This window comes from Streptomyces sp. NPDC004284, from assembly GCF_042874035.1.
In the GTDB taxonomy this organism is placed as follows: domain Bacteria; phylum Actinomycetota; class Actinomycetes; order Streptomycetales; family Streptomycetaceae; genus Streptomyces.
On record NZ_JBIAMJ010000019.1, the window covers coordinates 108,532 to 164,479 of the forward strand.

Here is a 55,948-nt window from a genome sequence, read left to right on the forward strand (position 1 = left end):
CGCGGGGGAGAGCGAGGGGAAGAGGGAGCAGCCGCCGCGGTCGTACGGGCAGGTGTACTCGCCGGTGACGGCGGTGGCCTCGGCGACGGCGGCCGTGACCCGCGGGCCCTGGAGGACCCGCGGGCCCTGCGGGTGGTGGGCCCGTTCCCCGTCCGGCCCCGTCCCCAGGCAGAGGAAGAGCGCGGCGAGGAGCGTCGCCACGGCACTCGCCAGTGCCATGGGACGCGCGTGTCGGGACAGGCGTACGAGCCGTGGGGCCCCCATGGGCGCAGATCGTAGTGGGAGAGAGGCCTCCGTGGGCCGAACGGGGTACCACTCGGTAGCGGCAAGCGGGTGGACACGCACCCGGATCGGGACGTTCCCCCGTTACCTGAGTCACACCCGAGCAGGCAGTATGGGTGTGCAACGTGCGCGAAACCATGTGGTGGGATGCTCAGGTGCCCCCCGATGTACCGGAGGCGGTGGGAGCAGGCGGCCTGACCAGCGAGGATGGGTGTGGAAATGGACAAGCAGCAGGAATTCGTGCTCCGTACGCTCGAGGAGCGCGACATCCGCTTCGTACGTCTGTGGTTCACCGACGTGCTCGGCTTCCTGAAGTCGGTGGCCGTGGCCCCCGCCGAACTGGAGCAGGCCTTCGACGAGGGCATCGGCTTCGACGGCTCCGCGATCGAGGGCTTCGCCCGCGTCTACGAATCCGACATGATCGCCAAGCCGGACCCGGGCACCTTCCAGATCCTGCCGTGGCGTGCCGAGGCCCCGGGCACGGCCCGCATGTTCTGCGACATCCTCATGCCGGACGGCTCGCCGTCCTTCGCCGACCCGCGCTACGTCCTCAAGCGGGCCCTCGCCAAGACCTCCGACCTCGGTTTCACCTTCTACACCCACCCCGAGATCGAGTTCTTCCTCCTGAAGGACAAGCCGCTCGACGGCACCCGGCCCACCCCGGCCGACAACTCGGGCTACTTCGACCACACCCCGCAGAACGTCGGCATGGACTTCCGCCGCCAGGCCATCACCATGCTCGAATCGATGGGCATCTCGGTGGAGTTCTCCCACCACGAGGGCGCCCCGGGCCAGCAGGAGATCGACCTCCGCTACGCCGACGCCCTCTCCACCGCCGACAACATCATGACCTTCCGCCTGGTCATGAAGCAGGTGGCGCTCGAGCAGGGCGTGCAGGCCACGTTCATGCCGAAGCCGTTCTCCGACTACCCCGGCTCGGGCATGCACACCCACCTCTCCCTCTTCGAGGGCGACCGCAACGCCTTCTACGAGTCCGGCGCCGAGTACCAGCTCTCGAAGGTGGGCCGCTCCTTCATCGCGGGCCTCCTCAAGCACGCGGGCGAGATCTCCGCCGTCACCAACCAGTGGGTCAACTCGTACAAGCGCATCTGGGGCGGCTCCTCCCGCACCGCCGGCTCCGGCGGCGAGGCCCCCTCGTACATCTGCTGGGGCCACAACAACCGCTCCGCCCTCATCCGCGTCCCCATGTACAAGCCGGGCAAGACGGGCTCCTCCCGCGTCGAGGTCCGCTCCATCGACTCGGGTGCCAACCCCTACCTGACCTACGCCGTCCTCCTCGCCGCCGGCCTCAAGGGCATCGAGGAGGGCTACGAACTCCCGGCCGGCGCCGACGACGACGTCTGGGCCCTCTCCGACGCGGAGCGCCGCGCGATGGGCATCGAGCCGCTCCCGCAGAACCTCGGAGAGGCGATCGCCCTGATGGAGAAGAGCGAACTGGTCGCGGAGACCCTGGGCGAGCACGTGTTCGACTTCTTCCTCCGCAACAAGAAGCAGGAGTGGGAGGAGTACCGCTCCGAGGTCACCGCCTTCGAGCTGCGGAAGAACCTGCCGGTGCTGTAGGGGAGGCGGAGGGCCCGTGCCCGCGTGATGCCGCGGGCGGCCGTCCCGGCGCCGGGCTAAATCCGTTGCCCGGGGCGCGACGGGCGGTCCAGACTGCCGCGGTGAAGATCGAATCAGTCACCACCGCGCGGCTCGTGCTGCATCCTTTGAGCGTGGAAGAGGCCGAGCGCATCGTCGCCCGGCAGTCCGGCCCCGGGGACCTCTGGGGAGAGGACTACCCCAGCGACGGAGACGTCCGGGCGAACACCGGGTTCCTGCGGGGCGTCGCCGAGCGCGGCGACCCGGGGGTGTTCCGGACGTACGAGATACGGCTCGACGGCGTCACCGTCGGCGGCATCGGCTTCCACGGGACGCCGGACGAGATCGGCGTCGCGACCATCGGATACGGCCTCGTCCCCGGCGTACGGGGCAAGGGGTACGCCTCCGAGGCCCTGCGGGCGCTCATCGAACTCGCCCGGACGGCCGGCGTCGCCGGGGTGAAGGGCGACGCCGACCTGGACAACCGGGCCTCGCACCGGGTGATGGAGGCCGCCGGGATGCGGTGCGTCGCGGAGGACGACAAGCTCCGACACTTCTACCTGGGGTTCTAGCCTGCGCGTTTCCGGCGGCCGCCCGCGCTAGCGTCTGGTCCCATGCCGGAAGCCGACCCCCGTGTCTGGTACGCCGCCTACGGCTCCAACACGCACGCCGAGCGCCTGCGGTACTACCTCGACGGCGGCCGTCCGCCCGGCGGCGCGCGGGAGTTCCCCGGCTGCCGGGACCGGCGCCCGCCCGCGCGGTCCGTGCCGGTCGTCCTGCCCGGGCGGGTGTACTTCGCGACCGCGTCGCCCGTGTGGGGCGGCGGCCGCGCCTTCTACGACCCGGCGGCGGACGGCGACGCGTGGGGCGTCGCCCATCTGCTGACGGTCGGACAGCTCTCGGACATCGCGGCCCAGGAGATGTACCGCGAGCCCGGCACCGACCTCGACCTGGCCGAGATCCTCACCACCGGGCGCCACGCCCTGGGGAAGGGGCGGTACGAGACCCTCGTGTGCCCCGGGTTCCTCGACGGCGTCCCGGTGGTGACGTTCACCGCGCCCTGGCCGATGCCGGGTGACGGAGACGGAGACGGCGGGCTGCGGGCGCCCTCCGCCGCGTACCTCCGGCATCTGGCGGCCGGGCTCGGCCGGGCCGGGGCCTGGCCGCACGCCGAGGTCGCCGCCTATCTCGCCGCCTGCCCCGGCGCCGCCGGGCACTGGACGGCCGAGGCGGTGGCGGGGCTCAGCACTCCGCCGCCTCCTGCGGGGCCTCCCCGGCCCGCGCCCCGTGTGGGCGGTGCCCCGCCCCCGCGCGGGCACACGGAACGGCGCGCTTAGCGGCGCCTCCGCGTTCCGGGCCCGAGCCCGCGGCACGAGCGCGCCGTACCTGCGGGTGCGGGTCAGGGCTCGGGAGCCTCCGGCGCCCCGCGACGGTCAGCGGCCCGCAGGCGTCCAGTGCAGCCGGCCGTCCAGGCCGATGACGGCGACCCCGTCCGTGCCGGAGTCCGGGGCGCCGGAGAAGAGGAACTTCTCGAGGCTCCAGACGGGGCGGGTGCCGGCGCGGCCGTGGGGGGCGGTGGCGAGGAAGCCGGTGCGGGAGCGGACGGCGAGGAGGGCGTCGCCGCCGCTGACGGGGCCGAAGCCGGCCACGCCGGTGCCGGGGAGTTCGGTGACGGGGGAGACGGGGTCCGTGCCGGAGAAGTCGGCGCTGCGGAGGTCGCCGGAGGCGGGCTTGCGGAACCAGAGGCGTACGCCGTCGCCGTCGGGGGCGGGGCTCGCGCTGAGGGCGAGGGTCGTGGGCGGGAGGCCGGTCCGCACCGGGCCGGCGAGCAGCTTGCCGGGGGCCTGTTCGGCCCAGGCGAGGACGGTGGCGGGGGTGCTGGCGAAGACGTGTCCGCGGCCGGTGGCATCGGTGGCGGCCACCGGGTCGCCGTACACCTCCGCGCCGCCGAGGGACCGCCACGGACCCCAGCCTCCGCCGGCCTGCTGCTCGCGGGCGGTCAGCCGGTGGCGGCTGTCGCGCAGGACCAGGACGGCCCGGCCGTCGGGGGCGACGGTCACGGCGGGCGCGCTGATGTCCGAGGTGCCGGAGGCGTCGCTCCGCTCGGGGGTGCCGAGCGAGCGCCAGGGGCCGAAGGCGCCGCCGGGGGCGGACTGGACGGTGGTGACCACCTCGCGCCGGTAGTCGGCCGCGACCGTGCCGAGGGTCGTGCGGGTGCCGTAGACGGCCATGCGGCCGTCGGGGAGGGTCACGGAGGTGATGCCGCTGTCGAGGCCGCCGCCGGGCAGCAGCTCCGGGCCCTTCCAGGTCACGGAGTCGGCGGGCTTGCGCCAGGTCGCGAGGCGTCCGTCGAGGACGGAGAAGGCGTGCAGCCCGCCCTCGGGGTCGCGCTGGACCCAGGAGGTGGAGGTGCCCCGGGCGTACCGGACGGTCTGCGTCCAGCCCCGCCCGGTGGGCCGCACGGACACCTTGAGGTCGCCGCAGCCGGCGTCGGCCTCGCAGTCGTGGACGCCGTCCAGCCAGGAGTACGTCTTGAGGGACTCCAGCTTCGCCGCGGCCGCCTCCGGGTCGAGGGTGTGCGGCAGGAAGGAGGTCGGGTAGCCCAGGTAGTTCTGCACGCTCACGTGCGGGTGCCCGGGAAGCTCCGCGTACCGGGCGAGCGCCGCCTGCGCGAACCGCGCCCCGTACAGGTGGTCCTGGTGGTCCCGGAACGCCCCGCCCTTCGGGTACGTGCCGGGGCTCGGGTCCTGCATCCGGACGAAGGTCGGCCGGAACCGCTCCAGGACCCCGGTCAGCGTGGCGACGACCTGTTCCTTCGTGTAGGCGAAGTCGGCGGGGACCGGGGTGCCGGCGGAGCGCTGGGACTCCAGCGTGGTGACCCGGCCGTCCCAGAGGCCGTGGAGACTGTGCGGCCGGTCGCCGTTGATGGAACCGGCCTCGCGTATCTGCAGCCACATCAGCCTGATCTGCGGCCGGGCCCGCAGGGTGTCCAGCTCGGCCCACCCGCCGCCGGCCGTCGGTATCGCCTCCCGGTCCCAGGCGCTGGTCCTGCTGCCGGTCGCCATCTCGGCGTACGCGGCGCGTATGCCGTTCTGCCGGGCCTCGGCGTAGCCGGCCTTGTCGGGGGCGACCAGGTGGCGGTCGCGGGGGCGCGAGTTGATCCCGTCGGACTCGCCGGCGGTGAGGTAGACGCCGGTGAGGGGGCTGCCGGAGCGCAGGGACTGGGAGACGTCCGGGTTCATGAAGAACAGGTCGTCGTCCGGGTGGGCCACGATCTGCACCACGGAGACCGGGGAGCCACCGCCCTTCACGGGCTTCCCGTGCTCCTCGACCGGCAGGGCCTTCACCGGCGGGTGCGACTCCGGGGGCTTCGCCGGGGACCCCGCCGCCGCGTGCGCCGACGGTGCGTTCGACGCCCCCGACATCGTGAGGAACCCGATGGAGGCGCCGCCCACCAGGGCAGCCGTCACCATGGTCGCGGCGGTCCTGCGGCGGGACGGGAAGGCGGGGCGGCGCATGGGGCGGAGCATCTTCGGTGGCGTGCTTTCGGCAAGAGGGCGGACGTGCGGGGCGGTCCCGCGGAAGACAAGACGGACTTTCGGATGATGCGGTTCATCGGACCGCGAGGGCGAGCGATGTGCGGGACGTCACGTGAGGTCCGCCGCACTCCGCGGGCCCGGCGCCCGTCCTCCGGCTGGGAGACGGGCCCTGGGCGCCCGGGACCCCCGCTGCGGATAGGCTCGATGTCCCGGGTTCGTCCCGGGCTTGGACCTGCTCGGAGGGAGCGGCGGAATGACGGTGCCGGGACGCAGGAGCAGTACTTTCTCACGTCTGCTGCGGCACGGGTTCACCGACCCCTCGGGGGCCGAACGGCTCCTCGACGTGCCCGAGCTGTCCGCGCTGCGCGGCGACCCCGTCCTCCTCGACGCCCTCGGCGCCACCGCCGACCCCGACCTCGCCCTGCGGGGACTGGTCCGGCTGGTGGAGGCGCAGCCCGAGACCGAGCGGCAGACCCTCACCACCACGCTGCTGTCCGCGAAGCCGTTCCGGGACCGGCTCCTCGGGGTGCTCGGCTCCTCCGAGGCGCTCGGGGACCACCTGGCCCGGCACCCGCGCGACTGGGAGTCCCTCGTCACGTACGAGGCGGCCGACCTGCACCCGGGGGTCGCCGAGTTCGAGCAGGGACTCGCCGAGGCCACCGACGCGGTGTCGCTGCGGGTCGCCTACCGCCGCTGCCTGCTGGCCATAGCGGCCCGTGACGTGTGCGGCACCACCGACGTCGCCCAGGCCGCCGCCGAGCTCGCCGACCTGGCGACGGCGACGCTGCGCGCGGCGCTCGCCATCGCCCGTACGGCCGCACCCGCCGACGCCGCCATGTGCCGGCTCGCGGTGATCGCGATGGGCAAGTGCGGAGGCCACGAGCTGAACTACGTCTCCGACGTCGACGTGATCTTCGTGGGGGAGCCGGCGCAGGAGGTCGGCGACCAGGAAGGGGGCGAAGCCAAGGCGATCCAGGCCGCGACCCGGCTCGCCTCGCACCTGATGCGGATCTGCTCGGAGACCACCGTCGAGGGCACCATCTGGCCGGTCGACGCCAATCTGCGCCCCGAGGGCCGCAACGGACCCCTCGTCCGCACCCTCTCCTCCCACCTCGCCTACTACCAGCGGTGGGCGAAGACCTGGGAGTTCCAGGCCCTCCTGAAGGCCCGCGCGGTCGCCGGCGACCTGGAGCTCGGCGCCCAGTACATCGACGCCGTCTCCCCGCTCGTCTGGCAGGCCGCCGAGCGGGAGAACTTCGTCCCCGACGTGCAGAAGATGCGCCGCCGCGTCGTGGACAACATCCCCGCCGCCCAGGTCGAGCGCGAGCTCAAGCTCGGCCCCGGCGGCCTCAGGGACGTCGAGTTCGCCGTCCAGCTCCTCCAGCTGGTCCACGGCCGCAGCGACGCCACCCTGCACAGCGGCACCACCCTCGACGCGCTCGCCGCCCTCGCCGCCGGCGGCTACGTCGGCCGCGCCGACGCCTCCCAGCTCGACGAGGCCTACCGCTTCCTGCGGGCCATGGAGCACCGCATCCAGCTCTACCGGCTGCGCCGCACCCACCTCGTCCCCGAGGACGAGGCCGACCTGCGCCGCCTCGGCCGCTCCCTCGGCCTGCGCACCGACCCGGTCGCCGACCTCAACAAGGAGTGGAAGCGGCACGCGGCCGTCGTCCGGCGGCTGCACGAGAAGCTCTTCTACCGGCCGCTGCTCGACGCCGTCGCCCAGCTCGCCCCCGGCGAGATCCGGCTCAGCCCGAAGGCCGCCGGGCAGCGCCTCGAAGCCCTCGGCTACGCGGACCCCGCCGCCGCCCTGCGCCACCTGGAGGCCCTGGCCTCCGGGGTGACCCGCAAGGCCGCGATCCAGCGGACCCTGCTCCCCGTCCTCCTCGGCTGGTTCGCCGACTCGGCCGACCCGGACGCCGGACTCCTCGGCTTCCGCAAGGTCTCCGACGCCCTCGGCAAGACCCCCTGGTACCTGCGGCTGCTCCGCGACGAGGGCGCCGCCGCCGAGAACCTCGCCCGGGTCCTCTCCGCCGGCCGCCTCGCCCCCGACCTGCTGCTGCGCGCCCCCGAGGCCGTCGCCCTCCTCGGCGACCCCGAGGGCCTGAAGCCGCGCGACCAGGACCATCTGGAGCAGGAGGTCCTGGCCGCGGTGGGCCGCGCGGACGACGCCGAGCAGGCCGTCGCGGCGGCCCGCGGGGTGCGCCGCAGGGAGCTGTTCCGTACCGCCGCCGCCGATCTCATCGGCTCGTACGGCACCGAGGACAACCCCCGCGAGCAGGACCCGGGCGCGCTCGTCGACCGGGTCGGGGAGGCCGTCACCGGCCTCAACGCGGCGACGATCGCCGGCGCCCTGCGGGCCGCCGTGCGCGCCGAGTGGGGCGAGGAGCTGCCGACCCGGTTCGCGGTCATCGGCATGGGCCGCTTCGGCGGCCACGAGCTGGGGTACGGCTCCGACGCCGACGTCCTGTTCGTGCACGAGCCGCGCGAGGGCGTCGACGAGCAGGAGGCGGCCAAGGCCGCGAACCGGGTGGTGGCCGAGATGCGGCGGCTCCTCCAGCTCCCCACCGCCGACCCGCCGCTGCTGATCGACGCGGACCTGCGCCCGGAGGGCAAGAGCGGCCCCCTGGTGCGCACCCTGAAGTCGTACGAGGCCTACTACCGCCGCTGGTCGCTCGTCTGGGAGAGCCAGGCGCTGCTGCGCGCCGAACCCATGGCGGGCGACCGGGAGTTGGGCGACCGGTTCATCGAGCTCGTCGACCCGTTGCGCTATCCGGTCGAGGGCCTCGGCGAGGACGCGGTCCGCGAGATCCGCCGCCTCAAGGCCCGGATGGAGTCCGAGCGGCTGCCGCGCGGCGCCGACCCGACCCTGCACGCCAAGCTCGGGCGCGGCGGCCTCAGCGACGTCGAGTGGACGGTCCAGCTGCTCCAGATGCGGCACGGCTGGGTCGAGCCGGGCCTGCGGACGACCCGTACCCGCGAGGCCCTGGCCGCCGCCCACGCGGCGGGTCTGATCCCGACGGAGGAGGCCCAGACCCTCGACGAGGCCTGGGTCCTCGCCACCCGTGTGCGCAACGCGGTGATGCTGGTCCGCGGCCGCTCCGGCGACACCTTCCCCTCGGCCCCGCGCGAACTCGCGGCGGTGGCACGGTACCTGGGGTACGAGCCGGGACACGTCGGCGAGATGGTCGACGACTACCGCCGCATCACCCGTCGGGCCCGCGCGGTGGTCGAGGAGCTGTTCTACGGGGCCTAGAGCCCCTGGTGCACCCGGAGCAACAGGCCCTGGAGCAGGGCCCGTTCCTCCGGGTCCAGCGGTGCGAGCAGTTCGTCCTGGACGGCCCGGGCCTCGGCGTCGAGCTCCGCGAGGAGGTCCCGTCCGGCGGGGGCGAGGGAGACGGAGACGCGCCTGCGGTCCTCGGGGTCGCGGGCCCGCTCGACGTATCCGCCGCCGGCCAGCTGCTCGACGACCTTGGCCATGTCGCTCGGGTCGACGCCGAGCCGGACGACGAGGTCGCGCTGGGCGTGCGGCCCGAAGTCGGAGAGGGCGGCGAGGACCGCCATGTCCCAGAGGCGCAGGCCGTGTCCGGCCAGCCGGTCCGCCAGTCTGCCCCGGGCCGTCTTGCCGATCCTGGAGAGCAGATAGGTGCTGAGGCCGAGCAGGGCGGGCGGGGTGGATCGCGCGGAGGACATGACAGGAGTCTAAGGTCCACTCCTATAGTGGGTGCGGACCTACTATTTTTCGAGGAGCCCGCCGTGGACGTCCCGTACCCCCGCCTGCTCGTCACCCGCTTCGCCGACTGCTTCCGCTTCTACGGCGCGGTCCTGCCGCCGCTGACCGGCGCGGTCCTCGACAAGGGCGGGCCGGACGGTCCGTACGCCGGCTGGGAGTCGGGCGGGCGGGCCGTCCTGGTGCTCTTCGACCGCGCCGCGATGGCCTCCGTCCTCGGCACCGGGGACCTGCCGGCCCGGCCCGCGCCCGCGCAGGACGGCGCGATGCTCGTCCTGCGGGTCGCCGACGTGGACGGGGCCCTCGCCCGCTGCCTGGAGTCCGGCGGGGCCCCCGTGCTCGGCGCGACCGACCGCCCGGAGTGGGGGCCCGGCCTGCGGACCGCCCATCTCCGCGACCCCGAGGGGTACTTGATCGAGCTCCAGTCCTACGGCTGATCCGCGTCGAGCAGCTCCCGGACGTGGGCCAGATGGCCGGCCAGGGCCAGTTCGAAGGCCTGGTCGGCACGGCCCTCCGGGGCCGCGCCGAGGGCGCGGGCCAGTCGCGGGGTGGCCGTCTCGTCGGCCAGCTCCCACATCGCCTCGGGGGCGGCCATGTCGAGGGCCGAGCCGAGGACGATGTTCTCCAGGGCGATGATCACCGGCATGACGTCCGGCAGGGCGAAACCCGCGTCGAGCAGGCGGCCGACGGCGTGCTCGTACTGGCCGAGGACCTTCGGCGCGCGCACCGGTGAGGTGGTGAGCAGCGGGATCGCGCGCGGGTGGGCGGCGAAGGCCGCCCGGTAGGAGCGGGCCCAGGCGGCCATGGCCTCGTCCCAGGGCTCCAGGGCGAGGGTCGCGCCGTCGATCGCGGCGGCCACCCGCTCGCGCAGCAGCTCGACGATGCCGTCCCTGCCGTCCACGTGGTGGTAGACGGAGGCCGTCTGCACCCCGAGCCGTCTCGCGATCTGCGGGACGCTGAACTCGCCCAGTTCGTCGACGATCTCCAGCGCCGTGGTGGTGATCCGCTCCCGGTCGAGGAGGGGTCTGCGCGGCCGGCCCATGAGTCGTCACTCCCTGTTCAGGTCTTCCCGAATCGATGAACGCGAGGCTACATTGCGCAAACCGAAAGCCTTTAGGTTTCCTGTCGCGGAAGGGCTTCCCCCGCCATGCCCTCACCCACGACCGACGGACCCCCGGGGCTGAGAACCGGCACCCTCACCACCGCCGACATCTCCTTCTTCGTCGTCTCCGCCGCCGTCGTGGTCCTCGCCTTCGCGCTCGCCGGGGCCGACCCGTACCAGCAGCTCCTGCTCTGGGTGAACACGCCCGGGACGATCGGCCTGGTCACCGCGCACGTCGACCTCTTCACCGGCGCCTCGACCACCGTCAACACGGTGCCGGTCTCCCTCGCCCCCGCCGTCTTCGTCCTCGGGCTCCTCCTCGCACTCCGGCTCCGCCGCACCCGCCCCGAGACCTACGCCCGCTTCGCCGCCGAACCGTCCGAACCTGGAGACCCCTCGTGTCCGCACCCGACCTCGTCCTCGTCAACGCCCGCGTCCGCGACCCCGAGCTCACCGGTCACACCGCCGTCGCCGTCCATGGCGGACTGATCACCGCCCTCGGCACCGACGAGTGGTCCAAGCGGCTCGGCGAGGAGCGGGCCGCCCGCGCCTGGCGCTGCCGTGACCTGCGGGACGCCGGGGCGCACCTCGCGCTCGGCTCCGACTGGCCCATCGCCCACTACGACGCCCGGCAGGTCCTCGCCACCGCCCGGGCCCCGCACGGCGCGGCCTCGGCCCACCGCGGGCTGACCGGCCCGATGGCCCTGGAGGGGATGACCACGCACGCGGCGCTCGCCGCGGGGGAGGAGGCGGTCGCGGGCCGGATCGCCCCGGGCTTCCGGGCCGACCTCGCCGCCTTCGCCGTGGACCCGGTCCAGGCCCCGGCGGGCGAGACGGCCGAGGCCCCGGTCCGGCTGACGGTCGCGGGCGGCAGGATCACGTACAGGAGCTGACCGGCGGCAGGGTCACGTACGAGGGCCGACCGGCGGCAGGGTCACGTACGAGGGCTGACCGGCGGCAGGGTCACGCACGAGGGCCGACCGGCGGCAGGGTCACGCACGAGGGCCGACCGGCGGCAGGGTCACCGGCCGGAGCTGACCTGCTCCTCGGACTCGGCCGTCTCGCCGTCCTTCTCGCGGTCCGTCCCCTTCGCCGGGGGCGGACCGCCCCGCTGCGGGGTCGACGCCGCCGGCTCCACCAGGCGCGGCAGCCGGTGCGGGCGGGAGCCGTACCAGAAGTAGGAGACGGCGAAGCCGAAGGCCAGGCAGAGCATGCCGCCGACCGCGTCCATCCAGAAGTGGTTGGCGGTGGAGACGATGACGACGAGGGTCGCCGCCGGGTAGAGCAGGCCGAGGATCTTCGCCCAGGGCGCCCGGGCGAGCAGGAAGATGGTCACTCCGCACCACAGCGACCAGCCGATGTGCATCGACGGCATCGCCGCGTACTGGTTCGACACGTGCTTGAGGTTGCCCGAGGCCATCGAGCCCCAGGTGTGGTGGACCAGCACGGTGTCGACGAAGTTCTGGCTGTCCATGAGCCGGGGCGGCGCGAGCGGGTACAGGTAGTAGCCGACCAGGGCCACGGCGGTGGTGGCGAACAGGACCGTACGGAACGCCGCGTAACGGCCCGGGTGCCATCGGTACAGCCACACCAGCACACCGATGGTCACGACGAAGTGCAGCGTGGCGTAGTAGTAGTTCATCGAGACGATCAGCCAGGTCACCGAGTTCACGGCGTGGTTGACGGCGTGCTCGAAGGCGAGGCCGAGGGACTGCTCGGTCTTCCAGATCCAGTCGGCGTTCTTGAGCGCCTCGGCCTTCTGCTCCGGCACCGCGTTGCGCGTGAGCGAGTACACCCAGTAGCTCACCGCGATGAGCACGATCTCGAACCAGATCGTGGGACGCCGGGGCGTGTGCGCGCGCAGCCGTGCGAACCTGCCCTCGCCCGCCACGATGGGTGACGACGGGGTCGTCCGGCTGTCCAAGCTCTTCACGGTCGTTTCACCCATAGCGAGAGAGTCTGCCAGATCCGTCCCCCTGACCGATCATCCCTCCGTCGGGTTCGGGGTGCACCCCCTCCACCTCAGGAAGGAGGACGCACGGGCGCCGGAGCCGAGGCGGTCGAACCGCGAACGACCAGCTCAGGCATGAAGACGAACTCGGAGTGCGGGGCCGGGGTGCCCCCGACCTCCTCCAGGAGCGCGCGGACCGCGGCCTGTCCCATCGCCTGCACCGGCTGCCGGATCGTGGTCAGCGGCGGATCGGTGAACGCTATGAGCGGAGAGTCGTCGAAACCGACGACCGAGACGTCCCGGGGGACGTCCAGACCCTGCTGCCGGGCCGCCCGGATCGCGCCGAGCGCCATCATGTCGCTCGCGCAGACGACGGCCGTGCAGCCGCGGGAGATCAGCGCTCCCGCCGCGGCCTGACCGCCCTCCAGGGTGTAGAGCGAGTGCTGGATCAGCGCCTCGGACTCCTCGGGGCCGAGGCCGAGCCGCTCCTGCATGCCCTGCTGGAAGCCCTCTATCTTGCGCAGCACCGGCACGAACCGCTTCGGGCCGACGGCGAGACCGATCCGGGTGTGCCCGAGCGCGGCCAGGTGCGTCACGGCCAGCTTCATCGCCGCCCGGTCGTCGGGCGAGACGAAGGGCGCCTGGACCTTGGGGGAGAAGCCGTTGAGGAGGACGTACGGGACGCCCTTGCCGCGCAGCTGGTCGTAGCGCGTCATGTCGGCGGTGGTGTCGGCGTGCAGTCCGGAGACGAAGATGATGCCGGAGACGCCGCGCTCCACCAGCATGTCGGTGAGCTCGTCCTCGGTGGACCCGCCGGGGGTCTGGGTGGCGAGGACCGGCGTGTACCCCTGCCGGGTCAGGGCCTGCCCGATGACCTGGGCGAGGGCGGGGAAGATCGGGTTGTCCAGCTCGGGGGTGATGAGGCCGACGAGCCCCGCGCTGCGCTGGCGCAGTCGTACGGGCCGCTCGTAGCCGAGCACGTCGAGCGCGGCAAGGACGGATTCGCGGGTGGCGGTGGCCACGCCCGGCTTGCCGTTGAGCACGCGGCTGACTGTGGCCTCACTGACCCCCGCCTGGGCTGCGATGTCTGAGAGCCGCGCGGTCATGAAGGTGGACTGTACCGGTCACGGGACGTATTGCCCACCGCCGCCCCACACACGGTGACGGCAAGGCGCTTGCGCAAGACCTTGCAGTCCTTGCGGGCGTCTTGCGGGGGCATTCGGGCGGGAAAGGGGTCTGATCGCCCCTGTCAAGCGATCCTTCGGCAACCTTAGGGACACGTGAATGTAACGATCGCCGTTCCTTGCAGAAAGTTCTCGCAAGACCTTTCGGCGCGTTTTCATCCCTGTTACGTTCCTGGCAACCCGGAGCGCCGCGAGGGAGCGGTCGCATGAGGAAGGTTCCAGCCCCTCGTCTCCCCGGGATCATTGAAGGAGTTCACATGCGGCGTGGCATAGCGGCCACCACGCTGGTCGCGGCCCTGGGCGTGACCCTGGCGGCGTGCGGCGGAAGCGACAGCGGTTCCAACGGGGGCTCGAAGAGCTCGGGCGAGCTCTCCGGCACCGTGACCTGGTGGGACACCTCCACGGTCGGCTCCGAGGACAAGGTCTTCAAGAAGGTCGCCGAGGAGTTCACCAAGCAGCACCCCAAGGTCACCGTCAAGTACGTGAACGTGCCGTTCGGCGAGGCGCAGAACAAGTTCAAGAACGCCGCGCAGTCCGGCTCCGGCGCCCCCGACGTCATCCGCTCCGAGGTCGCCTGGACCCCCGACTTCGCCAGCCTCGGCTACCTCGCCCCGCTGGACGGCACCCCCGCGCTCAAGGACTCCGACGACTTCCTGAAGCAGGCCACCGCCTCCACGAAGTTCAACGGCAAGACCTACGCGGTCCCGCAGGTCATCGACTCCATGGGCATCTTCTACAACAAGAAGATCTTCAAGGAGGCCGGCGTCCAGGTCCCCAAGACCATCGACGAGCTCAAGTCCGTCTCCGCCAAGATCAAGCAGAAGACCGGCAAGACCGGCCTGTACCTGCGCGGCGACGACCCGTACTGGTTCCTCTCCTTCCTGTACGGCGAGGGCGGCGACATGGTCGACGCCGACAACAAGACCGTCACGATCGACGACGCCAAGGGCGTCAAGGCGCTCGCCACCGTGAAGGACCTGGTGGACTCGAAGGCGGCGATCACCGACGCCACCAACGGCTGGGACAACATGCAGGCGGCCTTCAAGGACGGCAAGGTCGCCATGATGATCAACGGCCCGTGGGCCGTCACCGACACCTACGCCGGCAAGGAGTTCGCCGACAAGGCGAACCTGGGCATCGCCCCGGTCCCGGCCGGCTCGGGCGGCCAGGGCGCCCCGCAGGGCGGCCACAACCTCGCGGTCTACGCCGGCTCCAAGAACCTGGACGCCTCGTACGCCTTCACCGAGTACATGACCTCGGTCGAGACCCAGACGCGGATCTCCAAGGAGCTCAGCCTGCTCCCGACCCGCGAGTCCGTCTACATCAAGCCGGACATCGCGACCAACGAGATGATCTCGTTCTTCAAGCCGGTCGTCGACAAGGCCGTCGAGCGCCCCTGGATCCCGGAGGGCGGCAGCCTCTTCGAGCCCATCAAGGTCGAGTACACCAAGGTCCTCACCGGCCAGACCACCCCGGAGGCCGGCGCCAAGGCGATCGGTGACTCGTACCGCAAGCTCCTGAAGGACTGGAAGTAAGAAAGAAGGCAGGCCGGCTCATGGCTGTGGACAGTCCCAGCCAGTCGGTGGCGAAGGCCGCGGGCGACAGCGTCGCCCGCGGCCGGAGCCGCGGAACTGGTACGCCGCGCCGCGCGGCGAAGCGCTCCCTCTCCACCCACTGGTACGCCTGGGCGATGGTCGCCCCCGTGGTGATCGTGATCGGCGTGATCATCGGTTATCCGCTGGTCCGCGGCATCTACCTCTCGTTCACCGACGCGAACGAGCGGAACGTCGCACGGTCGATCGGCGTCAACGAGATCCCGGCCACCTACGAGTTCATCGGCCTGGACAACTACAAGGACGCCCTCACCGGGAGCCAGTTCCTCGGCACCCTCGGCTGGACGGTCGTCTGGACCGTGTCCTGCGTGGCGCTGACCTTCGCCCTCGGCCTCGGCCTCGCCAACATCCTGAACCGCAAGATCGCCGGCCGCTCCGTCTACCGGATGCTGCTGATCCTGCCCTGGGCCGTCCCCGGCTTCGTCTCCGTCTTCGCCTGGCGCTTCCTCTACGACGAGCGCCGCGGCATCCTCAACCAGATCCTCGCGGGCGGCGGCATCGACGCCGTCCCGTGGCTCAACGACCCCACCTGGGCCAAGCTCTCGGTCATCGCGACCAACGTCTGGCTCGGCGTGCCGTTCATGATGATCGCCCTCCTCGGCGGACTCCAGTCCATCCCCGGCGAGCTGTACGAGGCCGCCGAGATGGACGGCGCGAACGCCTGGCAGCGCTTCCGGCACATCACCATGCCCGGACTCCGGTCCGTCAGCACCACCGTGATCCTGCTGAGCACCATCTGGACCTTCAACATGTTCCCGGTGATCTTCCTGCTCACCCGGGGCGGGCCCGGCGAGGCCACCCAGATCCTCGTCACCCAGGCCTACAAGTTCTCCTTCGAGGTCAGCCCGCGCGACTTCGCCCAGTCGTCCACGTGGGGCGTGCTGATCCTGGTCCTCCTGATGGTCTTCGCCGCGTTCTACCGGCGCGTCCTCCGCAAGCAGGGAGAAGTCTGGTGACCACCACGACCCCCACCCCCCAGAGCATGAACACGCAGACCGTGAACGCGCGGACCGCGAGCGCCCGGCCGACGAACAAGCCGATCCGGGGCCGCCGTTCGCCGCTCGCCTCGGTCGGCCTGCACGCCACGCTGATCGCCGCCTCCGTGATCGCCGTCTTCCCGGTCCTCTGGGTGCTGCTGACCTCGCTGAAGCCGGCGAAGTACGCGACCACCACGGACTTCTTCAAAGAGACGACGTTCGAGAACTACACGAACCTGCTGAACGACACCCCGTTCCTCACCTGGTTCGGCAACTCGCTGCTCGTCGCCGGCCTCACCACCGTCGTCGGCGTCTTCATCTCCGCCACCACCGGCTACGCCGTCAGCCGCTTCCGGTTCCCCGGCAAGCGCGGCCTGATGTGGACGCTGCTCATCACCCAGATGTTCCCGGTCGCCGTCCTGATCGTGCCGATCTACAACATCATGGCGTCGATGGGCCTGCTCAACCAGCCGGCCGGCCTGGTCATCACGTACCTGACCATCGCCGTCCCGTTCTGCGCCTGGATGATGAAGGGCTTCTTCGACACCATCCCGCGCGAGATCGACGAGTCCGGCCACGTCGACGGCCTCACCCCCTTCGGCACCTTCTGGCGGCTCATCCTGCCGCTCGCCAAGCCGGGCATCGCCGTCACCGCCTTCTACTCCTTCATCACCGCCTGGGGCGAGGTCGCCTACGCCTCCGCCTTCATGGTCGGCGACGAGAACCTCACGCTCGCCGGCGGACTCCAGAAGTTCGTCAACCAGTACGGCGCCCAGTGGGGCCCGATGGCCGCGGCCTCCGTGCTCATCGCCATCCCCGCCGCCCTGGTGTTCCTCTTCGCCCAGCGGCACCTGGTCACCGGCATGTCCGCCGGTGCCGTCAAGGGCTGACGGCCCTGAGCACCGCACCCGTACGACACTCCTCCTTACCACCCAGGGAAGACATGACCCAGCATCTCGCCACCCCGGCCGACGCCCCCACCACCGGCACGCACACGGGCTGGTGGAGAGACGCCGTGATCTACCAGGTCTACCCGCGCAGCTTCGCCGACGGAAACGGCGACGGCATGGGTGACCTGGAGGGCGTCCGCAGCCGGCTGCCGTACCTCAAGGGGCTCGGAGTCGACGCCGTCTGGCTCTCCCCGTTCTACGCCTCGCCGCAGGCCGACGCCGGCTACGACGTCGCCGACTACCGGGCCATCGACCCCATGTTCGGCTCGCTCCTCGACGCCGACGCCCTGATCCGCGAGGCCCACGACCTGGGCCTGCGCATCATCGTCGACCTGGTCCCCAACCACTCCTCCGACCAGCACGAGTGGTTCCAGCGCGCCCTGCGCGAGGGCCCCGGCTCGGTGCTCCGCGAGCGCTACCACTTCCGCCCCGGAAAGGGCGAGAACGGCGAACTCCCGCCCAACGACTGGGAGTCCATCTTCGGCGGCCCCGCCTGGACCCGCACGGAGAACCCGGACGGCACCCCCGGCGACTGGTACCTCCACCTCTTCGCCCCGGAGCAGCCCGACTTCAACTGGGAGCACCCCGCCGTCCGCGACGAGTTCCGCTCCATCCTGCGCTTCTGGCTCGACATGGGCGTCGACGGCTTCCGCGTCGACGTCGCCCACGGCCTCGTCAAGGCCGCCGGCCTCCCGGACATCGGCTCCCACGACCAGCTGAAGCTGCTCGGCAACGACGTCATGCCCTTCTTCGACCAGGACGGCGTCCACGAGATCTACCGCTCCTGGCGGCAGATCCTCGCCGAGTACGACGGCGAGCGCATCCTCGTCGCCGAGGCCTGGACCCCGACCGTCGACCGCACCGCGAACTACGTGCGCCCCGACGAGATGCACCAGGCCTTCAACTTCCAGTACCTGGGCACCCACTGGGACGCCGCCGAGCTGCGGGCCGTCATCGACGCCTCCCTCGACGCCATGCGCCCGGTCGGCGCCCCCACCACCTGGGTCCTCTCCAACCACGACGTCACCCGGCACGCCACCCGCTTCGCCAACCCGGCGGGCCTCGGCACCCAGCTCCGCGAGGCCGGCGACCGCGAGCTCGGCCTGCGCCGCGCCCGCGCCGCGACCCTCCTCATGCTGGCCCTGCCCGGCTCCGCGTACGTCTACCAGGGCGAGGAGCTCGGCCTGCCCGACGTCACCGACCTGCCCGACGAGGTCCGCCAGGACCCGTCCTTCTGGCGGGCCAGCGGCCAGGACGGCTTCCGCGACGGCTGCCGCGTGCCGATCCCGTGGACCGTCGAGGGCTCCTCGTACGGCTTCGGCGACGGCGGCTCCTGGCTGCCGCAGCCCGCGACCTGGAGCGCCCTGAGCGTCGAGGCGCAGACCGGCGACCCCGGCTCCACCCTGGAGCTCTACCGCAGCGCCCTCGCCGTCCGGCGCGAGCGCCCCGAACTCGGTGCGGGCGATTCCGTCGAGTGGCTGGAGGCACCCGAGGGTGTGCTCTCCTTCCGCCGCGGCGGATTCGTCTGCACCGCCAACACCACCGGCCGGGCCATCACCGTCCCGCTGCCCGGCCGGTATCTGCTCGCCAACGAGGAGGTGGGCAGCTCCGCCGCGGAGGGGACGGTGGAGCTGCCCGCCGACACCACCGTCTGGTGGGCGGTGTGACGATCCCCCTGCCGCGGGGCACCGGGAACGGCGCCCCGCGGCTCGCGGACATCGCGGCCCAGTCCGGGGTCAGCGAGGCCACCGTCAGCCGCGTCCTCAACGGCAAGGCGGGGGTGGCCGGCGCGACCCGGCACAAGGTGCTCGCGGCCCTCGACGTCCTCGGCTACGAGCGTCCCGTACGGCTCAAACGCCGCAGCGCGGGCCTCGTCGGCCTCGTCGTGCCCGAGCTGACCAACCCGATCTTCCCCGCCTTCGCGCAGGTCGTCGAACAGGTCCTCGCCGGGCACGGCTACACCCCGGTGCTCTGCACCCAGATGCCCGGCGGCGCCACCGAGGACGAGCTCGTCGACCAGCTCGTGGAGCGCGGGGTGGCCGGCATCGTCTTCCTCTCCGGACTGCACGCCGACGCCACCGCCGACCCCGCCCGCTACGCCCGGCTGTCGGACCGGGGCGTCCCGTACGTCCTCATCAACGGCTACAACGAGCACATCGACGCCAACTTCGTCTCCCCGGACGACCGGGCCGCGGCCCGCATGGCCGTCCGGCACCTGGTCGAGCTGGGCCACGAGCGGATCGGCCTCGCCATCGGCCCCACCCGCTACGTGCCCTCGCGCCGCAAGGCCGAGGGCTTCACCGCCGAGCTGTACGAGCTCCTCGGCGTCGAGCGCGCCGAGGCCGAACGGTTCATCAGGCCCACGCTCTTCGGCGTCGAGGGCGGGCACGCGGCCGCCGACATCCTGCTCCGCGAGGGCTGCACGGGCATCGTCTGCGGCTCCGACCTGATGGCGCTCGGCGTCATCCGCGCGGTCCGGGCCCGCGGCCTCGACGTGCCCGGCGACGTCTCCGTCGTCGGCTTCGACGACTCCCCGCTCATCGCCTTCACGAGTCCCCCGCTCTCCACCGTGCGCCAGCCCGTGCAGGCCATGGCGACGGCCGCCGTCGGCGCGCTCCTGGAGGAGATCGAGGGAAACCCGGTGCAGCGCACGGAGTTCGTCTTCCAGCCGGAACTGGTGGTGCGCGGCTCCACGGCGCAGCCGCCGACCCGGCTTCCGCAAGTCCTTTCGTAACAACTTGCGTCGGGGTGTCCGGAGGGTTGACCGGGCGCCGGGGCACTCGTACGGTCACGGCTGAAAACAGTTGCTGAACCTTTCGGCAACTTCTTGCGACAGTGAAGTCAGCAGGAGGAAGCATGGCCAGAAAGACCGTGGCCGCTGCACTCGCCCTCGTGGCGGGAGCCGCTGTGGCCGTCACGGGCAACGCCCCGGCGCAGGCCGCCCCGCCCGGCGAGAAGGACGTCACCGCGGTGATGTTCGAATGGAACTTCGCCTCCGTCGCCCGGGAGTGCACCCAGCGCCTCGGCCCCGCCGGATACGGATACGTCCAGGTCTCCCCGCCCCAGGAACACCTCCAGGGCAGCCAGTGGTGGACCTCGTACCAGCCGGTCAGCTACAAGATCGCCGGACGTCTCGGCGACCGCGCCGCCTTCAAGAACATGATCGACACCTGCCACGCGGCGGGGGTCAAGGTCGTCGCCGACTCCGTCATCAACCACATGGCGAACGGATCGGGCACGGGAACGGGCGGGACCCCGTTCTCCAAGTACGACTACCCCGGCCTCTACTCGGGCGCCGACATGGACGACTGCCGGGCCGCGATCTCCAACTACCAGGACCGGGCCAACGTCCAGAACTGCGAACTGGTCCAGCTCCCCGACCTCGACACGGGCGAGGACTACGTCCGCGGGAAGATAGCCGGCTACCTCGACGACCTGCTCTCGCTGGGCGTCGACGGCTTCCGCATCGACGCCGCCAAGCACATGCCGGCCGCCGACCTCGCCAACATCAAGTCCCGGCTGACGAATCCTTCCGTCTACTGGAAGCAGGAGGCCATCTACGGCGCCGGCGAGGCCGTCCAGCCGAGCGAGTACCTCGGCAACGGCGACGTCCAGGAGTTCCGCTACGCCCGCGACCTCAAGCGCGTCCTGCAGAACGAGAAGCTCGCCTACCTCAAGAACTTCGGCGAGGCCTGGGGCTACATGCCCTCCGCCCAGTCCGGCGTCTTCGTCGACAACCACGACACCGAGCGCGGCGGCGACACCCTCACCTACAAGGACGGCGCGAACTACACCCTCGCCTCCGTCTTCATGCTCGCCTGGCCCTACGGCTCCCCGGACGTCCACTCCGGCTACGAGTGGACCGACAAGGACGCGGGCCCGCCCAACAACGGCCAGGTGAACGCCTGTTACAGCGACGGCTGGAAGTGTCAGCACGCCTGGCGCGAGATCTCCTCCATGGTGGCCTTCCGCAACACCTCCCGCGGGCAGGCCGTCACGAACTGGTGGGACAACGGCGGCAACGCGATCGCGTTCGGCCGCGGCTCCAAGGCGTACGTGGCGATCAACCACGAGTCCTCCGCCCTGACCCGCACCTTCCAGACCTCCCTGCCGGCCGGCACCTACTGCGACGTGCAGTCGAACACCCCGGTCACCGTCGGCACGAACGGCCAGTTCACGGCCACCCTCGCCGCCGGCACCGCTCTCGCCCTGCACACCGGGGCCATGAGCTGCGGCACCCAGCCGGCCACCGCCGGTGCCTCCTTCAACGTCAACGCCACCACGGTCACCGGCCAGAACATCTACGTCACCGGCAACCGCCCCGAGCTCGGCGCCTGGGCCCCCGCCTCCGCCCTCAAGCTCGACCCGGCCTCGTACCCCGTCTGGAAGCTGGCGGTGAACCTGCCCGCCGGAACGGCCTTCGAGTACAAGTACATCCGCAAGGACGCGGCCGGGAACGTGACCTGGGAGTCCGGCGCCAACCGCACCGCGACCGTCCCCGCCTCGGGCCAGATCGTCCTGAACGACACCTTCCGCAACTGACGTCCCCCGTCCCCCTCGCCGGGGACTTTCCAGGGAGCACCCCCGTGATACGCAAGAGAACGGCGGTCGCGCTGGCCGCCGCCCTGTGCGCCGCCCTCGTGCCCGCCGTCCCCGCGACGGCGGCACCCCGGCCGCCCGCACCGCCCTCCGACACGTCGCTCGCCGCCCAGCCGGCCCGCCAGGACCTCACCCGCGAGCAGTTCTACTTCGTCCTGCCCGACCGCTTCGCCAACGGCGACACCGGGAACGACCGCGGCGGCCTCACCGGCAGCCGTACGGAGACCGGCTTCGACCCGAGCGACAAGGGCTTCTACCAGGGCGGCGACCTCAAGGGCCTCACCGAGCGGCTCGACTACATCAAGGGCCTCGGCACCACGGCCATCTGGATGGCGCCGATCTTCAAGAACCGGCCCGTGCAGGGCACCGGCAAGGACGCCTCCGCCGGCTACCACGGCTACTGGATCACCGACTTCACCCAGGTCGACCCGCACTTCGGGACCAACGAGGACCTGGAGAGGCTGATCGCCGCCGCCCACGCCAAGGGCATGAAGGTCTTCTTCGACGTCATCACCAACCACACCGCCGACACCGTCGACTACGCGGAGAAGAAGTACGGCTACCGCCCCAAGGGCGCCTACCCCTACCTCGACGCGACGGGCCGCCCCTTCGACGACCGCGCGAAGATCGGCAAGGTGGACGCGGACTCGTTCCCGTACACGCCGACGACGACCGGCGGCAAGGTCCCGTCCTGGCTCAACGACCCGACGATGTACCACAACCGGGGCGACTCCACCTGGGTGGGGGAGTCCGCCGAGTACGGCGACTTCGTCGGGCTCGACGACCTGTGGACCGAGCGTCCCGAGGTCGTCGAGGGCATGGAGAAGATCTACGAGAAGTGGGTCCGGGACTTCCGGATCGATGGCTTCCGCATCGACACCGTCAAGCACGTGAACCTGGACTTCTGGACGCAGTGGGCCACTGCCCTCGACGCGTACGCCAAGAAGCGGGGCCGCGAGGACTTCTTCATGTTCGGCGAGGTGTACTCCGCCGACACCGCCGTCACCTCCCCGTACGTCACCCGGGGCCGGCTCGACGCCACCCTCGACTTCCCCTTCCAGGACGCGGCCCGCGCCTTCGCCTCCCAGGGCGCCGGCGCCGACCGCCTCGCGAAGGTCTTCGCCGAGGACTACCGGTACACCACCGACAAGGCCAACGCCTACGAGCAGGTGACCTTCCTCGGCAACCACGACATGGGCCGCATCGGGACCTTCCTGAAGCAGGACAACCCGAACGCCTCCGACGAGGAGCTCGTCCGCCGCGACCGGCTCGCCAACGAGCTGATGTTCCTGTCCCGGGGCAACCCGGTGGTCTACTACGGCGACGAGCAGGGCTTCACGGGCCCCGGCGGCGACAAGGACGCCCGCCAGACCCTCTTCGCCTCGAAGACCGCCGACTACCTCGACGACGACCAGCTCGGCACCGACCGCACGCACGCCTCCGACGCGTACGACCCCACGCACCCGCTGTACCGCTCGATCGCCGCGCTCTCGAAGCTCACCCGCGAGAACCCGGCCCTCCGCGACGGCGTCCAGCAGGAGCGGTACGCCGAGGGCTCCGTCTACGCCTTCACCCGCACCGACGCGAAGACGCGCACCGAGTACCTCGTCGCCGTCAACGGCGCCACCACCGCGAAGACCGTGACCGTCCCCGTCGACTCCGCCGACTTCCGCACCCTGTACGGGGGTCAGGGCGCCGTCGCGGCGAACGACGGCAAGGTCACCGTCACCGTCCCGGCCCTCTCCTCCCTCGTCCTCGAGGCCGGCGCCCCGCTGCCCGCCCCGGCGACGAAGCCCACCGTGACGCTCAAGGCCCCGGCCGCAGGCTCCACCGGCACCGTCGAGCTCTCCGCCGACGTCACCGGCGGCGGCCTCGACCGGGTCGTCTTCGCCGCCCAGGTCGGCGACGGCCGCTGGCAGACCCTCGGCACCGCCGACCACGCCCCCTACAAGGTCACCCAGCACGTCACCGCCCCCGCCGGCACCGCCCTGCGCTACAAGGCCGTCGCCGTCGACAGCGCCGGCCGCACCGCGAGCGCCCTCGCCGCCACCACCGCGGGCGCGCCCCCGGCCCCCGAGAAGCCGGTCGCCGTCGAGCGGACGTACGCCGTCGTCCACTACAAGCGCCAGGACGGCGACTACGACGGCTGGAAGCTGAAGGCCGCCGGCCAGGACGCCGTCTTCACCGGCCGTGACGCCTTCGGCGCCTTCGCCTGGGTCAAGGTCCCCGAGGGCGCCTCCACCGTCACGTACACCGTCGAGAAGGACGGCACCGCCGACGGCCCGCAGCGCGGCATCACCCTCGGCCGCACCGGCGAGGTCTGGATCACGCAGGGCGCCGACGGCCAGTCCGACACGAACCCGGCACCGGTGACCCCGGACAGGACGAAGGCCGTCCTCCACTACCAGCGGGAGGACGGGAACTACGACGGCTGGGGTCTGCACCTGTGGACCGGCGCCGCCCAGCCCACCGACTGGTCCCGGCCGCTGATGCCGACGCGCTTCGACGCGTACGGCGCGGTGTACGAGGTGCCGCTGGCGGAGGGCGCGAGCTCCCTCTCGTACATCCTGCACAAGGGCGACGCGAAGGACCTGCCCACCGACCAGTCCCTCGACCTCGGCACGTACGGGACCGAGGCCTGGCTGCTCGCCGGACAGCCCACGTACCTCCTCCCGACCGTCGGCGGCACCCCGAACCTCGACCTCGGCAAGGCCGAGGCCCAGTGGATCGACCGGAACACCGTCGTCTGGAAGGTCAAGACCACCGACGCCACCAGCCAGCAGCTGGTGTACGCGAAGGACGGCGGGATCACCGTCACCGACGGCGCCCTGAGCGACGAGGGCCGCTGGCTCCGCCTCACCCCGTCCGCGCTGAGCGACGCCCAGAAGGCGAAGTTCCCGCACCTCGCCGCGTACCCCGCCTTCACCGTCGACCCGCGCGACGCCGACCGGGTGCGGGACTCCCTGCGCGGCCAGCTGATCGCCACCCAGCGCGCCGCCAACGGCGCCCTGCTCGCCGCCACCGGCGTCCAGACCGCCGGCGTCCTCGACGACCTGTACGCGCCGAAGGCCACGCGGGCGCAGCTCGGACCGGTCTTCCGGAACGGCCGCCCCACCCTCTCCCTCTGGGCCCCCACCGCCCGGTCCGTCGCCCTCGAACTCGACGGGAGGACCGTGCCCATGCGGCGCGACCCCGCCTCCGGCGTCTGGTCGGTCACCGGCCCCCGGACCTGGACCGGCAAGCCGTACCGGTACGTCGTGAAGGTGTGGGCGCCGACCGTCCGGAAGGTCGTCGAGAACCGGGTCACCGACCCCTACTCCACCGCCCTCACCACCGACTCCGCCCGCAGCCTCGTCGTCGACCTCACCGACCCGGCCCTGGCGCCCAAGGGCTGGAAGGAGCTGAAGAAGCCCGCCGCCGTGCCGCTGCGGGACGCCCAGATCCAGGAACTCCACATCCGGGACTTCTCGATCGCCGACCCGACGGCGAAGGCCGACCACCGGGGCACCTACCTCGCCTTCACCGACAAGGACAGCAAGGGCTCGGAGCACCTGAAGGCGCTCGCCGCCTCCGGCACCTCCTACGTCCACCTCCTCCCGGCCTTCGACCTCGGCACCGTCCCCGAGAAGAAGTCCGACCAGACCGCCCCCGCCTGCGACCTGAAGGTCTACGCCCCCGACTCCGAGGAGCAGCAGGCCTGCGTCACCGCCGCCGCGGCCGAGGACGCCTACAACTGGGGCTACGACCCCCTGCACTACACCGTCCCCGAGGGCTCCTACGCCACCGACCCCGAAGGCACCCGCCGCACGGTCGAGTTCCGGCAGATGGTCCAGGCCCTCAACGGCGACGGACTGCGCACCGTCATGGACGTCGTCTACAACCACACCGTCGCCGCCGGACAGTCCGACAAGTCCGTCCTCGACAGGATCGTGCCCGGCTACTACCAGCGCCTCCAGGCCGACGGCTCCGTCGCCACCTCCACCTGCTGCGCCAACACCGCGCCCGAGAACGCCATGATGGGCAAGCTCGTCGTCGACTCGGTCGTCACCTGGGCCAAGCAGTACAAGGTCGACGGCTTCCGCTTCGACCTCATGGGCCACCACCCGAAGGCCAACATCCTGGCCGTGCGGAAGGCCCTGGACGAGCTGACCGTGGCGAAGGACGGCGTCGACGGAAAGGCGATCGTCCTCTACGGCGAGGGCTGGAACTTCGGCGAGGTCGCCGACGACGCCCGCTTCGTCCAGGCCACCCAGAAGAACATGGCCGGCACCGGCATCGCCACCTTCTCCGACCGGGCCCGCGACGCCGTCCGCGGCGGCGGCCCCTTCGACGCGGACCCCGGCGTCCAGGGCTTCGCGAGCGGCCTCTACACCGACCCGAACGCCTCGGGCGCCAACGGCACCCCGGCCGAGCAGAAGGCCCGCCTCCTGCACTACCAGGACCTCATCAAGGTCGGCCTGACCGGCGACCTCGCCGACTACACCTTCACCGACACCTCGGGCCGTACGGTCAAGGGCAGCCAGGTCGACTACAACGGCGCCCCCGCCGGATACGCCGCCGCCCCCGGCGACGCCCTCGCCTACACCGACGCCCACGACAACGAGTCCCTCTACGACGCGCTCGCCTTCAAGCTCCCGGCGGACACGTCCCCGGCCGACCGCGCCCGCATGCAGGTCCTCGCCATGGCCACGGCCACGCTCTCCCAGGGCCCCTCGCTCTCCCAGGCGGGCAGCGACCTCCTCCGTTCCAAGTCCCTGGACCGCAACTCCTTCGACAGCGGCGACTGGTTCAACGCCATCCACTGGGACTGCCGCGACGGCAACGGCTTCGGCCGCGGCCTGCCCCCGGCCGCCGACAACAAGGCCAAGTGGTCCTACGGCAAGCCGCTGCTGGTCAACCCGGCCCTGACGGTCGGCTGCGCCCAGATCGACGGCACCTCCGCCGCCTACCGGGACCTCCAGAAGATCCGCACCACCGAACCGGTCTTCTCCCTGGCCACGACGGACCGGGTCCAGCAGGCCCTGTCCTTCCCGCTCTCCGGCCGCGACGAGACCCCCGGCGTCATCACCATGCGCCTCGGCGACCTGGTCGTCGTCCTCAACGCGACCCCGGACGGCACGTCGCAGAAGGTCGCGGACCTGGCGGGCAGGGGCTACGCCCTCCACCCGGTCCAGGCCGGCGGCTCCGACGCGGTCGTGAAGACGTCCACGTACGACCGGGCCACGGGCACCTTCACGGTCCCGGCGCGGACGGTGGCGGTCTTCGAGGCCGCGAGCTGACGGACGGCCCCGGCGCGGCACCCGTCACGCCAGGGCCTTCTCCATCAGCCGCACCGCGTACACCCGGCGCCCTCGTAGTACGTCCCCAGGCGGGGGTTGCGCGCCTCGCAGTCGAGGCGCGCCAGCGACCGGCCCGAGGCCGCGATCCGCTCCTCCGCGTGCGCGAGCACCACCCGTCCCGCACCGGCGGGCGCCGCCTCCCGGTCGGTCATCAGCCGGTGCACGTACCCGGCCACCGGCGGCTGCGGCCCCCAGACCTCCTCGTCCTCCCACCACAGCTCGTACGCGCCGACCGCCCGGCCCCCGTGGGACGCGATCCAGACCTCGCCCTCCGCGATCCGCGCGCGGAAGTGCCCGGGGCCCCGGGACCCCGGCTTCCACTGGTCGATGCCGCTGCGCACCATCCAGCGCGCCACCCCGTCGAACATTCCCGCCAGAAGGTCGAGATCGCGTTCGTCCGCCTGCCGGAAGGTCACTTGTGTCGTCATGGCGATCACCGTAAAGGTGTGGCCAGACATTCGTTCCACCAGGAGTGACCCCCATGCCGCAGATCACCGTCGACTACTCCGCGCCCCTCGACCGGCGCGGCTTCGCGCTCGCGCTGCACCCGATCGTCGTGGAGACGGTCGACGCGACGCTCGACGCGTGCAAGACCCGGTTCCGGGAGGTCGAGGAGTTCGTCGTCGGCGGCGGAGCGGACGACGACGTCCTCGTGCACGTCGAGATCGCCCTCCTCGCCGGCCGCACCGACGAGGCCAAGGCACGGCTCGCGGACGCCGTCCTGGAACTGCTGCCCGCCTACCTCAAGGCCGCCGAGGGAGTCGCGCTCTCCGTCGAGGTCCGCGACCTCGACGGCTCCTACCGCAAGCGCTGATCAGGCACGCCGGACACGCCCGGCACGAGCGCCGAGAGCCTGGCCACGAGGTCCCCGAAGGGGCCGTCGGCCGGCTCGTCGGCGAGGATGCCGACCAGGATCTCCGCCATGTCCGCGTCGTACGCGGCGCTCACCGCCGCCAGCGCGGCGAAGTCGTGCACGAGCTGGAGCTCCAGCTCGGCGCGCGGGACCCGGCGGCCGTCCAGCCAGAGGAGCGCCGTCGACTCGGCGAGCGACACCCAGGAGCGGACGACCAGTTCGAGCCGGGCGGAGGGCTTCTCGACCTCCAGGTGCGCGAGGATCTGCTCGTACGCGGCCTGCCGCACCTCGTCGATCATCGCGTTCGTCGTGGAGGAGCCGGCCGCGGGCCCGCCGCGCATCAGCGCCGCGAAACCGGGCCCGTGCTCGTCGACGAAGTCGAAGAAGCGGCCCATCACCCGCAGCAGCCGCGCCCCGAGCGGCCCCCGCGGCGGCTCCACGAAGCGGGCCGCCAGCTCGTCCGCCGCCCGCCGCAGCGCCGCCTCGTAGAGGCTCTGCTTGCCGGGGAAGTAGTGGTAGACCAGCGGCCGCGAGATGCCCGCGGCCGCGGCGATCTCGTCGATGGACACCTCGTCGGGAGAGCGGTGGCTGAAGAGTTCGAGGGCCACCCCGATCAGCTGCTGCTTGCGCTCCTCGACGCCCATCCTGCGGCGTACCCCGGTCGTCATACGAACAGCCTAACGGTGTCCGTTACGCTCCTGCTTCATGAGCGCTTCCGACCAGGACACCCCGAAGGCCGAGGCCCCGGAGGCCGACGAGCTCCAGGAGACCGAAGAGGCCCGGGAGACCCCCGACTCCCCTGACCCGGAAGGGGAGGAGGAGACCGGGGCCCCCGCCTCCGGACTGACCCCGAAGCAGGCGCGGCGGCTGCGCGTCGCCGCCGCGTCCGTGCTCCTGGTCGCCCTGGCCGTGGTGCTGGTCATCCGGCTCGCGAGCCGCACGTCCGTCCTGGTCGTCGGCGTGTACGGACTCGCCATGATCCTCTGCGGGGTCGTGATCGAACTCTCCCGCAACGGCCGTACGCGCCTGGGCACCTGGCTCCTGGCCGGAGGCCTCCTCACCGCGCTCGCCCTGGACTGGCTGGTCCTGCCGTAGGGGTTCTCGCCGGTCTCAGAGGTCGAGCACGAGCCGCTTGCCCGCGCAGCGCGAGACGCAGATCAGCATCGAGCCGTCCCGCTCCTCGTCGGTGAGCAGCTCGTCCCGGTGGTCGACCTCGCCCTCCAGGACCCGCTGTTGGCAGGTCCCGCAGAAACCCTGCTGGCAGGAGTACAGGAGACCGGGCAGCTCCTCGCGCACCGCCGACAGGAGCGACTGGTCGGCCGCCACCGTCAACGTCCGCCCGGAGCGGCGCAGTTCGACCTCGAAGGCGGTGCCGCCGGTCGTCGCGGCGGCGGTGAAGCGCTCGAGGCGCGGCGCCCGGCCCTCCGGCATCGCGGCGCCGACCGCGTCCATCAGCCCGTCGGGCCCGCAGCAGTAGACGGCCGTCTCGGCGGGAAGGTGCGCGAGGAACCCCAGCTCGGGGAAGCCGGATTCGTCCTCCGCGACGACGGTGACGCGGTCGCCGCCCAGCCGCTCGATCTCCTCCAGGTACGGCATGGTGGCCCGGCCGCGCCCGCAGTACACGAGCCGCCAGTCCGCCCCGGCCGCCTCGGCGGCCCGCAGCATGGGCAGGACCGGGGTGATGCCGATGCCGCCGGCGACGAAGACGTACGAGGGGGAGTCGACGAGCGGGAAGCGGTTGCGCGGCCCCCGGATCTCGATCTCCGCGCCCTCGTGGAGCCGCTCGTGGACCTCGCGCGAACCGCCGCGGCCGTCCTCGATGAGGCGGGTGGCGACGGTGTACGAGGTGGGGTCGCCGGGATCGCCGCAGAGCGAGTACTGCCGGACGAGCCCGGAGGGCAGGACGAGGTCGACGTGGGCGCCCGGCTGCCAGGCGGGCAGTCCGGCACCCTCCAGGCGCAGTTCGACGACGCCCTCGGCGGGCGTGGCGCGCCCGGCGACCCGCACCTTGCGCGGGACGGTGCTGCCCCGCCCGTACCCGGAGACGGGGGTGTCGAGGGCGGGCATCGGCCACAGCGGGGCGGTGGTCATGCGGTTGCGGACGGCGCGGCGGACGAGCAGCGCGGCCCCGGCGACGAGGGCGACGGTGGTGAGGCGGGGCATCAGCGGCCTCCGTTGGCGCCGGGGGAGGAGGCCAGGTAGGCCATGGCCTGCGCGGTGTTCCCCTCCTGGGAGGGGTGGTAGGCGCGGCTGAGGTAGCGGGGTACGGAGCGCAGCATGGCCGGGGTGGAGGGCAGGACGCCCTGCCGGCCCTTGCGGACGAAGTCGCCGATGGAGGCCTTCGGATCGAGGAGGGTCGGATCGTTCTCCATGAAGAAGCGGATGCCCCGCTGCCAGAGGAAGACGAGCGCGGAGAAGGCGAGCGCCCAGGTGCGGGCGCGGCGCCGGTAGCCGCCGTCGAGGTGCATGAAGAGCTCGAAGGCGACCGCGCGGTGCTCGACCTCCTCTGCGCCGTGCCAGCGCAGCAGGTCCAGCATGGTCGGGTCGGCGCCGACCCGGTCGAGCTCCTCGGCGTTGAGGACCCAGTCGCCGAGGAAGGCGGTGTAGTGCTCGATGGCGGCGATCAGCGCGACCCGCTCCATGAGCCACCAGCGGCGCGGCCGGCCGGGCGGCAGGGTCCGGTCCCCGAGGAGCTTCTCGAAGAACCAGTCGACCTGCGCGGTGTACGGGGTGGGGTCGAGGCCCAGCTTCCGCAGGTGGGGGAGGACGTCGTCGTGGGCCTGGGAGTGGATGGCCTCCTGGCCGATGAAGCCGATGACGTCCTCGCGCAGCCGGTCGTCGGTGATGTACGGCAGCGCCTGCTTGTAGACGTGGACGAACCAGCGCTCGCCGGCCGGCAGCAGCAGGTGCAGCACGTTGATGGTGTGCGTGGTGAAGGGGTCGCCCGGTACCCAGTGGAGCGGTGTCTCCTCCCAGTCGAAGGAGACCTTGCGGGCCTTGAGCTCGACGTGCTCCGACGCCACCGGTGCAGGCTGCGTATTAGACATGACGTCAATGTACTGAGGGGTAAGCGGCGGCAACAGGCCCTTGCGGCGTCTTTTTCCGGGACCGGCGAGGGCTGTCGGCTGCGGGAACCGGCTCAGCGGAGGGCGCCGACCCGGGCCCCGCCCCGCAGGGTCCCGTCCAGGTCCGCCCGCGCGCCCGCCGTCGCCCTCACCGCGAGGAGCGGCCCGTCGGAGCGGCCCTTCACCCCGCCGGAGACCTCCAGGGCGGTGAAGTCCGGGCTGCCCGCCGCCAGGACGAACCAGTCGCCGCCCGGCGCCTGCCACAGCACGCCCGCGAGGACCCGGGGATCCCGCACCCCGCAGGCCGGCGAGCCCTCGGAGCGGGCCGCGAGCGCGGCCGGGACCCGGGGCGACGGGACCAGGAACTGGGCGAGGACCCGGCTGCCCGTGCCCCGCCAGGTCTCCGCGCGCGTGCACACCCAGGTGCCGTGCCCGGCGCCCTCCGGCAGCGGCTGCCGGGCGAACCGCCAGGCGTTCACCGACCGCACCCCGTGCGCCCGTACGGCCGTCAGCCCGCAGGCCGTCCGCGCCCACGCCTCCCGGGCCTCCGGGCCCGTCGCGTCCACGGGGGCGACGGGCGGCCCCCACAGCAGCCGGGCGGGCGCCAGTTCGCCCAGGTCGGTGAGGAGCCGCACCCCCTCGCCGTCCCGCACCTGGAGCGTGTTCCAGTGGGAGCAGGCGCCGGCCTGCGCGGGGCTCGGCAGGGGCTCGGTCACCCCGTCGGCGTCCCGCGCCAGCGGCCACGGGTCCTTCGCGGGCCTGAGGAGGTCCCGTACGGCCGCCTCCCGCACCCAAGGGGCCGTCAGATAGCGGACGTTGCCGGAGGCGCGGGAGACGACCAGCGCCTCCGCCCCGACCGCGTCGGCCGCGTCCGTCCGCGCGAAGTCCAGCGCGGCCCCCGCCGTCCCCTCGACCGGCTCCGCGTACCGCACGGCCCGCAGCCCGTCGTGGAAGAGCACCACCCGCATCGCGTCGACCCGGCCCGCGAACAACAGCTGCGGCGGCCCCATCGGCGGCCCGACGGGCGTCCCCGGCGTCGCCGACGTCCGTACGGAAGCGCCCGGCCGCGCCCACACGGCGAGCGCCCGCCGCAACAGCCCGCCGTCCCCGGTCAGCCCCCCGCGCGCCGGCCACACGGAGAAGTCCCGCCGCGTCGCCCCCGGCCACACCACCGGCTCCACCCGCTTGACCGCACCGGGATCGAGGGCCGCCTCGGCGGCGGGGTTACGGGCGTACGAAGGCGCGGCAGCACCGTTTCTGCCCCACCCGTCCCCCGGCAGCCCGAGCAACGTCCCGCACACCACGAGCGCCACGACGGCGACGAACGCGGCCCGCGCGTGCTGCCGCCGCCGCATCAGATCGGTCGGCCGCGCCTGTAGCGCACACGGATCGAACTCGTCGGATTCGAGCAGGGCCGCACCACTGAGGCGGCGGGGGAGGACGGGAGCCCCGGCGGCGGGGCCGGGCCCCCGGGCGGCGCCCCCGGGTCCTCCGGCCCGTCCGGTGCGGCCGGGCCCGGAGGTGCCGTCGTGAGCGGCCGAACCGGCGGCTTCGCCGGCGTCGTACACGCGTCCGTCCCGGCCCGCGGCGCCGCTGCCCGAACGGCCGTCGGTCCTGCCGGGACCGGCCTGTTCGCCGACCCGGTAGGACCGGTCGTCCTGGTCGCGGGCCGCCGGGGCGCCGGTCCGCCCGGCGCCGCTCGCGCGGCCGGCGGGAGCGTCGGCGCCGCCGGACCGGCGAGGGGCGCCGTCGACGCCCCCGGCCCGGCCGGGGCCGCCCTGCTCGCCGACCCTGGCCGGGCCGTCCCCCCAGGGTTCCGTTCCGGGGGCGGCCCCCGCGGCGGCGGGCTCGGCGGGGTGGCCGGTTTCCGCGGCGGCGGGGGCGTCCAGCGCGTCCGCCTCCGCCAGGGCCGCCGAGGGGTCCTCGACGCCGGCCGCGGCCAGGACGCGCAGGACCTCCGGGTCGCCCTGGCGTTCCAGGCCGCGGAGCACGTATGCGGCGCGGCCGGGGCCGGAGAGCCGGGAGAGGCGTTGGTCCAGGGCGAGTTCGTCGGCGCCGCCGACGCGGGGGAAGAGGCGGAGCCCCCATACGTGCGGCAGCAGCGGAGGGAGCTGGGCCCGGCGCGGCAGGGCGAGGCGCCGGAGCGGCAGCCCGGCGATCAGGGCCTGTCGCAGCACCTCGCCCCGGACGTAGGCGTAGCCGGGATCCACCGCGTCCTCGGCCCGGCGCGGCCCGGGGACGGCGGGGCCCGGGACCCGGCGGCGCGGCAGCGACCGCTGGACGAGGGCGTGCGCGGTCAGCACCCGGCGGTTGCGGCCGAGCCCGGGCGGCAGCACGAGATAGGCGATGCGGACGAGCCGCGGATACCGCTCGACGAGCGCGGCCTCGGCCTGCTCGACGTCGACGGGGCCCACGGGCGAGGGAACGAGATCCTGGGTGCTCACGTTCAGCAGAACGAGCGATTCTTCCGATGGTCACCCCGGCCGCCGCCCGGGGCTCAGCAGGCCGCCGAGACCGGCCGCCGCCCGGGGCTCAGGCCGCCGAGACCGTCAGCCGCTCGCGGATCAGCGCCGTCACCTCGTCCGGGACGCCGAGCCCTTCCCGTACGTACTTCTCCATCGACCCGTGCCGGACCGCCACCTCGTCGAGCGCCGCGTCCAGGTACTCCGGCAGGACCCCGATCAGTTCGAGCGCGAGCTCGGGGTCGCCGCCCTGGGCCGTGAAGCCCTCGATCATCGGGGCGAACGCCAGCCGTACCGCCGGGTTGACCGCCAGGTACTCGGCCCGGACCGTCTCCTCGTCCGCGCCGAGCAGCGACAGGACGACCGTCGCCGCCCAGCCCGTGCGGTCCTTGCCCGCCGAGCAGTGGAAGAGCAGCGGTCCCGCGCCCGGCGTGCCCAACTCGCCGAGCAGGGCGCGGTAGGAGGCGCGGGCGGAGTCGCCGGAGACGAAGGTCCGGTAGGTCCGGGCGAAGGCCGCCCGGACCCGGCCCCCGCCGAGGTGCTCCTCGGCGAGCGCCGGATCGGAGAGCAGGACCTTCAGGCGGGCGGCCGGCGGCAGTCCGCTGCCCGCCAGGTAGTCGGCGAGGACGTCCGCGACGAGCAGCCGGGCCCCGGTCGGCAGCCGGTCGGGCCGGTCGGCGCGCTCGGTCCCGGTCCGGAAGTCGATGACGGTACGGATGCCCAGGCCGGCCACGGCGGGCTCGGCGGGGTCGAGCCGGTCGAGCTGCGCGGACCGGAAGACGAGACCGGACCGGACGGAGCGCCCGTCAGCCAGCGGCAGGCCGCCGAGATCACGGAGGTTGGCGACGGAGGTGGCGGGGATGGCGGGCATGTGGCGTCGACTCCTCCGATTCGTACGGCTTCCTGTCGACCGTAGTGGATCGCCCCGGTCCGGGCAGGTTCACCCCGGTGCGCGCCCGCGCCCGCGACGGGCCGCGAAGGGCCCGTCCCCTCACCCCTTCGCGAGCGCCTCCAGGACCTCCGCCTCCCGCTCCGGGCTGAGGCCGACGGTCGCGCGGTCCGGGCGCTGGGGGGCGACCCCGCCCAGGGACTCCAGCCACGCCCAGGTGTCCGCGACCGTCTCCTCCGCCGGACGGCAGCGCAGCCCGGCCGCGAGCGCGCGGGAGACGTCGGCGGTGTGCATGGCGTCGTACATCTCGCCCGGCGGCAGCCACACGGGCAGCTCCGTCCAGGGCGCGGCCCCGGCGGCGAGGAGCGCCTCCGGCTCGGTCCAGCGCAGTTCGGCGTCGGAGCCGGTCGCCCGCGCGCAGGCGTCGAGCAGCTCGCCCATCGTGGTGTGCCCGGGCGGCGAGACGAGGTTGTACGGCCCCGAGAGCCCGGCCGCCGTCGCGTCCAGCGTCCACGCGGCGAGGTCGCGGGCGTCGATGTACTGGAGCGGCAGCTCGCGCGGCCCGGGCGCCAGGACGGGCCCGCCGCGCGCGATCCGGCCCAGCCACCAGGGGAGCCGGCCCACGTTCTCGTACGGGCCGAGGATCAGGCCCGCGCGCACGAGCAGCGTCCGGTCGGCCCCGAAGGCGTCGGTGACGGCCAGTTCGCCGCCCCGCTTGGCCTCCGCGTAGGGCACGTCCCCGTCGTCGGGGGAGCCCTCCACCAGCGGTCCGTCCTCCCCGAGCCCGGCGGCGGGCGGCCAGGCGTACACGGAGCGGCTCGACACGTACACGTACCGCCCGACCCGGTCCGCCAGCAGCCGCGCCGCGTCCCGGACCGCCGAGGGCGCGGCCGACCAGGTGTCCACGACGGCGTCCCACGAACCGGTCGCGAGCGCGGCGAGACCGTCGGGGGCGGTGCGGTCCCCGAGCAGCGACGCGGCTCCCGCCGGGACCTCGTGGCGGCCCCGGTGGAAGACCGTCACCTCCCAGCCCCGTTCGAGCGCGGCCTCGACGATCGCGCGGCCGACGAACTCCGTACCTCCGAGCATCAGCAGTTTCATGATCCGAGCCTGCCCGGCGGGAAGGGCCGGGGCCAGGGGGTTCCGCTCCCGGAGGATTCCGCCAGGGGAGGAACGGAATCGAGAGGGGCCCTGTCCGGCCAACCGGCCGGGATGGAACGATGGTGCCGATGACGGATGCCCGGTCGCCCCTGCGCGCCCTGCGAGCCGCACTTTTCGCGGTCGTGTGCGTGACTTTGGCCGCAGTGGGGCATTCGTCCATGTCTGCGCACCGGCTTCCGGCGACCGCACTGCTCGGCGCCTTCGCCGCCACCGCGGCCCTCGCCTGGGCCGCGGCCGGACGACGCCGGGGCGCGCCCGCGATCGCGGGGGCCATGCTGCTCCTCCAGGGCGCGCTGCACCTGCTCTTCTCGGCGACGGGCGGGCACGCGCGGGAGCCGCACTCCGGAATGCCCGGCATGGAGAGCATGGCGGGTATGCCCGGCATGGACGCCATGGACAGCATGACCATGGCCGCCCCCACCCCCATGAGTTCCGGCTCCGGCGCCGGGATGCTCGCCGTCCACCTCCTCGCCGCGCTCCTCTGCGGCCTCTGGCTCGCGCGCGGCGAGGCCGCGTTCTTCACGCTCGCCCGCGCCGCCCTCGCGTACGCCTTCACCCCGCTCCGCCTGCTCCGCGCCCTCGTCCCCGTCGCCGGGACCCCGCGCCGCCCGGTCCGCCGGGCGCGGCGGAACGCCCGCCGCCCGCACACCGTCGTCCTCGCGCACACCCTCTCCCGGCGCGGCCCGCCCCGGCTGTCCGTACCCCGCGCCACGGCCCTCGGAGCACACGTCTGACCCGGGGGCCGCTTCCCCCTGTCGACACACCGACTCCAAGGACAGTCCGTCATGACGATCGACGATCTCGCGCGCCCGGAAACTCCGGAAACGCCGAGAAATCCGGAAACCCCCGAAATCCCCGACTCCGAAGCGCCGTCTCCGACGAAGCCCCGGCCCGGCACCTGGAGCGCCCTGCGCCCCCTCGTCCTGCGCCTCCACTTCTACGCGGGCGTCCTCGTCGCCCCGTTCCTCCTCGTGGCCGCCGTCAGCGGCCTGCTCTACGCGCTCTCCTTCCAGGCGGAGAAGATCGTGTACGCGCACGAGCTGGAGGTCCCCGTCGGCGACAGCACCCTGCCGCTCTCCCGGCAGGTGGACATCGCCCGCAAGGTCAACCCGAACGGCACCGTCACCGCCGTCTGGCCCGGCGCCGAACCCGGCGCGACCACCCGGGTCCTGATGGCCGACCCCGACGTCCCCGAGGACGCCTCGACGGCCGTCTTCGTCGACCCGTACACCGGTGACGTGCGCGGACAGCTGCCCAGCTACGGCAGCTCCGGCGCCCTCCCGCTGCGGACCTGGATCGACGGCCTCCACCGCGATCTGCACCTGGGTGACCTCGGCCGCAACTACAGCGAACTCGCCGCGAGCTGGCTGTGGGTGATCACGCTCGGCGGCGTGCTGCTCTGGGCGGGCCGCCGCCGGAAGAACCGCCGCGCCCTCGTCCTGCCGGAGCGGGGCCCGAAGTCCCGTCGCCGCACGCTCTCCTGGCACGGCTCGGTCGGCCTGTGGGCGGCGCTCGGCCTGGTCCTGCTCTCCGCGACCGGTCTGACCTGGTCGCGGTACGCGGGCGAGAACATCGGCACCGTCCAGGACGCCCTCGGCGGCGCCACCCCCACCCTGTCGGCGGGGGCGGCCCCGTCGTCGGAGCACGAGGGCCACGGCGGCCACCACCAGGGCGGTACGGCCCCCAAGGGCGCGGACATCGGCCTCGACAAGGCCCTGGAAGCGGCCCGCGCGGCGGGCATCGACAGCCCGCGGGTCTCGGTCGTCCTGCCCGCCGAGGGCAAGGGGTACGTGGTCAAGGAGACCGACACGCAGTTCCCGGTCCAGCTGGACTCGGTGGCGCTGAACCCGGCCGACGGCACGGTCCTCGACCGCCTGCGCTTCGGCGACTACCCGCTGCTCGCGAAGCTCACCCGGACGGGCATCGACGCCCACACCGGCGTCTTCCTGGGCCTGTTCAACCAGCTGGCCCTCGCCGCCCTCGCACTCGCCCTGATCCTGCTGATCCTCTGGGGCTACCGCATGTGGTGGCTGCGCCGCCCGGGCCGGCCGGTGGCGCGCGGGGCCTGGCGGAAGGTCCCGGTGACGCTGCTCCTGCCGCTTCTGGCGGCGACGGCGGCCGTCGCCTGGTTCGTCCCGCTGCTCGGTCTGAGCCTGCTGCTGTTCCTGGCGGCGGACCTCAGCCTGGCGTTGATCGCCAGGGTGAGGTCCGGCCGAACGGCCTGATCAGGGCGTGTACTTGTAGCCGACCCGCCGCACGGTCTGGATCGTGTGGCGGTGCTCGGCGCCCAGCTTGCGGCGCAGCCGGGCCACGTGCACGTCGACCGTCCGGCCGTCGCCCACGTGCCCGTACCCCCACACCGTCGTGACCAACTGGTCGCGGGTGTGCACCCGGTGAGGGTGCGCCACCAGGTGGGCGAGCAGCTCGAATTCGAGGTACGTCAGGTCCAGCGCCCGCCCGTCGACGAGGGCGATCCGCTGGACGTCGTCGATGCTCACCGGCCCCTGCTCCTCCGCCGCGACGGGGGCCGGTGCGGGGGCGGGGGCCGCGGGCAGGTGCGGCTGCTGGTCGGCCGGGACGAGGACGAGGTACCCGACCATCGGCGGACGCCCCGGCAGCGTCGGCAGCGCGTGCTGCGGCGCCGGCAGCAGGGTGGCGCCCGGCGGCAGGAAGTCCGCCACCTGGGAGAGGTCGACGACCTCGTTCGGATCGACGGCACGCAGTCGGTGCCGGCCGGGGCGGACGGCCGTGAGGGAAGCGCTCTGGGCGTGGACGCTCGGGAAGTGGGCGCTCTGGGTGTGGGCCATGGCAGGTCAGCTCTTTCGCGCGGGGAAACGGACGGAGGTGTCTCGTACGTCGTGCGCGTGCGGCCGAAGGCCGGGATCGGACCGTGTACCGATCGGGGCGTTAGAGGGCCGACGCGTTCCTCACGCGTCGACAGCACCGGTCGAAGTCGTGGTGCTGCCGGGAAGGCCAGAACGGCTCGAGGTCGTGGCGACCCGTCGCGGTGTCGTTCTGCATGCTGGCCATATCCCTATTAAACCAGGAGGGAAACAGGCTGAGCACCCCCTGTCACGTCACATCCCGCCCGAACGTCCGGAAACGAGCCGCCGATCCGCCGGTCACGCCGCCGCCGGCCGCCCTCGGCAGGGCGGCCGCCCCGACCGGCCACCTGCCTCGACCGGCCACCTGCCTCAACCGATCAGCCGCCTCCGCCAGTCCAGCCCCGTGACCAGGATCGCCTGCCCCGGGTCCCCGTCCCACCGCACGCTCAGCCCCTGCCCGCGCAGCGCCGCGGCCACCTCCTCGCCGACCGCCGCGGCCGTCGCCGTCTCCGCCGAGTCGTCGAACCGGCCGTACAGCAGATGCAGCGGCCCGCCGGCCGCCGCGCTCTCGGTGCACTGGGTGTGGAAGAACACGAACCCGCGCGCCCGGTCCGCCCCGTCCTCCGCGCCGATCTCCGTCGTGCCGCAGGTCCGGCAGCACGTGAAGTGCTCGCGGGCGAGGATGCCGGACGCGTCCAGCGCGGCGAAGGCGGCGGTGATCCGCTCCGGGTCGGTCGTGCCCTCCCAGCCCGCCGTCTCCTCGACCCGCTCCCGCCACAGCCGGTCCACCAGCGCCGCGGCCTGCTCACGGGACACCGGGTGCTCGTCCGGGGAGAACACGTCCTCCTGGGCGGCCCGGGTCAGCCGCGCCCGGTCGTCGTAGCCGCAGAGGAGCATCGAGCGCACCCGGCCCTCGATCTCCCGCCGTATCACCGCGGGGAGTTCGGGGACGGCCGGCGCAGGCGGGAAGCCCATGTTCGTCCAGCTCACCCCGGCGTCCCGGCCGGCCGCCCCGCGCGCCCAGGCCGCCAGGACCTCGGCGACCCGCTCCGTCGTGTCGAGCCGCGCCTCGAAGTGCCGTTCGGGAGCGCCGGCCCGGTGCTCCAGCTGGAAGTGCTCGCCGTCGGCGTGCCACACCTGCGCGAAGACGTCGGGCAGGTCCGGTGTCCGCTGGAGGACCAGGAAGCGGTCCCCCTCCGCGCCGATGCGCCGCACGAGCCCGGTCAGGTCCTCCTCGGACGGCCGGACGTGCTTCTCCCCGTTCTCGGTCTGCACCGTGATGTCGAGCATGGCCCCATCGTCGCAAAGGCCACCGACAACGCCGGAGGGGCGCCCGCCGTACGAAACGGCGGGCGCCCCTCATGAAGCGGTGCGGATCAGACCTGGCCGGCCTTCTCCAGGGCCTCGCAGCAGGTGTCCACGATGAGGCGGGTCACCACGTACGGGTCGACGTTCGCGTTCGGGCGGCGGTCCTCGATGTAGCCCTTCTGGTCCTGCTCGACCTGCCACGGGATGCGGACCGAGGCGCCGCGGTCCGAGACGCCGTAGGAGTACTCGTCCCACGGGGCGGTCTCGTGCAGGCCCGTCAGGCGCTCGTCGATGCCGGCGCCGTAGTTCTTGACGTGGTCGAGCGGCTTGGAGCCCTCGCCGAGCGACTCGCAGGCGGTGATGATCGCGTCGTAGCCCTCGCGCATCGCCTTCGTGGAGAAGTTGGTGTGCGCGCCGGCGCCGTTCCAGTCGCCCTTGACCGGCTTCGGGTCGAGGGTCGCGGAGACGTTGAAGTCCTCGGCCGTGCGGTAGAGCAGCCAGCGGGCCACCCACAGCTGGTCCGAGACCTCGAGCGGGGCCAGCGGGCCGACCTGGAACTCCCACTGGCCGGGCATGACCTCGGCGTTGATGCCGGAGATGCCGAGACCGGCCTTCAGGCAGTTCTCCAGGTGCGCCTCGACGATCGGACGGCCGTGGATCTCGTCGATGCCGACGCCGCAGTAGTAGCCGCCCTGCGGGGCCGGGAAGCCGTTGACGGGGAAGCCGAGCGGGCGGGTGCCGTCGAAGAAGGTGTACTCCTGCTCGATGCCGAAGATCGACTCCTGAGCGGCGTACCGGCCGGCGACCTCGGCCAGGGCGGCGCGCGTGTTGGACTCGTGCGGCGTCATGTCCGTGTTGAGGACCTCGCAGAGCACCAGGACGTCGTTGCCGCCGCGGATCGGGTCCGGGCAGACGAAGACCGGCTTGAGGACGCGGTCCGAGGCGTGACCCTTGGCCTGGTTCGTGCTGGAACCGTCGAAGCCCCAGAGCGGGAGCTCGTCGAGGGCGAGGCCCTCACCAGCGATGATCTTCGTCTTGGAGCGAAGCTTCGCGGTCGGCTCGGTGCCGTCGATCCAGATGTACTCAGCCTTGAAGGTCACGGGTCTCATCCTTTGGCGTGCTGCTGCGGGGGTCCGCCGCGGCTCGCGGCACTGCGAGAAGCTGCGGTCACCGCGCCGTCTGCGCGGTGTTTGTTCGACCGCAGCTTCGCAACCTGGGATTTCCCGTCGGTTGCCCGTTTGTGAACCCCGTGTTACTCAGCCGTCCGAGTGAACCCGCATCCGCCGTGCGACGACGTGCGCGTCGAGCAGCGCCCCGAGCCCCGCCGACCGCACCCGCCGCACCATCTCGGCGTACGAGGTGCCGAGCGCCTCCGCCGTCCGTTCGAGGTGCCAGTCGCAGTCCGCGAGCCGGTTCAGGAGGTATCCCTTCCGGATCTGGTTCTCGGAGAGCCGGAAGGTCTTCAGGTACGCCGCCCGCCCCTTCCGGTCGGTGATCACCTCCCCGATGTGCTGCTCCCGCCCGCCCCGCTCGAACGGCGGCAGGAACCGGTACAGACCGAACGACCCCATCCGCCGGACCCGCTCGAAGGAGTACGAGGTCTCCAGGAGGTCCCGCGCCATCAGCCCGTCGTGGGCCGCGGCCCAGGCCCGCTCCTGCTCCAGGGCCGCCGCCCGGAGATCCGCGAGGTTCCGGACGCCGCCGGCGCCGTCCCGGATCCGCGCCGTGAACTCGGGCACGGGGGCGCCGTAGTGCGCGTACTGGTGGACCAGCTCCCCGTACAGGTCCTCCACCAGCGTCGGATGCAGAAGCCGGTAGTCGTCCGGATGCGGCACCACGAAGGCCGCGGCCAGCGCGTCGGCCACGTACAGGAGCAGCCCGCACTGCCCCGGATGCAGCTCGAACACCCGCAGCGCCTCCCCGAGCCCGGGCACCGCCCACCCCGCGTACGCCGCCTCCACCCGCGGCGAGAGCCCGCGCCGCAGCGCCTCCCGGGACCAGTCGTCCCAGACCACGGACGGCCCGCCGAAGTGCAGCGCGAGGTACCCCTCCAGGGCGAGGTGCAGGGGCAGGAACCGCAGCCGCCGCTCGCCCTGCCGGCGCTTGGCCAGGCGGTGGATCCGGCGCACGGGAACGGCCGCCGGAGCCCCTTCGCCCCCGAGCCGGGTCCCGTACGCGGCGGCCTCCGCGCCCGTCCCCGTCCAGTCGGCGACGAAGCCGTGCGGGATGTACGAGGTGTACGCGGTGCGGTCGCCGAGTGCGACGGAGGCCGTACCCCGGCCCTCGTACACCTCCCGGCCCAGCCGCAGCCCCGGCACCGGCTCGTCCCGCACGAGCGGCACGATCCGCACCCCGCCCCACACCTGCGCGGGCCGCACGCGGAGCCCGCCGAGATCGATCCGGGTCACCCCTCCGCCCCCTTCAGGAAAAGCTCCACCCGACGGTCCAGATAGGCCCGCAGCTCCGCGAACCCCGTCCGCCCCTCCGCGAACTGCGCGACCTCCACCAGGGCCGCCAGATCCTCCGCGTCCCTGATCCCCGCCACCGGCACGCTCGGCGCCAGCCGGCGCACGTCGAAGCCCTCCGCGTCGTATACGGGGTTCAGGTGCACCACGCTCGTCCGCCGCTCCGGATCGAGCCGCGTCCGCCACACCCGCAGCACCTCGCCCGCGAGCCCCGGCGGGGCGTTGTCCCAGCCGTCGGAGACGATCACCAGCCGCTCCGGACCGGTCTCCAGGGCGTCCAGGACCCGCAGGCCGAGCGGGGTCGGCCCGTAGGGGTGGACGAGCAGGGGATCGTCCCGGCCCGAGGTCCACAGCGGGGCGTACGCCCCCGGGGACGCGAGGGCCTCCAGGAGGAAGTGGCAGCCGAGGGCCACGGCCAGCGGACGGCGCCGCTTCACCGCCGAACCGGAGGAGGAGAAGCTGTCGTCGAGCACGGCCGCCACCCGCCCCCAGCTCCCGGCGTACGGCCCCGCCGCGCGCCGGGCCGCCGCGCGCAGCGCGGCCGTCAGCTCGGCCCGCCGCTCCACCCGCTCGGCGAACGGGAGCGCCAGGACGTACAGGGCGAGCCGGGTGAGCGGCATGACCGACAGGTCGGCGGCCCGGTCCGTACGCAGCCGTTCGAGCCGCGTCATCCGCGGCGCGATCCGTTCCAGGAACACGTCCCGGGGTATCCCGTGCTTCGCGGCGAAGCCCTCCGCGACCGTGAACGGCAGCTCGTACAGCGCGCCCTGCTCGTAGGGGGCCCTGCGGTGCGCGTCGAGCGTGGCGTTCTCGTACCGGACCCGGCGGCCCGGCGCGAAGAGGAAGTCACCGGTCTCGGCCTCGGGCAGCCGCCCGTGGACGTGCCGGAGGGCGGTCTTGAACCCGGTCCGGTACTTCACCGCGTCGAGCGCCGGATCGGGGCGGGCCGCGAGCCACGCGCGCACGATCGCGCGCGTGCGGCGGTTGTTGACCCCGGCGGCGCGCAGCGCGCCGAAGAGCCGGTAGACCCGCTGCGGCGGCAGCAGCGCGAGGCGCGCGGCGATCAGCCGGCCCTCGCCCGGCTCCGCCTCCCTCGGGGTGCGGAGCAGGTGCTCGATGACGAGCGCGGCGTTGTGGTCGTTGATGTCGAGCGCGAGGGCCGCGGCGTACACGGGCCGGTAGTTGACCCGTACGTACTCGTGGAGGAAGGCGAGCGAGAAGCGCTGCTCGGCGGCGGAGGAGCGGAACTCCCGCTGACCGGTGGCGGTCACGGCGGCGTTGACGAAGAGGAGCACGTCCTCGGCGGCGACGAGCTCGGACACGGCGCTCTCCCCTTCCTGGACGTGGGTGCCGGCCGGGGAATGGGGGCGCGAACAGCGAAGACGTTGCTTCAGAGGCAGGTTCCGGAAGTCGCACCGGAGTCCCGCGGCCGGCGCGGGAACGCTAGCACCGGGCCGGGGGAGGACCGCCAGCGGTTTACGGGAGGGAGCGGTGCCTGTCGGTGGCGCCCGGCAGACTGGGGGCATGGCGAAGAACCTCGGTGAGAAGCCCCGTATCGGACTCCTCGGCACCGGCCCCTGGGCCGCCCGCACGCACGCGCCCGCGCTCGCCGGGCATCCGGGCGTCGAGTTCAGCGGGGTGTGGGGCAGACGCCCCGAGGCGGCCGCCGAGCTCGCCGCCGCGTCCGGCACGCGCGCGTACGAGGACGTGGACGCCCTCTTCGCCGCGAGCGACGCCGTCGCCCTGGCCCTCCCGCCCGACGTCCAGGCCCCCTTCGCCGTCCGCGCCGCGGCCGCGGGCTGCCACGTCCTGCTCGACAAGCCGGTCGCCACCACGGTGGCGCTCGCCCGCGAGGTCACCGAGGCCGTCGAGGCGGCCGGGGTCGCCTCGGTCGTCTTCTGCACCCTGCGGTTCGCGGAGCCGACGGCCCGCTGGATCGACGAACAGGCGGCGGCCGGCGGCTGGTTCCTCGGCGAGGCCCACTGGCTGGGCTCGCTCTACGGCCCCGGCTCCGCCAGCGCGTACGCGGCCTCGCCCTGGCGGCGGGAGAAGGGCGGCCTGTGGGACGTCGGCCCGCACGTCCTCTCCGTCTACCTCCCGGTCCTCGGCGACGTCACCGGGATCACCGCCGCGCCGGGCCCCGACGACACCCGCCACCTGGTGCTGCGCCACGCCTCGGGCGCGAGCAGCACGGCCACGCTCACCCTGAGCGCGCCCCCGGAGGCGGCGGAGGCGGCCCTCACGCTGTACGGCACCGGCGGCCGGGCCGAGATGCCCCGCTGGGACGGCGCGGTGGACGCCTTCGCGGCGGCCGTCGACGCCCTCGTCACCGCGGCCCGCACCGGCGAACCCCACGCCTGCGACGCCCGCTTCGGCCTCCGCCTCACGGAGATCCTGACGGAGGCGGAGCAGCGTGCGGCCCGCGCCTGACGACAGCACGGCCGGCGGCGCGCCGGTCGTCCGGGCCGTCACCCCCGCCGACTGGCCGCTCTGGCGCGAGGCCCGGATCGCCTCGCTCACGACCTCGCCCGAGGCGTTCAGGGCGCGGCTCGCCGACTGGGAGCGGGGCGGTGAGGAGCAGTGGCGGACCCGGTTCGACGACCCGGCCGCGTACGGCGTCCTGGCCGTCCGCGACGCCCGGTCCGTGGGGATGGCGGCCGGGCTCCTCGCGCCGGACGCCGTGCCCGAACTGCGGTCGGTCTGGGTCGCGCGGGAGGCCCGGGGCCACGGTCTCGCCGCCCGCCTGATCGCCTCCGTCGAGAGCTGGGCGCACGGCACGGGAGCGGGGACGCTCCGGCTCTCCGTGCTGGCGGCCAACGCCCCGGCGATCGCCCTGTACGAGCGCCTCGGGTACGCGCCGGACGGCCGCGCGGGTCAAGAGCTGGTCATGACGAAGAAGCTGCGCGACGGCCGCTGAGCCCCTCCGACAGGGCCTCGCACAGGGAGTCCAGGGCGGCCCCGTACAGCCGCTCCGGCGGGGTGGCGTAGCCGACGACCAGGCCGTCCGGGTGGGCGGGACCGGGGGCGTCCGGGTGGCGGTAGGAGGCGAGGCCCTCCGTGGCGACCCCGCGCCGGGCGGCCGCGGCGAGCACCGCCCGCTCCGTGCCCGGGGGCAGCTCCAGGACGGCGTGCAGACCGGCGGCGATGCCCGTCACCCGTACCTCCGGCACCCGTGCGGCGAGCGCGGCGGCCAACCGGTCGCGCCGCTCCCGGTGGCGGCGGCGCATGCCCCGGACGTGCCGGTCGTACGCGCCGGAGGCGAGGAAGTCGGCGAGGGTGAGCTGCTCCGTGGCCGAGGCGTACGGCTCGCGTTCCCCCTTCGCGGCGGCGACGGCGTCCGCGAGCGCCGCCGGGAGGCACATCCAGCCGAGGCGCAGCGCGGGGGAGAGGCTCTTGCTGACGGAGCCGAGGAGGACGGTCCGCTCGGGGTCGAGGCCCTGGACGGCGCCCACGGGCCGGCGGTCGTACCGGAACTCCCCGTCGTAGTCGTCCTCCACGACGAGCCCGCCGGAGCGCCGCGCCCACTCCAGGGCGCCGGCCCGGCGCTCGGGGTGCAGCGGCCCGCCGGTGGGGAACTGGTGGGCGGGCGTGAGCAGGACGGCCCCGGCCCCGGGCGGGATCTCCCCGGTGCGGGCCCCGTCCCCGTCGACCGCCACGGGCACGGTGCGGACGCCCGCCCCGTCGAGGAGGCCCCGGTGGAAGGGCAGGCCGTACGCCTCGACGGCCCAGGGGCGTTCCGTACCGAGCACCCGGACGAGCAGCCGCAGCGCGTGGGCGGCGCCGGAGCAGACCACGATCCGGTCGGGGCCCGTGCGCACGCCCCTGACCCGGGCGAGGTACTCGGCGAGGGCCCGGCGCAGTTCGATCCGGCCGTGCGGGTCGCGGCTCCCGAAGGCCTCGTGCGGCGCGGCGGTCAGGGCCCGCCGGGCGGCCGCCAGCCAGGGACCGCGCGGGAAGGCGCCGGGGTCCGGCCTGCCCTGGACGAGGTCGTACGGGAGCGGCGGCGGCGCGGCCGGGCGCACGGGCCCCGGGGCGGGCGCGGCGACCCGCTCGGCGACCCGGGTGCCGGAACCCTGGCGGGAGGCCAGCCAGCCCTCGGCGACCAGTTCGGCGTACGCGTCGGCGACGGTGTTGCGGGCGATCCCCAGGTCGGCGGCGAGCGACCGGTAGGGCGGCAGCCGCGTCCCGGGGGCGAGCCGCCCCTCGCGCACGGCCTCGCGCAGGGCCCGGATGAGCGCGGCCCGCCGGCTGCCGCCGGTGCCGAGCTCCAGATGCAGATCGTTCCCGAGCCCTCCGGCGCCGCTCACCGCTCCTCGCCGCCGTCCATGAGGTCCCGCACCCCGGTCAGGAACCGGCGCACCGCCCGGGTCTCGGTCTCCGTGAAGCCGCCGAGCAGGGCGACCGTCCCGTCGATCAGCGGTCCGAAGTGCGCGCGGCCCAGCTCCTTGGCGCGGTCCTGGACGGTCAGCAGGACGCGCCGCCGGTCCCGGGCGTCGCGCGTCCTGGCCACGTGTCCGAGCCGTTCGAGCCGGTCGACGACGGCGGTCGTGCCGGCCGAGTTGAGCCCGAGGCGCTCGCCGAGCCACCCGGCGGTGGCGTCCGTACCGGCGCGCTCGGCGTCGAGGAGGCAGATCAGGGCCCGCACGTCCGTCGGGTGCATGCCGTTGCGGGCGGCGAACTCGTTCTGGCGCAGGCCGTATTCGACGGTGACTTCGCGCAGCAGATGAAAGATCCGCATCTCCGGTGACGAGTCCACCGCACCCTCCTATGATCTGAACGTCTCGCTGAGCGAGATTATCGCCGAACGAGAGGACGGACGCGATGCCGCACGCCCGAACCACCGCCGGCACCTACGCCGCGGCGTACGAAGAGCTCCTCGCCACCTGGCCCGCCCCCACCACCGCCTCGGAACTCCGCACGCCCCACGGCACCACCCACGTCCTCCACCACGGCCCCCCGGACGGCCCGCCGGTCCTCCTCCTGCCCGGCGGCGGGTCCACCGCCTGCTCCTGGCGCACGACGGCCGCCGCACTCGGCGCGACGCACCGGGTCCACGCCGTCGACCTCGTCGGCGGACCGGGCCGCAGCCGGGCGGACGGCAGCCCGATCCGTACCGCCGCCGACCTCACGGCCTGGCTGGACGCCCTGCTCGACGGCCTCGGACTGGCGTCGGCGTCGCTCTGCGGCCACTCGTACGGCGGATGGATCGCGCTCCGGTACGCCCTGGCGGCCCCCGACCGGACCGACCGCCTCGTCCTCCTCGACCCGACCGGCTGCTTCGCCGGCTTCAGCCCCGGCTACCTCCTGCACGCCCTGCCCGTACTGCTGCGCCCGACGGCCGCGCGCATGGACGCCCTCCTGTCCTGGGAGACCGGCGGGTCCGCGGCCGACCCGGCGGTACGGCGCCTCGACACCCTGGCCGCGGAACTGCCCCGGCCCCGCCCGGTCACCGGCCCCCGCCCCACCCGCGCCGAACTGGCCGCCCTGCGACCCCCCACACTGCTGCTCACGGCGGGGAGGAGCCGCGCCCACGACGCGGCCCGGATCACCGCGACGGCCCGCGCGACCGTCCCCGGCATCGCGACGGAAACCCTGCCGGAAGCGACCCACCACACCCTCCCGACGGACCTGCCCCCCACGGCACTGTCGGCGATCACGAGCTTCCTGACAGCCTGAAGCCGACGGGACAGGGGTCCGACGAGCCGACGAGCCGACAGGTCAGGGGCCCGGTGAGACATCGACTCGGCGGGACATCGACTCAGCGGGACAGCGCGTCCCGCACGGCCTCCTCGCTCCGGCCGACGACCGCCGTGCCGTCCTCCGCCGTGATGATGGGCCGCTGGATCAGCTCGGGGTGCGCGGAGAGCGCCTCGATCCACCGCTCCCGGTCGTCCTCGTCCCGGGGCCACTCCTTGACCCCGAGCTCCTCGGCGATGTCCTCCCCGGTCCGGGTGATGTCCCAGGGTTCGAGCCCGAGCCGCTTGAGGACGCCGCGGATCTCCTCCGGCGAGGGCACGTCCTCCAGATACCGCCGCACGGTGTAGTCGGCGCCCTCCGCGTCGAGGAGCGTGAGGGCGCTGCGGCACTTGGAACAGGCGGGATTGATCCAGATCTCCATGCCCCACACGGTACCCGCACGGGTACCCCCCAAGCCCCCCTCCACCACCCCCCAAACCCCACCTGGCCAGGGGCGATTGTCAGTGGGGGTCTCTAAAATAGGGGGTGAAGGTGAGGGTCCCGGGGAGGGCCCGCACCCCACCGTTCGCCAGGAGGTAGCCCATGGCTCTCGCCGTGATCCGGACGCCGTCCCTCGAACCCTGGAAGCCGCTCCAGAAGAAGCCGCTCCCCGCGGGCCGCCCCCGCGAGTGGTACGTGACCCACAACCGCCGCCTGAAGGCCATGCGCCTCGCGATCGCCCTCCTCGACGCCGGCGTCTACGTCCCGTCGAAGGCCACGGACGCGACGATACGCAGGACGGCCGAGCAGATCGGCATCCACCCGCCCTCCGACACCACCTGCCGTATGGTCCGGTCCATGATCCGCTACGGCCGCTGACACCGCGGGGGCGCTGCCCGGCCCGGGCCGGACAGCGCCGTCGGCGGATCCCGTCCGCTACCAGGCCACCGGCAGCCGTTCGGGGAGCCGCTTCATGAAGTTGGTGCGCCACACCAGCTGCTCGACCGGCACCGCGAGCCGCAGCCCCGGCAGCCGGTCGAGGAGCGTCTCCAGGGCGATCTCGGCATGCCGCTTGCCGAGCGCCGTCGCCGGGCAGTAGTGCCGCCCGCCGCCGAAGGAGAGGTGTTCGGCGGCGTTCTCCCGGTCCGGCCGGAAGGCCAGCGGGTCCGGGAAGCGCTCCGGATCGTGGTTCGCGGCCTCCACGAGCACCAGGACGAGCTCACCGGCCCGCACGTCGACCCCGCCGAGCCGCACGTCCTCCAGGGCGACCCGCGGCAGCCCGTCGCCGATCGACAGGTTCACCCGCAGCAGCTCGTCCATCGCCCCCGCGACCCGGCCGCCACCGCCGTTCAGCGCCTCCCGCACGTCCGGCCGGGTCAGCACCGACACCAGCGCCATCGTCAGGAACCCGGCGGTGGAGATCACCCCGGCCCCGAACAGCGTCACGCCCACCGTCGCCAGCATCTCGTCCGTCAGATGCGCGTAGTCGGGATCCTCGCGCAGCGCCGCGAGCTCCGCCATCAGCCCGCCGGTCGCCGGATCGTCGAGCCGCTCCGTCATGTACGCGATGTCCCGGTCCCAGTTCAGCCGGGCCGCCTCGATCTCCCGCGGCGCGTTCATGAAGGCCACGTCCAGACTGCGCAGCAGCCGCGGCCCGTCCTCCTCCGGGATGCCCAGCATCCGGCAGTGCAGCCCCGCCGAGTACGGATCGGCGTAGGCGCCCCGCAGCTCCCCGGGAGCCCCCTCGGCGACCAGCGCGTCCACCAGGGCCCCGGCCCGCGCCCGCAGCCACTCCTCCAGGCCGGGCGCCTTCGGGTTGATCGCCTTCATCACGGCCTTGCGCAGCCCGGCCCCGGTGATGTTGCCCATGTTGTTCACCACGTGCGGTGGGATCGTCAGCGCGTACTGCCGCGGCGCCCCCGGCGCCGAGGTGTCCTTCAGGCTGAACCTCGGGTCCTCCAGGACCTGTCTGCACAGCTCGTACGAGGAGACCAGCCAGGCCCCGGCCCCGGCGATCGTGCGGACCCTCCGCACCGGCTCGGCGCGCAGCGCGCCGATCTCGGCGGGCAGCCGGGTCCCGTCCCAGTCGAAGGGGAAGGCGGGCAGGGCCTCGACGGCGACGCTCATCACAGGGCTCCTTCGACGTTCTCGTCGGTGGTCTCGACGGGCGTGAGAATGCCGTGGCCCTGGTTGCGCGAGGCCCGGAGCCCGGACCCCCGCCCGTACAGCAGGTCGGCCAGCGGCAGTGCCTGGTGGTAGCAGTTGAGCGAGGACGGCACCCCGAGGATCGCGGGCGTGTCCAGGAACAGCGGCACCTCGGCGCAGATGTACGCCCGGCACACCTCCCGCTGCCGCTCGTCGGTCCGCTGCCCCGGCGCCAGCTTCCCGGCCAGGAAGATCCCGGTCAGCGCGTCGCAGGTCTCCCGCACCACCGGGTCCGCCGCCACCGCGTCGAGCACCGTGCGGTGCAGCTCCCGGTACGCCGGGACCTCCCCGAACTCCGACATCCCGCGGGCCCGTACCCGCACCCCCGCGGGATCGGCCTCCGCCACGGCCGCCCCGACCTTCGCCCGCACCCCCCGCAGGTTCTTGACGGCCTTCCGCCGCGCCTCGTCGGCCCCGTACCCCAGCGCCTCGTACATGTCGGCGACATGCAGATCGGTGTAGACGAGATCGACCTGATCGAAATGCTCCAAGCCCCAGCGCGTCAGCTCGCGCAGCCGCTGGGCCGTGAAGTAACTGTTCCCCGGGGAGACGCCGATGACCACGTGCGCGCCCTCGTCGGCGATGACGCGGCAGTGATCGGTGTACGGCTGGAGTCGGAGCGTCTCGGCAGGGGCGAAAGCCGCCTGAGTCACGTAGGCAGTCCTCATCGCGCCAGCTAGTCCCAGCGGAGCCCTGTGCTCCGGGTGTGGCGGCAGCGACGACGACACGCTATCGACCGGTCGCGGAGCGTGAACCCTCTACTCGTGGGTACGTACGAGAGTTCGTCAGTTGTTCGCCCTCCTGTGATCTTGGCCGGAAAGCGGCGAGGCCCGCCGCCCCCTCGGAAGGGGGACGACGGGCCTCGCCGGGCAGCCTCGGCCTAGAGGTCGAAGTACAGCTCGAACTCGTGCGGGTGCGGGCGGAGCTGGATCGGGGCGATCTCGTTGGTGCGCTTGTAGTCGATCCAGGTCTCGATCAGGTCGGAGGTGAAGACGCCGCCGGCCTGGAGGTACTCGTTGTCGGCCTCGAGGGCCTTGAGGACGGCCTCCAGGTTGGTCGGGACCTGCTGGACGTTGGCGTGCTCTTCGGGGGCGAGCTCGTAGAGGTCCTTGTCGATCGGCTCGGCCGGCTCGATCTTGTTCTTGATGCCGTCGAGGCCCGCGAGGAGCAGGGCGGAGAAGGCGAGGTACGGGTTCGAGGACGGGTCCGGCGCGCGGAACTCGACGCGCTTGGCCTTCGGGTTCGAGCCCGTGATCGGGATGCGCATGGCGGCGGAGCGGTTGCGCTGCGAGTACACCATGTTGACCGGGGCCTCGAAGCCCGGGACGAGGCGGTGGTACGAGTTCACCGTCGGGTTGGTGAAGGCGAGCAGCGACGGGGCGTGCTTGAGGATGCCGCCGATGTAGTAGCGGGCGGTGTCCGAGAGGCCCGCGTAGCCCGTCTCGTCGTAGAAGAGCGGCTCGCCGTTCGACCAGAGCGACTGGTGGACGTGCATGCCCGAGCCGTTGTCGCCGAAGATCGGCTTCGGCATGAAGGTCGCGGTCTTGCCGTTCCGCCAGGCGACGTTCTTGATGATGTACTTGAACAGCATCAGGTCGTCGGCCGAGGCCAGCAGCGTGTTGAACTTGTAGTTGATCTCGGCCTGGCCGGCGGTGCCGACCTCGTGGTGCTGGCGCTCGACCTGGAGGCCGACGTTCTCCAGCTCCAGGGACATCTCCGAGCGCAGGTCGGCGAAGTGGTCGACCGGCGGGGCCGGGAAGTAGCCGCCCTTGTAGCGGACCTTGTAGCCGCGGTTGTTCTCCTCCGCACCGGTGTTCCAGGCGCCGGCCTCGGAGTCGATGTGGTAGAAGCCCTGGTTCGCGGAGGTCTCGAAGCGGACCGAGTCGAAGACGTAGAACTCGGCCTCGGGGCCGAAGTAGGCGGTGTCGGCGATGCCGGTGGAGGCGAGGTACGCCTCGGCCTTCTTCGCGATGTTCCGCGGGTCGCGGCTGTAGGCCTCGCCCGTGATCGGGTCGTGGATGAAGAAGTTGATGTTCAGCGTCTTGTCGCGGCGGAAGGGGTCCACGCGCGCGGTCGACAGGTCGGCGCGGAGCGCCATGTCGGACTCGTGGATGGCCTGGAAGCCGCGGATCGACGAGCCGTCGAAGGCGAGCTCCTCCGACGGGTCGAAGGCCGTCGCCGGGATCGTGAAGTGCTGCATCACACCCGGAAGGTCGCAGAACCGGACGTCGACCATCTTGACGTCGTTGTCCTTGATGAACTTCTGGACCTCGTCGGCGTTCTGGAACCCGTTGTTCTGGGACATCCCACTCCTCCTACTCCCGGCCCGGGGAGGGGCGGGGTCTCTGCAGCGGTCGTGCGGCCAGTGCGGTGGCACACGGTGGACCCGACCATAGGCAGACGGGATTTCTCAAGCGTGACCCAATTGTTTCGTCGAAGTTAACCGGGCCGGGTGCTGTTCCGGTGCCCCGGAGCCGTACTCCGACCCGGGCCGAACTGATCAAAAACGGGCGCAGTACCGTGGTCGGGTGGACAACAGGCAAGCACTCGGATCTTGGCTCTCCGGCCCCCGCGCGGCGGCCGAGGACGCAGGCGTCGACTTCGGCTACCGCGGTGAGCAGCTCGGTCTGCCCGAGGAGGGCCCCGGCTCGATCGCCCGTCCCGGGCGGCGCCTGGGCGCCCTCGCGGTCGACTGGGCCCTCTGCATGCTGATCGCATACGGCCTGATCACCGACGGCTACAACCAGGCGACGGGCAACTGGGCCCTGGTCATCCTGTTCGTCCTCGGCGTGCTGACGGTCGGCACCGTCGGCTCGACGCCCGGCAAGCGGATCTTCGGTCTGCGCGTCGTCTCCGCGAACGGCGGCCGCCTCGGTCCGTTCCGGGTGGCGCTCCGCTCCCTGCTCGTCTGCCTGGCCATCCCGGCCCTCATCTGGGACCGCGACGGCCGCGGCCTCCACGACCGCCTCTCCGGCGCCGTCCAGGTCCGCATCTGAATCGGCGATGCGAAGACGAGGAAGGCCCCGGACCGCACGGTCCGGGGCCTTTCTGTCAGGTCGGGTGTCAGCGCATCTTGCCGCCGCGCGGCATCCGCATGCCCTTCGGCATCGGACCCTTCGGCAGCGGCATGTTGCTCATGAGGTCGCCCATCGCCCGCAGTCGGTCGTTGGCCGCGGTCACCTGCGGGCCGGTGAGCACGCGCGGCATCTTGAGCATGGTCGTACGGATCTTCTTCAGCGGCACCTGGCCCTCGCCGTCGCCGACGATGATGTCGTGCACCGGCACGTCCACCACGACGCGGTTCATCCGCTTCTTCTCGGCCGCGAGCAGGGCCTTGACCCGGTTCGGGTTGCCCTCGGCCACCAGGACGATGCCGGCCCGGCCTACGGCGCGGTGCACGACGTCCTGGTTGCGGTTCATCGCGACCGCGGGGGTCGTCGTCCAGCCGCGCCCGACGTTCTGCAGGACCGCCGCGGCCGCGCCCGGCTGGCCCTCCATCTGCCCGAAGGCAGCGCGCTCGGCGCGTCGCCCGAAGACGATGGCCGCCGCCAGGAGCGCCAGGACGAAGCCCAGGATGCCCAGGTAGACCGGATGGCCGATGAGGAAGCCGATCGCGAGGAGGACACCGAGTACGCCGATGCCCACGCCCGCGACGACCAGACCGACCTTCGGGTCCGCCTTCCGGGTCATCTGGTACGTGAGGGCGATCTGCTTCAGTCGCCCGGGGTTCGCAGCGTCAGCGCTGCCCGTGTTTGCCTTCCTCGCCATGTCCTGAAGTTTACGTGGCCCGGGAAGCCCGGCCCGACGCGACCTCCATCACGTGCTGGGCCTCCACCCGGTCCTTGGCCCGGCGGCGGTCCTCCAGGACGGAGTTCCAGGCGTTGCGCCGGGCGGTGCGCTGGCCGGCGCCCAGGAGCAGGGCCTCCACGGCCTTCAGGGCGTCGGTGACGGACGGGATCGCGGTGACGCGGACGTGCGTCGATGCGGCCGGCATGTCGGGGTCCTCCCTCGATTGCGGGTGAGACGAGGTGGGGGGTGCGAGCGGTGGTGGCGGTGAGTGAAACCAGGCTCACAGATCGGTGTTACCAGGGCGTGACCCGGCGGTCAAACACTGGTGAAACGTTGATGCGGCCATGTGGAGGACGGGGCGGACGCGGACGCGGCCCGGGCGCCCCCGCTGAGCTGCGGGAGCGCCCGGGCCGCGCCGGATCCGGCCACTACCAGCCGGTAACTACTTGTGCGCCGATTCACACGGCCACGGGGCGGGCTCAGACGGCCTGCGTCGCGTTGTCGACCGCACCGCGCTTCTCGATCGCCTGCTGGTACAGACGGCCCGCGCGGTACGAGGACCGGACCAGCGGGCCCGACATCACGCCGGAGAAGCCGATCTCGTCGGCCTCCTCCTTCAGCTCCACGAACTCCTGCGGCTTCACCCAGCGCTCCACGGGGTGGTGCCGGACGGAGGGGCGCAGGTACTGCGTGATCGTGATGAGCTCGCAGCCCGCGTCGTGCAGCTGCTGGAGCGCCTCGCTGATCTCCTCGCGGGTCTCGCCCATGCCGAGGATCAGGTTCGACTTCGTGACCAGACCGTAGTCGCGGGCCTGGGTGATGACGTCCAGGGAGCGCTCGTACCGGAAGCCCGGACGGATCCGCTTGAAGATCCGCGGGACGGTCTCGACGTTGTGCGCGAAGACCTCGGGGCGGGAGTCGAAGACCTCCTTGAGGAGCTCCGGCACCGCGTTGAAGTCGGGGGCGAGCAGCTCGACCTTGGTGCGGCCGTCGGCGCGGTCCGCCGTCTGCTGGTGGATCTGGCGCACGGTCTCCGCGTACAGCCAGGCGCCGCCGTCCTCCAGGTCGTCGCGCGCGACGCCCGTGATCGTGGCGTAGTTCAGGTCCATCGTGACGACCGACTCGCCCACGCGGCGCGGCTCGTCACGGTCGAGGGCCTCGGGCTTGCCCGTGTCGATCTGGCAGAAGTCGCAGCGCCGGGTGCACTGGTCGCCGCCGATGAGGAAGGTCGCCTCGCGGTCCTCCCAGCACTCGAAGATGTTGGGACAGCCCGCCTCCTGGCAGACCGTGTGCAGGCCCTCGCTCTTCACGAGGCCCTGCATCTTCGTGTACTCCGGACCCATCTTCGCGCGGGTCTTGATCCACTCGGGCTTGCGCTCGATGGGGGTCTGGGCGTTCCGGACCTCCAGGCGCAGCATCTTGCGTCCGTCGGGGGCGACTGCGGACACATCGGCTCCTGTAGCTTCGATTCTTCGGCGCACACCAGGGTACGCCCGTTGCTTCCATGCCTTGCTCTACGCGTGGCCAACCCGTGGCCACGGCTCGGCATTCCTCAGGCCGAGGCCCGTACCGCCTGGTCCGCGCCTTCGTGCTCGATCTCCCGCGGCTTCAGCTCCGCGTTCTCCAGGACGTCCCGCAGGTGCTTCTCCACGACCGGGAGCACCTCCTCGATCGTGAGGTCCCGGCCCAGCTCGTTCGCGAGCGAGGCCACGCCCGCGTCGCGGATGCCACACGGGATGATCCGGTCGAACCAGGTGTTGTCCGGGTTCACGTTCAGGGCGAAGCCGTGCATGGTGACGCCCTTGGCGACCCGGATGCCGATGGCGGCGAGCTTCCGGTCCTCGCGGCGCTGGCCGGCGTTGGACGGGGCGTACTCCGGGCCGTTCAGGCGCGGGTCGAACTCCTCGTCGGTCAGCCGGGGGTCGAAGTCGAGGGAGAGCCCGCCGAGCGAGGGGCGCTGCTCGATCGGGTCGCCGAGGACCCAGACCCCGCTGCGTCCCTCGATCCGGGTCGTGGCCACGCCGAACTCGGCGGCCGTGCGGATCAGGGCCTCCTCCAGGCGGCGCACGTGCGCGACGACGTCCACCGGGCGGGGCAGCTTCATGATCGGGTAGCCGACCAGCTGGCCGGGGCCGTGCCAGGTGATCTTGCCGCCGCGGTCCACGTCCACCACCGGAGTCCCGTCCAGCGGCCGCTCGCTCTCCTGCGTGCGCCGGCCGGCCGTGTAGACCGGCGGGTGCTCGAGGAGCAGACAGGTGTCGTCGATCTCGTCGGCGAACCGCGCGGCGTGCACCTCGCGCTGCTTGTCCCACGCCACCTGGTACTCGACGGCTTCCTCGCCGAACCCAAGGCGGACGAATCGCAGCTCACTCACGGCCATGCCTC

At 72.9% G+C, this 55,948-nt stretch carries 49 protein-coding genes and 2 pseudogenes (1 of these 51 cut by a window edge); 23 read left to right on the plus strand and 28 right to left on the minus strand.

Features of this window, described 5'->3' with window-relative positions; genetic code table 11:
- Positions 1-219, minus strand: the 5' portion of a protein-coding gene (locus ACFYUS_RS33815) for a hypothetical protein (protein WP_388861023.1). The gene continues 150 nt to the left of window position 1, outside the view; the window shows 219 of its 369 coding nt (coding positions 1-219); the start codon lies at positions 217-219; its stop codon lies off the left edge, out of view.
- Positions 220-501: 282 nt separating this feature from the next.
- Here ACFYUS_RS33815 and ACFYUS_RS33820 point away from each other — a divergent pair, with 282 nt between their 5' ends.
- The 3 genes from ACFYUS_RS33820 (at position 502) to ACFYUS_RS33830 (ending at position 3,218) form a co-directional block, all read left to right on the plus strand.
- On the plus strand, positions 502-1,863 hold the full coding sequence (locus ACFYUS_RS33820; RefSeq protein WP_015033133.1) for a glutamine synthetase family protein: 1,362 nt from the start codon (positions 502-504) through the stop codon (positions 1,861-1,863).
- A gap of 101 nt (positions 1,864-1,964) precedes the next feature.
- Entirely contained in the window at positions 1,965-2,453 is a 489-nt protein-coding gene (locus ACFYUS_RS33825; RefSeq protein ID WP_388861026.1) for a GNAT family N-acetyltransferase, read from the plus strand.
- 42 nt (positions 2,454-2,495) lie between these two features.
- Positions 2,496-3,218: a histone deacetylase gene (locus tag ACFYUS_RS33830; protein ID WP_388861029.1), complete on the plus strand. Its 723-nt coding sequence runs from the start codon at positions 2,496-2,498 to the stop codon at positions 3,216-3,218.
- A gap of 96 nt (positions 3,219-3,314) precedes the next feature.
- Here ACFYUS_RS33830 and ACFYUS_RS33835 read toward each other — a convergent pair whose 3' ends face one another.
- Complete coding sequence (locus tag ACFYUS_RS33835; RefSeq protein WP_388861032.1) at positions 3,315-5,399, minus strand: PIG-L family deacetylase; 2,085 nt, start codon at positions 5,397-5,399, stop codon at positions 3,315-3,317.
- A 274-nt stretch (positions 5,400-5,673) separates the two neighbouring features.
- Between ACFYUS_RS33835 and ACFYUS_RS33840 the strand changes: the two genes are divergently transcribed.
- A complete protein-coding gene (locus tag ACFYUS_RS33840; RefSeq protein WP_388861035.1) occupies positions 5,674-8,676 on the plus strand; it encodes a bifunctional [glutamine synthetase] adenylyltransferase/[glutamine synthetase]-adenylyl-L-tyrosine phosphorylase in 3,003 nt (1,000 codons plus the stop codon).
- Here the strand turns inward: ACFYUS_RS33840 and ACFYUS_RS33845 are convergent.
- The gene (locus ACFYUS_RS33845) at positions 8,673-9,113 is read right to left on the minus strand and encodes a MarR family winged helix-turn-helix transcriptional regulator (protein WP_388861038.1); all 441 of its coding nucleotides are present in this window, start codon (positions 9,111-9,113) and stop codon (positions 8,673-8,675) included. The two genes, ACFYUS_RS33840 and ACFYUS_RS33845, sit on opposite strands and share 4 nt — an antisense overlap.
- Before the next feature lie 63 nt (positions 9,114-9,176).
- On the opposite strand from ACFYUS_RS33845, the gene ACFYUS_RS33850 reads away from it, so the two are divergent.
- Complete coding sequence (locus ACFYUS_RS33850; RefSeq protein WP_388861041.1) at positions 9,177-9,587, plus strand: VOC family protein; 411 nt, start codon at positions 9,177-9,179, stop codon at positions 9,585-9,587.
- Here ACFYUS_RS33850 and ACFYUS_RS33855 read toward each other — a convergent pair.
- Positions 9,578-10,192 (minus strand): TetR/AcrR family transcriptional regulator C-terminal domain-containing protein, encoded by a 615-nt coding sequence (locus tag ACFYUS_RS33855; RefSeq protein ID WP_388861044.1) that lies wholly within the window; start codon positions 10,190-10,192, stop codon positions 9,578-9,580. The genes ACFYUS_RS33850 and ACFYUS_RS33855 overlap by 10 nt on opposite strands.
- 192 nt (positions 10,193-10,384) lie before the next feature.
- On the opposite strand from ACFYUS_RS33855, the pseudogene ACFYUS_RS33860 reads away from it, so the two are divergent.
- Positions 10,385-10,741 (plus strand): annotated as a pseudogene (locus tag ACFYUS_RS33860) (amino acid transporter); the annotation flags it as partial.
- An 11-nt stretch (positions 10,742-10,752) separates the two neighbouring features.
- Positions 10,753-11,145, plus strand: a pseudogene (locus ACFYUS_RS33865) (amidohydrolase family protein); the annotation flags it as partial.
- Positions 11,146-11,273: 128 nt separating this feature from the next.
- Here the strand turns inward: ACFYUS_RS33865 and ACFYUS_RS33870 are convergent.
- On the minus strand, positions 11,274-12,200 hold the full coding sequence (locus ACFYUS_RS33870; RefSeq protein ID WP_388861047.1) for a phosphatase PAP2 family protein: 927 nt from the start codon (positions 12,198-12,200) through the stop codon (positions 11,274-11,276).
- 74 nt (positions 12,201-12,274) lie between these two features.
- Entirely contained in the window at positions 12,275-13,309 is a 1,035-nt protein-coding gene (locus ACFYUS_RS33875; protein ID WP_388861050.1) for a LacI family DNA-binding transcriptional regulator, read from the minus strand.
- 335 nt (positions 13,310-13,644) lie between these two features.
- On the opposite strand from ACFYUS_RS33875, the gene ACFYUS_RS33880 reads away from it, so the two are divergent.
- From ACFYUS_RS33880 to pulA, 7 genes are all read left to right on the plus strand, one after another.
- Complete coding sequence (locus ACFYUS_RS33880) at positions 13,645-14,922, plus strand: extracellular solute-binding protein (RefSeq protein WP_388861053.1); 1,278 nt, start codon at positions 13,645-13,647, stop codon at positions 14,920-14,922.
- 20 nt (positions 14,923-14,942) lie between these two features.
- Positions 14,943-15,956, plus strand: a complete 1,014-nt coding sequence (locus ACFYUS_RS33885) for a carbohydrate ABC transporter permease (protein WP_388861056.1) — start codon at positions 14,943-14,945, stop codon at positions 15,954-15,956.
- A gap of 26 nt (positions 15,957-15,982) precedes the next feature.
- On the plus strand, positions 15,983-16,867 hold the full coding sequence (locus tag ACFYUS_RS33890) for a sugar ABC transporter permease (RefSeq protein WP_388861167.1): 885 nt from the start codon (positions 15,983-15,985) through the stop codon (positions 16,865-16,867).
- Positions 16,868-16,920: 53 nt separating this feature from the next.
- Positions 16,921-18,594, plus strand: coding sequence for a glycoside hydrolase family 13 protein (locus ACFYUS_RS33895; protein WP_388861059.1), 1,674 nt, complete (start codon positions 16,921-16,923; stop codon positions 18,592-18,594).
- On the plus strand, positions 18,582-19,661 hold the full coding sequence (locus ACFYUS_RS33900) for a LacI family DNA-binding transcriptional regulator (RefSeq protein WP_388861062.1): 1,080 nt from the start codon (positions 18,582-18,584) through the stop codon (positions 19,659-19,661). Before ACFYUS_RS33895 ends, ACFYUS_RS33900 begins: the two co-directional genes overlap by 13 nt.
- Before the next feature lie 122 nt (positions 19,662-19,783).
- Positions 19,784-21,469 (plus strand): carbohydrate-binding module family 20 domain-containing protein, encoded by a 1,686-nt coding sequence (locus ACFYUS_RS33905; protein WP_388861065.1) that lies wholly within the window; start codon positions 19,784-19,786, stop codon positions 21,467-21,469.
- Between the two features lie 44 nt (positions 21,470-21,513).
- On the plus strand, positions 21,514-26,805 hold the full coding sequence (gene pulA / locus ACFYUS_RS33910; RefSeq protein ID WP_388861068.1) for a pullulanase-type alpha-1,6-glucosidase: 5,292 nt from the start codon (positions 21,514-21,516) through the stop codon (positions 26,803-26,805).
- A 44-nt stretch (positions 26,806-26,849) separates the two neighbouring features.
- Here pulA and ACFYUS_RS33915 read toward each other — a convergent pair whose 3' ends face one another.
- A complete protein-coding gene (locus ACFYUS_RS33915) occupies positions 26,850-27,293 on the minus strand; it encodes a GNAT family N-acetyltransferase (protein ID WP_388861070.1) in 444 nt (147 codons plus the stop codon).
- Positions 27,294-27,346: 53 nt separating this feature from the next.
- On the opposite strand from ACFYUS_RS33915, the gene ACFYUS_RS33920 reads away from it, so the two are divergent.
- Positions 27,347-27,679 carry a 5-carboxymethyl-2-hydroxymuconate Delta-isomerase gene (locus tag ACFYUS_RS33920; protein WP_388861073.1) on the plus strand — a complete coding sequence of 111 codons (333 nt, stop codon included), beginning with the start codon at positions 27,347-27,349 and terminating at the stop codon, positions 27,677-27,679.
- Here ACFYUS_RS33920 and ACFYUS_RS33925 read toward each other — a convergent pair.
- Positions 27,664-28,386, minus strand: a complete 723-nt coding sequence (locus ACFYUS_RS33925; protein ID WP_388861076.1) for a TetR/AcrR family transcriptional regulator — start codon at positions 28,384-28,386, stop codon at positions 27,664-27,666. The genes ACFYUS_RS33920 and ACFYUS_RS33925 overlap by 16 nt on opposite strands.
- Positions 28,387-28,423: 37 nt before the next feature.
- Between ACFYUS_RS33925 and ACFYUS_RS33930 the strand changes: the two genes are divergently transcribed.
- The gene (locus ACFYUS_RS33930) at positions 28,424-28,813 is read left to right on the plus strand and encodes a hypothetical protein (RefSeq protein WP_388861079.1); all 390 of its coding nucleotides are present in this window, start codon (positions 28,424-28,426) and stop codon (positions 28,811-28,813) included.
- Positions 28,814-28,828: 15 nt separating this feature from the next.
- Here ACFYUS_RS33930 and ACFYUS_RS33935 read toward each other — a convergent pair whose 3' ends face one another.
- From ACFYUS_RS33935 to ACFYUS_RS33955, 5 genes are all read right to left on the minus strand, one after another.
- Positions 28,829-29,881, minus strand: coding sequence for a PDR/VanB family oxidoreductase (locus tag ACFYUS_RS33935; protein WP_388861082.1), 1,053 nt, complete (start codon positions 29,879-29,881; stop codon positions 28,829-28,831).
- Complete coding sequence (locus ACFYUS_RS33940) at positions 29,881-30,765, minus strand: metal-dependent hydrolase (protein WP_388861085.1); 885 nt, start codon at positions 30,763-30,765, stop codon at positions 29,881-29,883. Before ACFYUS_RS33940 ends, ACFYUS_RS33935 begins: the two co-directional genes overlap by 1 nt.
- Positions 30,766-30,857: 92 nt before the next feature.
- The gene (locus ACFYUS_RS33945; RefSeq protein WP_388861087.1) at positions 30,858-33,227 is read right to left on the minus strand and encodes a hypothetical protein; all 2,370 of its coding nucleotides are present in this window, start codon (positions 33,225-33,227) and stop codon (positions 30,858-30,860) included.
- A gap of 88 nt (positions 33,228-33,315) precedes the next feature.
- On the minus strand, positions 33,316-34,116 hold the full coding sequence (locus ACFYUS_RS33950) for a tyrosine-protein phosphatase (RefSeq protein ID WP_388861090.1): 801 nt from the start codon (positions 34,114-34,116) through the stop codon (positions 33,316-33,318).
- A gap of 120 nt (positions 34,117-34,236) precedes the next feature.
- Entirely contained in the window at positions 34,237-35,235 is a 999-nt protein-coding gene (locus tag ACFYUS_RS33955) for an NAD-dependent epimerase/dehydratase family protein (protein WP_388861093.1), read from the minus strand.
- Between the two features lie 218 nt (positions 35,236-35,453).
- Between ACFYUS_RS33955 and ACFYUS_RS33960 the strand changes: the two genes are divergently transcribed.
- A complete protein-coding gene (locus tag ACFYUS_RS33960) occupies positions 35,454-36,029 on the plus strand; it encodes a hypothetical protein (RefSeq protein WP_388861096.1) in 576 nt (191 codons plus the stop codon).
- Between the two features lie 51 nt (positions 36,030-36,080).
- Entirely contained in the window at positions 36,081-37,520 is a 1,440-nt protein-coding gene (locus tag ACFYUS_RS33965) for a PepSY-associated TM helix domain-containing protein (RefSeq protein ID WP_388861098.1), read from the plus strand.
- Here the strand turns inward: ACFYUS_RS33965 and ACFYUS_RS33970 are convergent, their stop codons facing one another.
- From ACFYUS_RS33970 to ACFYUS_RS33990, 5 genes are all read right to left on the minus strand, one after another.
- Positions 37,521-38,102 (minus strand): winged helix-turn-helix domain-containing protein, encoded by a 582-nt coding sequence (locus ACFYUS_RS33970; RefSeq protein WP_388861101.1) that lies wholly within the window; start codon positions 38,100-38,102, stop codon positions 37,521-37,523.
- A 387-nt stretch (positions 38,103-38,489) separates the two neighbouring features.
- Positions 38,490-39,410, minus strand: coding sequence for a DUF6891 domain-containing protein (locus tag ACFYUS_RS33975; protein ID WP_388861104.1), 921 nt, complete (start codon positions 39,408-39,410; stop codon positions 38,490-38,492).
- Positions 39,411-39,496: 86 nt separating this feature from the next.
- The gene (glnII, locus tag ACFYUS_RS33980; protein ID WP_388861107.1) at positions 39,497-40,528 is read right to left on the minus strand and encodes a glutamine synthetase; all 1,032 of its coding nucleotides are present in this window, start codon (positions 40,526-40,528) and stop codon (positions 39,497-39,499) included.
- A gap of 156 nt (positions 40,529-40,684) precedes the next feature.
- Positions 40,685-41,836: a hypothetical protein gene (locus ACFYUS_RS33985; protein WP_388861110.1), complete on the minus strand. Its 1,152-nt coding sequence runs from the start codon at positions 41,834-41,836 to the stop codon at positions 40,685-40,687.
- Positions 41,833-43,419 (minus strand): hypothetical protein, encoded by a 1,587-nt coding sequence (locus ACFYUS_RS33990; RefSeq protein ID WP_388861113.1) that lies wholly within the window; start codon positions 43,417-43,419, stop codon positions 41,833-41,835. Before ACFYUS_RS33990 ends, ACFYUS_RS33985 begins: the two co-directional genes overlap by 4 nt.
- Between ACFYUS_RS33990 and ACFYUS_RS33995 the strand changes: the two genes are divergently transcribed.
- Positions 43,418-44,323 carry a Gfo/Idh/MocA family protein gene (locus ACFYUS_RS33995; RefSeq protein ID WP_388861116.1) on the plus strand — a complete coding sequence of 302 codons (906 nt, stop codon included), beginning with the start codon at positions 43,418-43,420 and terminating at the stop codon, positions 44,321-44,323. The genes ACFYUS_RS33990 and ACFYUS_RS33995 overlap by 2 nt on opposite strands.
- Positions 44,307-44,810 carry a GNAT family N-acetyltransferase gene (locus tag ACFYUS_RS34000; protein WP_388861119.1) on the plus strand — a complete coding sequence of 168 codons (504 nt, stop codon included), beginning with the start codon at positions 44,307-44,309 and terminating at the stop codon, positions 44,808-44,810. The genes ACFYUS_RS33995 and ACFYUS_RS34000 overlap by 17 nt, the downstream gene beginning before the upstream one ends.
- Here ACFYUS_RS34000 and ACFYUS_RS34005 read toward each other — a convergent pair.
- A complete protein-coding gene (locus tag ACFYUS_RS34005) occupies positions 44,779-46,200 on the minus strand; it encodes a PLP-dependent aminotransferase family protein (protein WP_388861122.1) in 1,422 nt (473 codons plus the stop codon). The two genes, ACFYUS_RS34000 and ACFYUS_RS34005, sit on opposite strands and share 32 nt — an antisense overlap.
- A complete protein-coding gene (locus ACFYUS_RS34010) occupies positions 46,197-46,631 on the minus strand; it encodes a MarR family transcriptional regulator (RefSeq protein WP_388861170.1) in 435 nt (144 codons plus the stop codon). Before ACFYUS_RS34010 ends, ACFYUS_RS34005 begins: the two co-directional genes overlap by 4 nt.
- Positions 46,632-46,714: 83 nt before the next feature.
- On the opposite strand from ACFYUS_RS34010, the gene ACFYUS_RS34015 reads away from it, so the two are divergent.
- A complete protein-coding gene (locus ACFYUS_RS34015; RefSeq protein WP_388861125.1) occupies positions 46,715-47,569 on the plus strand; it encodes an alpha/beta fold hydrolase in 855 nt (284 codons plus the stop codon).
- An 82-nt stretch (positions 47,570-47,651) separates the two neighbouring features.
- On the opposite strand, the gene ACFYUS_RS34020 is transcribed toward ACFYUS_RS34015, so the two are convergent.
- Positions 47,652-48,011, minus strand: coding sequence for an arsenate reductase family protein (locus ACFYUS_RS34020; protein WP_388861128.1), 360 nt, complete (start codon positions 48,009-48,011; stop codon positions 47,652-47,654).
- A 161-nt stretch (positions 48,012-48,172) separates the two neighbouring features.
- Here ACFYUS_RS34020 and ACFYUS_RS34025 point away from each other — a divergent pair, with 161 nt between their 5' ends.
- Entirely contained in the window at positions 48,173-48,448 is a 276-nt protein-coding gene (locus tag ACFYUS_RS34025; RefSeq protein WP_388861131.1) for a hypothetical protein, read from the plus strand.
- A gap of 57 nt (positions 48,449-48,505) precedes the next feature.
- Here ACFYUS_RS34025 and ACFYUS_RS34030 read toward each other — a convergent pair whose 3' ends face one another.
- From ACFYUS_RS34030 to glnA, 3 genes are all read right to left on the minus strand, one after another.
- On the minus strand, positions 48,506-49,696 hold the full coding sequence (locus tag ACFYUS_RS34030) for a cytochrome P450 (protein WP_388861134.1): 1,191 nt from the start codon (positions 49,694-49,696) through the stop codon (positions 48,506-48,508).
- Positions 49,696-50,427 carry a tRNA-dependent cyclodipeptide synthase gene (locus ACFYUS_RS34035; protein ID WP_388861137.1) on the minus strand — a complete coding sequence of 244 codons (732 nt, stop codon included), beginning with the start codon at positions 50,425-50,427 and terminating at the stop codon, positions 49,696-49,698. The genes ACFYUS_RS34030 and ACFYUS_RS34035 overlap by 1 nt, the downstream gene beginning before the upstream one ends.
- A 227-nt stretch (positions 50,428-50,654) precedes the next feature.
- Entirely contained in the window at positions 50,655-52,079 is a 1,425-nt protein-coding gene (gene glnA, locus ACFYUS_RS34040; RefSeq protein WP_388861140.1) for a type I glutamate--ammonia ligase, read from the minus strand.
- A gap of 223 nt (positions 52,080-52,302) precedes the next feature.
- On the opposite strand from glnA, the gene ACFYUS_RS34045 reads away from it, so the two are divergent.
- Positions 52,303-52,770, plus strand: a complete 468-nt coding sequence (locus tag ACFYUS_RS34045) for an RDD family protein (protein WP_388861143.1) — start codon at positions 52,303-52,305, stop codon at positions 52,768-52,770.
- A gap of 67 nt (positions 52,771-52,837) precedes the next feature.
- Here the strand turns inward: ACFYUS_RS34045 and ACFYUS_RS34050 are convergent, their stop codons facing one another.
- From ACFYUS_RS34050 to lipB, 4 genes are all read right to left on the minus strand, one after another.
- Positions 52,838-53,542 (minus strand): DUF4191 domain-containing protein, encoded by a 705-nt coding sequence (locus tag ACFYUS_RS34050; protein WP_388861146.1) that lies wholly within the window; start codon positions 53,540-53,542, stop codon positions 52,838-52,840.
- Positions 53,543-53,552: 10 nt separating this feature from the next.
- Positions 53,553-53,768, minus strand: coding sequence for a hypothetical protein (locus ACFYUS_RS34055; protein WP_041128875.1), 216 nt, complete (start codon positions 53,766-53,768; stop codon positions 53,553-53,555).
- A gap of 274 nt (positions 53,769-54,042) precedes the next feature.
- Positions 54,043-55,011: a lipoyl synthase gene (gene lipA, locus ACFYUS_RS34060; RefSeq protein WP_041128874.1), complete on the minus strand. Its 969-nt coding sequence runs from the start codon at positions 55,009-55,011 to the stop codon at positions 54,043-54,045.
- A 104-nt stretch (positions 55,012-55,115) separates the two neighbouring features.
- Positions 55,116-55,937, minus strand: a complete 822-nt coding sequence (gene lipB, locus ACFYUS_RS34065) for a lipoyl(octanoyl) transferase LipB (RefSeq protein ID WP_388861149.1) — start codon at positions 55,935-55,937, stop codon at positions 55,116-55,118.
- Between the last annotated feature and the right edge of the window lie 11 nt (positions 55,938-55,948).

Excerpts from the sequence above, each read along its gene's own strand:
- ACFYUS_RS33960 (WP_388861096.1), top strand. The coding sequence starts at position 35,454 with ATGTCTGCGCACCGGCTTCCGGCGACCGCACTGCTCGGCGCCTTCGCC.
- ACFYUS_RS33940 (WP_388861085.1), bottom strand. The coding sequence starts at position 30,765 with ATGTCTAATACGCAGCCTGCACCGGTGGCGTCGGAGCACGTCGAGCTC.
- ACFYUS_RS33935 (WP_388861082.1), bottom strand. The coding sequence starts at position 29,881 with ATGCCCCGCCTCACCACCGTCGCCCTCGTCGCCGGGGCCGCGCTGCTC.
- ACFYUS_RS33890 (WP_388861167.1), top strand. The coding sequence starts at position 15,983 with ATGAACACGCAGACCGTGAACGCGCGGACCGCGAGCGCCCGGCCGACG.
- ACFYUS_RS34030 (WP_388861134.1), bottom strand. The coding sequence starts at position 49,696 with ATGAGCGTCGCCGTCGAGGCCCTGCCCGCCTTCCCCTTCGACTGGGAC.
- ACFYUS_RS33965 (WP_388861098.1), top strand. The coding sequence starts at position 36,081 with ATGACGATCGACGATCTCGCGCGCCCGGAAACTCCGGAAACGCCGAGA.
- ACFYUS_RS33930 (WP_388861079.1), top strand. The coding sequence starts at position 28,424 with ATGAGCGCTTCCGACCAGGACACCCCGAAGGCCGAGGCCCCGGAGGCC.
- ACFYUS_RS34020 (WP_388861128.1), bottom strand. The coding sequence starts at position 48,011 with ATGGAGATCTGGATCAATCCCGCCTGTTCCAAGTGCCGCAGCGCCCTC.
- ACFYUS_RS33880 (WP_388861053.1), top strand. The coding sequence starts at position 13,645 with ATGCGGCGTGGCATAGCGGCCACCACGCTGGTCGCGGCCCTGGGCGTG.
- ACFYUS_RS33885 (WP_388861056.1), top strand. The coding sequence starts at position 14,943 with ATGGCTGTGGACAGTCCCAGCCAGTCGGTGGCGAAGGCCGCGGGCGAC.
- ACFYUS_RS33920 (WP_388861073.1), top strand. The coding sequence starts at position 27,347 with ATGCCGCAGATCACCGTCGACTACTCCGCGCCCCTCGACCGGCGCGGC.
- ACFYUS_RS33875 (WP_388861050.1), bottom strand. The coding sequence starts at position 13,309 with ATGACCGCGCGGCTCTCAGACATCGCAGCCCAGGCGGGGGTCAGTGAG.
- ACFYUS_RS33915 (WP_388861070.1), bottom strand. The coding sequence starts at position 27,293 with ATGACGACACAAGTGACCTTCCGGCAGGCGGACGAACGCGATCTCGAC.
- ACFYUS_RS33820 (WP_015033133.1), top strand. The coding sequence starts at position 502 with ATGGACAAGCAGCAGGAATTCGTGCTCCGTACGCTCGAGGAGCGCGAC.
- ACFYUS_RS33855 (WP_388861044.1), bottom strand. The coding sequence starts at position 10,192 with ATGGGCCGGCCGCGCAGACCCCTCCTCGACCGGGAGCGGATCACCACC.
- ACFYUS_RS34010 (WP_388861170.1), bottom strand. The coding sequence starts at position 46,631 with ATGCGGATCTTTCATCTGCTGCGCGAAGTCACCGTCGAATACGGCCTG.
- ACFYUS_RS34055 (WP_041128875.1), bottom strand. The coding sequence starts at position 53,768 with ATGCCGGCCGCATCGACGCACGTCCGCGTCACCGCGATCCCGTCCGTC.
- ACFYUS_RS33870 (WP_388861047.1), bottom strand. The coding sequence starts at position 12,200 with ATGGGTGAAACGACCGTGAAGAGCTTGGACAGCCGGACGACCCCGTCG.
- ACFYUS_RS33925 (WP_388861076.1), bottom strand. The coding sequence starts at position 28,386 with ATGACGACCGGGGTACGCCGCAGGATGGGCGTCGAGGAGCGCAAGCAG.
- ACFYUS_RS33990 (WP_388861113.1), bottom strand. The coding sequence starts at position 43,419 with ATGCCCCCAGTCTGCCGGGCGCCACCGACAGGCACCGCTCCCTCCCGT.
- ACFYUS_RS34025 (WP_388861131.1), top strand. The coding sequence starts at position 48,173 with ATGGCTCTCGCCGTGATCCGGACGCCGTCCCTCGAACCCTGGAAGCCG.
- ACFYUS_RS33995 (WP_388861116.1), top strand. The coding sequence starts at position 43,418 with ATGGCGAAGAACCTCGGTGAGAAGCCCCGTATCGGACTCCTCGGCACC.
- ACFYUS_RS33955 (WP_388861093.1), bottom strand. The coding sequence starts at position 35,235 with ATGAAACTGCTGATGCTCGGAGGTACGGAGTTCGTCGGCCGCGCGATC.
- ACFYUS_RS34050 (WP_388861146.1), bottom strand. The coding sequence starts at position 53,542 with ATGGCGAGGAAGGCAAACACGGGCAGCGCTGACGCTGCGAACCCCGGG.
- ACFYUS_RS33830 (WP_388861029.1), top strand. The coding sequence starts at position 2,496 with ATGCCGGAAGCCGACCCCCGTGTCTGGTACGCCGCCTACGGCTCCAAC.
- ACFYUS_RS33970 (WP_388861101.1), bottom strand. The coding sequence starts at position 38,102 with ATGGCCCACACCCAGAGCGCCCACTTCCCGAGCGTCCACGCCCAGAGC.
- ACFYUS_RS33905 (WP_388861065.1), top strand. The coding sequence starts at position 19,784 with ATGGCCAGAAAGACCGTGGCCGCTGCACTCGCCCTCGTGGCGGGAGCC.
- glnA (WP_388861140.1), bottom strand. The coding sequence starts at position 52,079 with ATGTCCCAGAACAACGGGTTCCAGAACGCCGACGAGGTCCAGAAGTTC.
- ACFYUS_RS33845 (WP_388861038.1), bottom strand. The coding sequence starts at position 9,113 with ATGTCCTCCGCGCGATCCACCCCGCCCGCCCTGCTCGGCCTCAGCACC.
- ACFYUS_RS33950 (WP_388861090.1), bottom strand. The coding sequence starts at position 34,116 with ATGCCCGCCATCCCCGCCACCTCCGTCGCCAACCTCCGTGATCTCGGC.
- ACFYUS_RS34015 (WP_388861125.1), top strand. The coding sequence starts at position 46,715 with ATGCCGCACGCCCGAACCACCGCCGGCACCTACGCCGCGGCGTACGAA.
- ACFYUS_RS33975 (WP_388861104.1), bottom strand. The coding sequence starts at position 39,410 with ATGCTCGACATCACGGTGCAGACCGAGAACGGGGAGAAGCACGTCCGG.
- ACFYUS_RS33895 (WP_388861059.1), top strand. The coding sequence starts at position 16,921 with ATGACCCAGCATCTCGCCACCCCGGCCGACGCCCCCACCACCGGCACG.
- ACFYUS_RS33840 (WP_388861035.1), top strand. The coding sequence starts at position 5,674 with ATGACGGTGCCGGGACGCAGGAGCAGTACTTTCTCACGTCTGCTGCGG.
- ACFYUS_RS33835 (WP_388861032.1), bottom strand. The coding sequence starts at position 5,399 with ATGCGCCGCCCCGCCTTCCCGTCCCGCCGCAGGACCGCCGCGACCATG.